Source organism: Maribacter ulvicola (assembly GCF_900155985.1).
GTDB lineage: Bacteria > Bacteroidota > Bacteroidia > Flavobacteriales > Flavobacteriaceae > Maribacter > Maribacter ulvicola.
This window is the reverse complement of sequence record NZ_FTMA01000008.1, coordinates 115,344-171,627: the sequence shown is the minus strand read 5'-3', so window position 1 is coordinate 171,627 and position 56,284 is coordinate 115,344. Positions and strand designations below refer to the sequence as shown.

The 56,284-nt window shown below is 34.6% G+C and carries 58 protein-coding genes (1 of these 58 running past the window's edge); 37 read left to right on the top strand and 21 right to left on the bottom strand.

The features are described 5' to 3' along the window. Window positions 1–214: 214 nt before the first annotated feature. Window positions 215–1,099: a LysR family transcriptional regulator gene (locus BW936_RS16985; protein ID WP_076550560.1), complete on the bottom strand. Its 885-nt coding sequence runs from the start codon at window positions 1,097–1,099 to the stop codon at window positions 215–217. A 149-nt stretch (window positions 1,100–1,248) separates the two neighbouring features. Here BW936_RS16985 and BW936_RS16980 point away from each other — a divergent pair, with 149 nt between their 5' ends. From BW936_RS16980 to BW936_RS16960, 6 genes are all read left to right on the top strand, one after another. Then, window positions 1,249–1,977 carry an SDR family oxidoreductase gene (locus BW936_RS16980; protein ID WP_076550558.1) on the top strand — a complete coding sequence of 243 codons (729 nt, stop codon included), beginning with the start codon at window positions 1,249–1,251 and terminating at the stop codon, window positions 1,975–1,977. A 1,081-nt stretch (window positions 1,978–3,058) separates the two neighbouring features. Beyond that, on the top strand, window positions 3,059–3,625 hold the full coding sequence (locus tag BW936_RS16975) for a GNAT family N-acetyltransferase (protein ID WP_076550556.1): 567 nt from the start codon (window positions 3,059–3,061) through the stop codon (window positions 3,623–3,625). 307 nt (window positions 3,626–3,932) lie between these two features. After that, a complete protein-coding gene (locus BW936_RS20075) occupies window positions 3,933–4,061 on the top strand; it encodes a hypothetical protein (protein ID WP_262494012.1) in 129 nt (42 codons plus the stop codon). A 611-nt stretch (window positions 4,062–4,672) separates the two neighbouring features. After that, a complete protein-coding gene (locus BW936_RS16970; RefSeq protein ID WP_076550554.1) occupies window positions 4,673–5,110 on the top strand; it encodes a hypothetical protein in 438 nt (145 codons plus the stop codon). A gap of 311 nt (window positions 5,111–5,421) precedes the next feature. Next, the gene (locus BW936_RS16965) at window positions 5,422–6,735 is read left to right on the top strand and encodes a WG repeat-containing protein (RefSeq protein ID WP_076550552.1); all 1,314 of its coding nucleotides are present in this window, start codon (window positions 5,422–5,424) and stop codon (window positions 6,733–6,735) included. A 353-nt stretch (window positions 6,736–7,088) separates the two neighbouring features. Then, a complete protein-coding gene (locus tag BW936_RS16960) occupies window positions 7,089–8,063 on the top strand; it encodes a carbon-nitrogen hydrolase family protein (protein WP_076550550.1) in 975 nt (324 codons plus the stop codon). Between the two features lie 12 nt (window positions 8,064–8,075). On the opposite strand, the gene BW936_RS16955 is transcribed toward BW936_RS16960, so the two are convergent. Both BW936_RS16955 and BW936_RS16950 read right to left on the bottom strand, forming a co-directional pair. Beyond that, window positions 8,076–9,086, bottom strand: a complete 1,011-nt coding sequence (locus BW936_RS16955) for an LLM class flavin-dependent oxidoreductase (RefSeq protein ID WP_076550547.1) — start codon at window positions 9,084–9,086, stop codon at window positions 8,076–8,078. Between the two features lie 51 nt (window positions 9,087–9,137). Next, window positions 9,138–9,407, bottom strand: a complete 270-nt coding sequence (locus BW936_RS16950; protein WP_076550545.1) for an ArsR/SmtB family transcription factor — start codon at window positions 9,405–9,407, stop codon at window positions 9,138–9,140. A 118-nt stretch (window positions 9,408–9,525) separates the two neighbouring features. Here BW936_RS16950 and BW936_RS16945 point away from each other — a divergent pair, with 118 nt between their 5' ends. The 6 genes from BW936_RS16945 to BW936_RS16920 all read left to right on the top strand — a co-directional run bounded on the left by BW936_RS16945 (window position 9,526) and on the right by BW936_RS16920 (window position 14,879). Beyond that, window positions 9,526–9,969: a hypothetical protein gene (locus BW936_RS16945; RefSeq protein WP_076550543.1), complete on the top strand. Its 444-nt coding sequence runs from the start codon at window positions 9,526–9,528 to the stop codon at window positions 9,967–9,969. A gap of 112 nt (window positions 9,970–10,081) precedes the next feature. Continuing rightward, a complete protein-coding gene (locus BW936_RS16940; RefSeq protein WP_076550541.1) occupies window positions 10,082–11,554 on the top strand; it encodes a potassium/proton antiporter in 1,473 nt (490 codons plus the stop codon). Between the two features lie 28 nt (window positions 11,555–11,582). Next, window positions 11,583–11,930, top strand: coding sequence for a hypothetical protein (locus BW936_RS16935; protein ID WP_076550539.1), 348 nt, complete (start codon window positions 11,583–11,585; stop codon window positions 11,928–11,930). 110 nt (window positions 11,931–12,040) lie between these two features. Then, the gene (locus BW936_RS16930; protein ID WP_076550537.1) at window positions 12,041–12,520 is read left to right on the top strand and encodes a hypothetical protein; all 480 of its coding nucleotides are present in this window, start codon (window positions 12,041–12,043) and stop codon (window positions 12,518–12,520) included. Window positions 12,521–12,648: 128 nt separating this feature from the next. Then, entirely contained in the window at window positions 12,649–13,260 is a 612-nt protein-coding gene (locus BW936_RS16925; protein ID WP_076550535.1) for an alpha-ketoglutarate-dependent dioxygenase AlkB family protein, read from the top strand. A 68-nt stretch (window positions 13,261–13,328) separates the two neighbouring features. Continuing rightward, window positions 13,329–14,879: an NAD(P)/FAD-dependent oxidoreductase gene (locus tag BW936_RS16920; RefSeq protein ID WP_076550532.1), complete on the top strand. Its 1,551-nt coding sequence runs from the start codon at window positions 13,329–13,331 to the stop codon at window positions 14,877–14,879. A gap of 243 nt (window positions 14,880–15,122) precedes the next feature. Here BW936_RS16920 and BW936_RS16910 read toward each other — a convergent pair whose 3' ends face one another. Then, a complete protein-coding gene (locus tag BW936_RS16910; protein WP_076550530.1) occupies window positions 15,123–15,359 on the bottom strand; it encodes a hypothetical protein in 237 nt (78 codons plus the stop codon). Window positions 15,360–15,866: 507 nt separating this feature from the next. On the opposite strand from BW936_RS16910, the gene BW936_RS16905 reads away from it, so the two are divergent. Continuing rightward, a complete protein-coding gene (locus BW936_RS16905; protein ID WP_076550528.1) occupies window positions 15,867–17,165 on the top strand; it encodes a DEAD/DEAH box helicase in 1,299 nt (432 codons plus the stop codon). A 114-nt stretch (window positions 17,166–17,279) separates the two neighbouring features. On the opposite strand, the gene BW936_RS16900 is transcribed toward BW936_RS16905, so the two are convergent. After that, on the bottom strand, window positions 17,280–18,011 hold the full coding sequence (locus BW936_RS16900) for a response regulator (protein ID WP_076550525.1): 732 nt from the start codon (window positions 18,009–18,011) through the stop codon (window positions 17,280–17,282). Then, on the bottom strand, window positions 18,011–19,969 hold the full coding sequence (locus BW936_RS16895) for a tetratricopeptide repeat protein (protein ID WP_076550522.1): 1,959 nt from the start codon (window positions 19,967–19,969) through the stop codon (window positions 18,011–18,013). The genes BW936_RS16900 and BW936_RS16895 overlap by 1 nt, the downstream gene beginning before the upstream one ends. 258 nt (window positions 19,970–20,227) lie before the next feature. Between BW936_RS16895 and BW936_RS16890 the strand changes: the two genes are divergently transcribed. From BW936_RS16890 to BW936_RS16860, 7 genes are all read left to right on the top strand, one after another. Beyond that, complete coding sequence (locus BW936_RS16890; RefSeq protein WP_076550520.1) at window positions 20,228–20,764, top strand: ester cyclase; 537 nt, start codon at window positions 20,228–20,230, stop codon at window positions 20,762–20,764. Between the two features lie 78 nt (window positions 20,765–20,842). Then, on the top strand, window positions 20,843–21,538 hold the full coding sequence (locus tag BW936_RS16885) for a Type 1 glutamine amidotransferase-like domain-containing protein (protein ID WP_076550518.1): 696 nt from the start codon (window positions 20,843–20,845) through the stop codon (window positions 21,536–21,538). Between the two features lie 312 nt (window positions 21,539–21,850). Further along, window positions 21,851–22,177 carry a hypothetical protein gene (locus BW936_RS16880; protein WP_143744208.1) on the top strand — a complete coding sequence of 109 codons (327 nt, stop codon included), beginning with the start codon at window positions 21,851–21,853 and terminating at the stop codon, window positions 22,175–22,177. A gap of 190 nt (window positions 22,178–22,367) precedes the next feature. Next, window positions 22,368–23,303 carry a hypothetical protein gene (locus tag BW936_RS16875; RefSeq protein ID WP_076550514.1) on the top strand — a complete coding sequence of 312 codons (936 nt, stop codon included), beginning with the start codon at window positions 22,368–22,370 and terminating at the stop codon, window positions 23,301–23,303. A 105-nt stretch (window positions 23,304–23,408) separates the two neighbouring features. Next, a complete protein-coding gene (locus BW936_RS16870; protein ID WP_076550511.1) occupies window positions 23,409–23,825 on the top strand; it encodes a nuclear transport factor 2 family protein in 417 nt (138 codons plus the stop codon). A gap of 125 nt (window positions 23,826–23,950) precedes the next feature. Then, window positions 23,951–24,364, top strand: coding sequence for a RidA family protein (locus tag BW936_RS16865; protein ID WP_143744210.1), 414 nt, complete (start codon window positions 23,951–23,953; stop codon window positions 24,362–24,364). A gap of 466 nt (window positions 24,365–24,830) precedes the next feature. Continuing rightward, window positions 24,831–26,327 carry a M28 family peptidase gene (locus tag BW936_RS16860; protein ID WP_076550590.1) on the top strand — a complete coding sequence of 499 codons (1,497 nt, stop codon included), beginning with the start codon at window positions 24,831–24,833 and terminating at the stop codon, window positions 26,325–26,327. Between the two features lie 213 nt (window positions 26,328–26,540). Here the strand turns inward: BW936_RS16860 and BW936_RS16855 are convergent, their stop codons facing one another. Both BW936_RS16855 and BW936_RS16850 read right to left on the bottom strand, forming a co-directional pair. Then, on the bottom strand, window positions 26,541–27,524 hold the full coding sequence (locus BW936_RS16855) for an SDR family oxidoreductase (protein WP_076550502.1): 984 nt from the start codon (window positions 27,522–27,524) through the stop codon (window positions 26,541–26,543). Window positions 27,525–27,650: 126 nt separating this feature from the next. Next, window positions 27,651–28,040, bottom strand: a complete 390-nt coding sequence (locus BW936_RS16850) for a glyoxalase superfamily protein (RefSeq protein WP_076550497.1) — start codon at window positions 28,038–28,040, stop codon at window positions 27,651–27,653. Window positions 28,041–28,166: 126 nt separating this feature from the next. Between BW936_RS16850 and BW936_RS16845 the strand changes: the two genes are divergently transcribed. After that, window positions 28,167–30,194 (top strand): S9 family peptidase, encoded by a 2,028-nt coding sequence (locus BW936_RS16845; RefSeq protein WP_076550495.1) that lies wholly within the window; start codon window positions 28,167–28,169, stop codon window positions 30,192–30,194. Window position 30,195: 1 nt separating this feature from the next. Further along, a complete protein-coding gene (locus BW936_RS16840) occupies window positions 30,196–31,032 on the top strand; it encodes an endonuclease/exonuclease/phosphatase family protein (RefSeq protein ID WP_076550588.1) in 837 nt (278 codons plus the stop codon). Between the two features lie 84 nt (window positions 31,033–31,116). Here BW936_RS16840 and BW936_RS16835 read toward each other — a convergent pair whose 3' ends face one another. Then, on the bottom strand, window positions 31,117–31,950 hold the full coding sequence (locus BW936_RS16835) for an alpha/beta fold hydrolase (protein ID WP_076550493.1): 834 nt from the start codon (window positions 31,948–31,950) through the stop codon (window positions 31,117–31,119). A 127-nt stretch (window positions 31,951–32,077) separates the two neighbouring features. Here BW936_RS16835 and BW936_RS16830 point away from each other — a divergent pair, with 127 nt between their 5' ends. The 5 genes from BW936_RS16830 to BW936_RS16815 all read left to right on the top strand — a co-directional run bounded on the left by BW936_RS16830 (window position 32,078) and on the right by BW936_RS16815 (window position 35,201). Next, on the top strand, window positions 32,078–32,686 hold the full coding sequence (locus BW936_RS16830) for an FMN-binding negative transcriptional regulator (protein WP_076550491.1): 609 nt from the start codon (window positions 32,078–32,080) through the stop codon (window positions 32,684–32,686). 102 nt (window positions 32,687–32,788) lie between these two features. Further along, complete coding sequence (locus BW936_RS16825; protein WP_076550489.1) at window positions 32,789–33,283, top strand: CIA30 family protein; 495 nt, start codon at window positions 32,789–32,791, stop codon at window positions 33,281–33,283. A 525-nt stretch (window positions 33,284–33,808) separates the two neighbouring features. Beyond that, complete coding sequence (locus BW936_RS16820; protein WP_076550488.1) at window positions 33,809–34,036, top strand: DUF2141 domain-containing protein; 228 nt, start codon at window positions 33,809–33,811, stop codon at window positions 34,034–34,036. Further along, on the top strand, window positions 34,026–34,151 hold the full coding sequence (locus BW936_RS20070) for a DUF2141 domain-containing protein (RefSeq protein ID WP_143744207.1): 126 nt from the start codon (window positions 34,026–34,028) through the stop codon (window positions 34,149–34,151). The genes BW936_RS16820 and BW936_RS20070 overlap by 11 nt, the downstream gene beginning before the upstream one ends. A 114-nt stretch (window positions 34,152–34,265) precedes the next feature. After that, entirely contained in the window at window positions 34,266–35,201 is a 936-nt protein-coding gene (locus BW936_RS16815; RefSeq protein ID WP_076550487.1) for a LysR substrate-binding domain-containing protein, read from the top strand. Here BW936_RS16815 and BW936_RS16810 read toward each other — a convergent pair. Next, window positions 35,190–35,579, bottom strand: a complete 390-nt coding sequence (locus tag BW936_RS16810) for a hypothetical protein (RefSeq protein WP_076550486.1) — start codon at window positions 35,577–35,579, stop codon at window positions 35,190–35,192. The genes BW936_RS16815 and BW936_RS16810 overlap by 12 nt on opposite strands. A 100-nt stretch (window positions 35,580–35,679) precedes the next feature. Continuing rightward, on the bottom strand, window positions 35,680–35,877 hold the full coding sequence (locus tag BW936_RS16805) for a hypothetical protein (protein WP_076550485.1): 198 nt from the start codon (window positions 35,875–35,877) through the stop codon (window positions 35,680–35,682). Window positions 35,878–36,021: 144 nt separating this feature from the next. Between BW936_RS16805 and BW936_RS16800 the strand changes: the two genes are divergently transcribed. Further along, window positions 36,022–37,290: a D-alanyl-D-alanine carboxypeptidase/D-alanyl-D-alanine-endopeptidase gene (locus BW936_RS16800; protein WP_076550482.1), complete on the top strand. Its 1,269-nt coding sequence runs from the start codon at window positions 36,022–36,024 to the stop codon at window positions 37,288–37,290. 3 nt (window positions 37,291–37,293) lie between these two features. On the opposite strand, the gene BW936_RS16795 is transcribed toward BW936_RS16800, so the two are convergent. Together BW936_RS16795 and nudK are read right to left on the bottom strand one after the other, a co-directional pair. Next, entirely contained in the window at window positions 37,294–37,791 is a 498-nt protein-coding gene (locus tag BW936_RS16795; protein ID WP_076550586.1) for a peptide-methionine (S)-S-oxide reductase, read from the bottom strand. A 24-nt stretch (window positions 37,792–37,815) separates the two neighbouring features. Then, entirely contained in the window at window positions 37,816–38,397 is a 582-nt protein-coding gene (gene nudK, locus BW936_RS16790) for a GDP-mannose pyrophosphatase NudK (RefSeq protein ID WP_244156254.1), read from the bottom strand. A 204-nt stretch (window positions 38,398–38,601) separates the two neighbouring features. On the opposite strand from nudK, the gene BW936_RS16785 reads away from it, so the two are divergent. Beyond that, a complete protein-coding gene (locus BW936_RS16785) occupies window positions 38,602–40,146 on the top strand; it encodes a M81 family metallopeptidase (RefSeq protein WP_208611137.1) in 1,545 nt (514 codons plus the stop codon). Here BW936_RS16785 and BW936_RS16780 read toward each other — a convergent pair whose 3' ends face one another. The 4 genes from BW936_RS16780 to BW936_RS16765 all read right to left on the bottom strand — a co-directional run bounded on the left by BW936_RS16780 (window position 40,147) and on the right by BW936_RS16765 (window position 42,742). Then, a complete protein-coding gene (locus BW936_RS16780; protein ID WP_076550479.1) occupies window positions 40,147–40,800 on the bottom strand; it encodes a DUF2461 domain-containing protein in 654 nt (217 codons plus the stop codon). Between the two features lie 100 nt (window positions 40,801–40,900). Further along, the gene (locus BW936_RS16775) at window positions 40,901–41,698 is read right to left on the bottom strand and encodes a TIGR00266 family protein (protein WP_076550478.1); all 798 of its coding nucleotides are present in this window, start codon (window positions 41,696–41,698) and stop codon (window positions 40,901–40,903) included. Between the two features lie 67 nt (window positions 41,699–41,765). Then, window positions 41,766–42,275 carry a hypothetical protein gene (locus BW936_RS16770; RefSeq protein ID WP_143744206.1) on the bottom strand — a complete coding sequence of 170 codons (510 nt, stop codon included), beginning with the start codon at window positions 42,273–42,275 and terminating at the stop codon, window positions 41,766–41,768. A gap of 5 nt (window positions 42,276–42,280) precedes the next feature. Then, entirely contained in the window at window positions 42,281–42,742 is a 462-nt protein-coding gene (locus BW936_RS16765; RefSeq protein WP_076550472.1) for a DUF4442 domain-containing protein, read from the bottom strand. Between the two features lie 193 nt (window positions 42,743–42,935). Between BW936_RS16765 and BW936_RS16760 the strand changes: the two genes are divergently transcribed. From BW936_RS16760 to BW936_RS16730, 7 genes are all read left to right on the top strand, one after another. Further along, window positions 42,936–43,418: a DUF4870 domain-containing protein gene (locus BW936_RS16760; RefSeq protein WP_076550470.1), complete on the top strand. Its 483-nt coding sequence runs from the start codon at window positions 42,936–42,938 to the stop codon at window positions 43,416–43,418. Between the two features lie 181 nt (window positions 43,419–43,599). Continuing rightward, complete coding sequence (locus tag BW936_RS16755) at window positions 43,600–43,935, top strand: PadR family transcriptional regulator (protein ID WP_076550581.1); 336 nt, start codon at window positions 43,600–43,602, stop codon at window positions 43,933–43,935. A gap of 2 nt (window positions 43,936–43,937) precedes the next feature. Beyond that, the gene (locus BW936_RS16750) at window positions 43,938–45,728 is read left to right on the top strand and encodes a PspC domain-containing protein (RefSeq protein WP_076550467.1); all 1,791 of its coding nucleotides are present in this window, start codon (window positions 43,938–43,940) and stop codon (window positions 45,726–45,728) included. A 113-nt stretch (window positions 45,729–45,841) separates the two neighbouring features. Next, a complete protein-coding gene (locus BW936_RS16745; RefSeq protein ID WP_076550465.1) occupies window positions 45,842–46,573 on the top strand; it encodes a head GIN domain-containing protein in 732 nt (243 codons plus the stop codon). Window positions 46,574–46,663: 90 nt separating this feature from the next. Continuing rightward, a complete protein-coding gene (locus tag BW936_RS16740; protein ID WP_076550463.1) occupies window positions 46,664–47,677 on the top strand; it encodes a dipeptide epimerase in 1,014 nt (337 codons plus the stop codon). After that, window positions 47,677–48,717, top strand: a complete 1,041-nt coding sequence (locus BW936_RS16735) for a pyridoxal phosphate-dependent aminotransferase family protein (RefSeq protein WP_076550460.1) — start codon at window positions 47,677–47,679, stop codon at window positions 48,715–48,717. The genes BW936_RS16740 and BW936_RS16735 overlap by 1 nt, the downstream gene beginning before the upstream one ends. 131 nt (window positions 48,718–48,848) lie before the next feature. Beyond that, window positions 48,849–49,295: a hypothetical protein gene (locus tag BW936_RS16730; RefSeq protein ID WP_076550457.1), complete on the top strand. Its 447-nt coding sequence runs from the start codon at window positions 48,849–48,851 to the stop codon at window positions 49,293–49,295. Window positions 49,296–49,363: 68 nt separating this feature from the next. On the opposite strand, the gene trxB is transcribed toward BW936_RS16730, so the two are convergent. Then, the gene (gene trxB / locus BW936_RS16725) at window positions 49,364–50,341 is read right to left on the bottom strand and encodes a thioredoxin-disulfide reductase (RefSeq protein ID WP_076550579.1); all 978 of its coding nucleotides are present in this window, start codon (window positions 50,339–50,341) and stop codon (window positions 49,364–49,366) included. Between the two features lie 221 nt (window positions 50,342–50,562). Here trxB and BW936_RS16720 point away from each other — a divergent pair, with 221 nt between their 5' ends. Next, complete coding sequence (locus tag BW936_RS16720) at window positions 50,563–51,258, top strand: LytR/AlgR family response regulator transcription factor (RefSeq protein ID WP_076550455.1); 696 nt, start codon at window positions 50,563–50,565, stop codon at window positions 51,256–51,258. Window positions 51,259–51,267: 9 nt separating this feature from the next. On the opposite strand, the gene BW936_RS16715 is transcribed toward BW936_RS16720, so the two are convergent. The 3 genes from BW936_RS16715 to BW936_RS16705 all read right to left on the bottom strand — a co-directional run. Then, complete coding sequence (locus BW936_RS16715; protein ID WP_076550452.1) at window positions 51,268–52,404, bottom strand: formylglycine-generating enzyme family protein; 1,137 nt, start codon at window positions 52,402–52,404, stop codon at window positions 51,268–51,270. Window positions 52,405–52,551: 147 nt separating this feature from the next. Then, on the bottom strand, window positions 52,552–54,111 hold the full coding sequence (locus BW936_RS16710) for an arylsulfatase (RefSeq protein WP_076550450.1): 1,560 nt from the start codon (window positions 54,109–54,111) through the stop codon (window positions 52,552–52,554). A 1,525-nt stretch (window positions 54,112–55,636) separates the two neighbouring features. Beyond that, window positions 55,637–56,284: the 3' portion of a hybrid sensor histidine kinase/response regulator gene (locus BW936_RS16705; protein WP_076550448.1), read on the bottom strand. The gene runs 477 nt beyond the window's last position; only the last 648 of its 1,125 coding nucleotides appear in the window; its start codon lies off the right edge, out of view — the gene reads right to left on this strand; it ends in the stop codon at window positions 55,637–55,639.

Genomic DNA, 56,284 nt, shown 5'->3' with positions numbered 1-56,284 from the left:
GATCGTTTCATAAGCAAATAATCTATTTAAAGTTAAACATTTATTCGCCCGGTTTTCTCTAGTATTAAACGGTCCGGTTTAAAGGGAGGAGGTCAAGTCGTTGCAAGTGTACTACGTCCGATTTCACTGGTGGAAAATCCCGCTCGTAAACCCGCAACTATTCTTATACGAGTTCAACCTTCAGGAACAATATCTGCTTACAACCTTACTTTTACTATTGAGACTTTTTATAAGATGCAAAATCACTAAATTTATTTCCTTTCAATTCATTTTTAGAAAAATAATTTATCATTTTGGCTATAGCAGGGTTTTGTAGACTGTTGCGTGAATATGCTAAACCAATTTCTCTATAGTAAGTAGGTCCTTTATACGGTCTTGTTTCAAAACCATACCAACCATCTATAAAGTATTCTGGTAAAAAAGTTAAACCTAATCCAGCCATTAAAAGCGTTAATGTTTCTGTTTTAGTTGAACAATTACCAACCGTATTTACAGTTTGGTTAGAAAAATTTAATATAGAAATACATTGTTTGTGTGCTTCACAAGATGGGCAATGTATAAAGTTTTCATTTTTTAAATCCTCCACCAAATCAATTTCATCTTTCTGTAATAGCTGATGACCGTTTGGTATACATAGCACATAGTTTTCTTTCCAAAGCGGTAAAAACAAATCTTCTTCATCTTTCCATTCTCGCACCAATAAGTTCACTTCATTTTCGCGTCCTATATCAGTTACATTCCATAAAACAGCATCATTTAAACGTGTTGCTGTTTTAAAAAACTGCAGCTTATATTCCTGTGGTAAACTATCAGCAACACCAATAGTTATTTGGTTGCTAATGTCTTGTTTTAAAAATAAATCTGGTAGCTCCTTAAGCTCCCCTAACAATCGTTTTGCTATAGGATACAGATAATGTGCTTCATTTGTCAACTCTACACCTCGTTTGTGTCTGTTAAATAAATTCTTTCCCATTTTTTCCTCCAACTGTTTTATTCCGTTGGAAATATTAGGTTGAGAAACAAAGCATAACTCTGATGCTCTAGTTAAATTTTTTTCTTCGTAAACCGCTACAAAAAATCTTAAAAGGCGCTCTTCCATTATAATTAAAATTTATGATAAGCATAAAAAATTGATATTTTGATGCTCTTTTAATCTAAAATATCTTTGTAAACGAAATAAAAACAGCTAATTGAAGGTAACAACCTTAAATCATCATCAATATTTATTATAACAAAAATAGACATATTATGGAAACAAAGAAATTAATTGTAATTACTGGAGCGAGCTCAGGTTTTGGATTAGAAATGGCAAAAACATTTTCTAAAGATGGTTATCCACTTTTATTATTAGCCAGAAGAGTTGAGAAAATGGAAGCTTTAAACTTACCTAATGCTTTATGCCGAAAATTAGACGTAACCAATAAAAGTGATTTTGAAAAGGTTATCGCTGAAGCTGAAGCAATATATGGAGAAACCGATTTATTGGTAAACAATGCTGGCGTAATGCTTTTGGGGGATATAGCAACGCAAGATCCTTCCGAATGGAAAACAATGCTTGACGTTAATATTCTTGGTGTAATGAACGGAATGGCAGCAGTTATGCAAAAAATGAAGGCTCGGAAAAGTGGAACAATCATAAACATTGCGTCTACAGCAGGCTTACAACCTTTTGCAAATCACGCTGCGTATTCCGCTAGTAAATTTGGAGTTCGGGGATTAACACAAACGGGAAGACTAGAGCTTTCTCCATACAATGTTCGTGTAATTGCTATAGAACCAGGAGCGGTTAAAACAGAGCTTTTAGATCACACTACAGACAAATCTATAATTGATGGCTACAATGAGTGGAAAGAAAACGCTGGTGCCGTAAACATTACAGCTGCAGACGTTGCCACAACAGTAAAATTTGCATACCAATTACCGCAAGCAGTTTTACTACGTGAAATAATTATTACAGACACCATGCAAGACGTATAAAAATTTAAAACTATGAAAACACAAAAAAGAAGCATACTGGTATAAGCCTTTTAACTTTTAAGAGCAGCAATGTCTTTAAATAGACGTTACTTTTTTTAACCCAAGTGGTCATATAGATTTAATGAATGCCAGACCATTTTTAGCTATAATTGGCGAGAATGCTTGGTCTGTATTTTTTTAGTAAAATTGCCGTTAAAGGAGCTAAAGAAGTATTCAGCATTAAGAAGACAACATTTTTTGATTGGTACGGCCAAGAAAAATACGTAAATAAAGCTGTAGAAAAATTAGTTTCTTTTTACACAAGAACATTGAGATAAACAGCAAAAAATTCTGTCACCAAAACCGGTAACCGTTTTATAAGCCGTTAATTGAAACTTAATACTATCGTTATAAGCCTCTTTAAGGGGCTTTTTTTTGTCTACCTAAAAACTGAAAGTCATCTTTCTGTGTGTCATAAAAGCGCTTATCAATTACTAAACCGCTCTTTTTATAATTGATGACAAATACGTTCTTGTCTTTGTGTACAGCATACGGTTCTTGCTTGGTTTATCCTGAGCATAGCCGAAGGGTCGGTACCAAGTTTTGTAGTCGGTATTTGCCCATTATTCAATCGCAAATAATCTTCAAATATGGTCTCACGGCTACCATCCTTGCTACTTACTAATGGTTCTAGGCATTATCCCTGCCCATAAGGGAATTACATCCCCTAGAATTAATTATCTACTTTGCTGTTAACAAAAAATGCCCATGCCCGGCACACACCATGTATAAAAATAATAGCTCGTTTTTGGGTTCAATGAAAGGTAGATTCAAGTTTGCTACGTCTAATTTCCCTGTAGAAAATCTCCGCACGTAAACCCGCAATTATTGTTATAATAGACCGTGGGCGGTAATTCCCTATAAAAGGTTTCACAAATAAATCAGCATACAACTTATCTATTACTCTAGTTCTAATTAAATCCTCTTACTTACGTAAATTGGATAATAAATAAAATAGATATAAAAATGATTAATTTTGAGTAAAGTATACACAATTAATAACCAGAGACTAATTTTTACGTTGGTCAGAACTTGACAAATAATGATAATTAGAAAAGCAAAAATAGAAGATGCTGTTAAAATCTCAGAACACTTATTTCTTGCAATGGAAGGATTTCTCTATGAATTTATAGGGATGAGAAACTCCAAACAAGCAAAGAAGTTTCTGCATTACTTTGTTGAAAAAGAAAACAACCAATATTCTTATAAAAATTGTTTTGTAGCTGAAACCGACCGAGGAATAGAGGGCACGATAAACATTTACGATGGTGCTGAATTAGATAAATTAAGAAAACCTATTGTAAAGTATATAAGTGAACATTTTAATCTTCACTTTAAGCCAGAAAATGAAACGCAAAAAGGTGAGCATTACATTGATTCTTTTGGCGTTGATCCAAAAAGCCAAGGAAGAGGTATTGGAACCAAAATGCTACATTTTATAATTAATAGGTTTAACTTAAATCAACAGACACTAGGTTTGTTAGTAGATGATGATAACACAAAAGCAGAAAAACTATATTTAAATTTAGGCTTTGAATTAGTAGACACAAAAGTGTTAACAGGAAAAAAAATGAAACATCTTCAAAAAAAACCAACTAAAGATAATTAAACTACCGCTAACCTAATGGATGGTTCCACCATCTAATGACGGTGCGCACCTCTCATACTACCGTACATAAGGGTCCCGTACACGGCCGTTCATAGTAGAACTTTACGATCCCTCTTCTTATAAGCATTGGAAAAAACCCGTTGCAAACAGCTTCTTATGATTATTCTTTTTATCTACACTCCTAAAATAAACGCCCAAGCATTAAAATACCATACTTCTGCTACACTTTTTTTTCATTTTTGACGATGGCAATTATTTTGACGCAACTTATTTGCACTAAAGACATCTAACTTATAAAACTTATCAAATGAAAAGAATTCTAAGATTAGAAGTGCTTACTCAGGTAATGACAAACTGCGCTGTTAAAAATAATACCAACAATAGCAAAAATACCATGGCACAATCAGATTACTTAACGCAAGTAGTTTTTCAATGAATACAATACTGTTGGTGGTTGCCTTTATTTAAAACTAAATTCAGAAAAACCCACAGAGTACAGGCAATATGAATTGACAAATGGTAAACAGGCAAATCATTGACTACTGATGCTTAACTACGTACACAATAACCTTTTATTCTTTTAGGAGGATCTCCTTTAAATGACAGCTACACTATTAAGTCCAAATTAAATAACATTGAAAATACCCCCGTAATTAATTGATAACAAACATATTTACAATTACAGCACATAAAACTCAAAACACAATAAGATTCTCAAATATGAGATCAAATAATACCAAAAAATGTATCATAAAAACAGATGGTATGAATGCGCACAAATACGCGGATGCGGAACTCTTACCTTCCTTAAAAAGGCGAAACATAAAAAACTGAGCTATACAAAAGTCCTTACCAATTAAAGGAGCGGTACACTTCTAAATGGCTTTGACGCATTTTTTAATATCACCCATTCTTTTGGTTTTGCAATTCAAAAAATAAAATAATCAAAATATATAAAATCTTGGTTATGGCTTTGCGGAGAGGTCTTTCCCCTTACCCTGCCCTACCTGCTATACCCTAAAAACAGGCTAGCATTAAATGAACACTATGAAATTGAAATTTATATCATTATTAATCTTATCATTTTTTACGCATTCTATAGTAAGTCAAGAAAAAGTAAAAATTAAAACCTCAGGGTTTGGTGATGAATCTATACGTATTAAGGAAAGCGGTTTGGGGGACATTTCTGTTCGGTTTAAGGATTCTGGATTTGGAGACTTCAGTGTTGGGTTTACAAAAAGTAAATTCAAAGCTGATTATGTTTTAAAATATACCGGATTTGGTGATCGCTCTGTCAGAATTAAAAAAAGTGGCTTTGGAGATACTAGTATTCGTATAAAAAAAACTGGTTTTGTAGACGTAACTATTCGAATAAAAAAAAGCGGAACAGTAGATTATCTAATTTACTCTAAAAATAATTATATATCCAAAAGTGAAATTGTTGCTGCATTAATCAATGTAATTAAAAAAGAAAACAGAAGATGAAAATTACACTTTAGCCTAATAAAACAATTGCTATTTTAGCCTTTAACAAAGTGAATTGCACTTTTGTTACGTCTAATATTCTTACAGAAACTCTCGTATTCAATTTAGAAATTATTCCTATCCATGAACGTGGTTATTCATTAGAACAAAACGCTAACCAATGAATTGAAAATTTCATTTAGGTATCTAGGCAAGTGACGGAACATTTAAATCTCTATTATCGATAAAAAACACACAGATTCTTATGTAACCCGAAGCATTATTTTATTAAGTTCAATGATTAGAAATGGAGAGAAACAAATTTTAATAAAATGAATAAACTAATACTTTGTATCATCTATATTCTGCTGTATTCTGGCAGTATCTATTCCCAAGATCATAGAAATGTTTATGTATTTGAGAGAAACGGAAAAAAGGGGTTGGTTAATAATGAAATGAAAATAGTAGCAGAAGCTACATATGAAAGGTTAGGTGGTCATGTAATTTCGTATTACAGCAAAGTTTTTCAAGATAATTTATATGATATATGGCGACTTGGAGATAACTATAGTGTAGGCTCTTTTATTATTTTTAAATATGAAGGCAAGTATGGCGTAATGAATTTAGACGGTCAATGGATCATTGACCCTACTTACAACGAATTGAAATATACAGCTGTTTCAGGTATTTTTAGATTTAAGGAAGAAGACAAATTTGGACTTGTTAATCAAAAAGCAGAAGAGTTTTTAAAACCAAATTATGACGCCATTTCTCCTGAAGACAAAGAAAACATCATTGTAAAGGAAGATGACCTTTATTATATCATAGATTATAAAGGCAACACAATTTCAAATAAATTTTCTCACAGAATTTTTTCTTACGATTATAAAACTAAAATTTTCATATTTGAACATAACAATAAGTATGGGTATAAAACAATTGAAGGAAAAACGGTCTTTGACGCTATATTTTACACGGCTTCTTCTTTTCATAACGGTATTGCAAAAGTAAGAAAAAGTGCTAACCATACTTTTGAATTTGTAAGGGATACGGGAGAAATAATTACCCCTCCTACCTTCAACTCTATCTATACCAGAAAAGATTTTAACGGTTACTTTATTGAAAATGAAAACTACAAACATGGTCTATTAGATAAAAATTTCAACATACTATTAAAACCTGAATATGATAAAATAGGAGCTTTTAATAACGGATTTGCCTATATTAAAAAGGATGGAAAATATGGATTTATCAATGAAGCTGGAAAAATAATAATTCCACTGATGTATGCTAATGTCAATGATTTCTCTGAAGGGGTAGCTCCTGTAAATTTCAATGGAAAATGGGGCTTTATTAATCATAAAAATGAAATTAAAATAGATTTTAAATTTGAGGTTCCCAATTTAGAGCCCTTTTATGACGGAATGGCTGCATATGGAACAAAATTTGGCGAGTGTGGGTATATTAACAGAAATGGCGAGGTGCAGATTGGTCTAAGCTTTAGAAAGGGTTCTAAATTTATTAATGGTGTGGCTATTGTCTATATCATAAAAGACAAATACTTAATAGATAAAGAATTTAATAAATTTCTATTAAAATCAAAAAATGAAAATCCTAGAATCAAGGTAACCGAAGTTGAAAATTAAATAAATATTATAATAGACAACCTACTATAAAAGCACAACTACTATTTTTAATCGCAATTAAAAAAATACCATCCGTACTAAAGTTATACAACGAGTACATCCATATACTTTCATCCTTCTTCATTCTTCATAAAGAAGAGATGTAGCTTTTTTACCACCCAAACATCGGCAATTCTGGTTTGTATACTAGCTACTTGCAAAACACTTTAGAATTAATACCTTTGAAATAAAGTCAACCACCAGTACTGTTTTATAGCAAATAAAACCCAAACAAAAACTAAGCAACTGACTTAAAATCAACTATTTATATATTACACATTAAAGTTGATCTTTAAAAAAATAACTACGCTACAATGACTAAAATTATAGATACTCCGGATCAAAACAACCTGAAAATAGGCATGGCTCAAATCTCTCCGGTTTGGCTAAATAAGAAAGCTACCATTGATAAAATCAAACAATATATTATCAAAGCTAGTAATGATGGTTGTAAATTGGTTGTGTTTGGTGAAGCACTTTTACCGGGCTATCCTTTTTGGGTTTCTATGACCGATGGTGCAAAATTCAATTCAAAAGTTCAAAAGGAGATTCATGCGCACTACATTAAAAATTCCATTCAAATTGAAACGGGAGAGCTAGATGACATTTGCACACTTGCAAAGCAGCATAATATTGCTATTTACTTAGGTTTAATGGAACGTGCAAAAAATAGAGGCGGTCACAGCATTTACTGCTCTCTTGTTTATATAAATAGTGAAGGAGATATTAAATCTGTGCATAGAAAATTACAACCTACCTATGAAGAAAGATTAACTTGGGCGCCTGGTGATGGTTACGGATTACGAGTGCACCACTTAAAAAACTTTACCGTGGGCGGACTCAATTGTTGGGAAAACTGGATGCCTTTAGCTAGAAATACATTGTATGGCTTAGGTGAAGATTTGCATATTGCAGTGTGGCCAGGCTCTGATTTTAATACTACCGATATTACGCGGTTCATTGCTAGGGAATCGCGGTCATTCGTCGTTTCTGTTTCTAGCCTAATGCGCAAAAAAGATTTTCCTGAATATACACCGCACTTAAACGCTATTCTTGAAAATTGTCCAGATACTTTAGCAAATGGAGGTTCTTGTATTGCTGGACCCGATGGGGAATGGGTTTTACCTCCGGTCATTGATAAAGAAGGACTCATTACCGCTACCATAGATTTTAATAAGGTACTAGAAGAACGCCAGAATTTTGACCCTGTTGGGCATTATTCCAGACCAGACGTAACCAAACTTACGGTAAATAGAGAAAGACAATCTACCGTTGTAATAAAAGAGTAATATGGAGAGAAGTTACTTCTTCTCTCCATTTAATTCCTTCATGATCTCTGCAAACAATTTATATGACTTTATGCGATCTTGACCGTCATAAATATTGGTTACCGCAATAAGTTCATCTACCTGTGTATCTTCAATAAACTGCTGCACTTGTTTTTTAACGGTCTCCTTGCTACCTATAAAAGAATATTTCAACATTTGTTGCACGGAAGGGTTCTGACTTAGTTCCCGTAAATCTGGGGTCATAGTAACCGGTGGTTGCATAAATCCTCTATTTCCTGTCAATAGACCAATAATCATTTTATATAGCGATGTTGAAATACGTTCTGCTTCTTCATCAGTATCTGCAATGATAATATTAACGCCCGCCATAGTGTAAGGTTTCTCCAATACCTCCGATGATTGAAATTCTTGATGATAAATTTGCAGGGCATTCATTAAGTGTGTTGTCGCAAAGTGGCTCGCAAATGCATAGGGCAATCCTTTCTTGGCCGCTAAATGGGCACTATCAGTGCTAGAGCCCAAAATATAAAGTGGTACTTCTACCCCTTCTGCTAAGGTAACACGTACTTTGGCTTCAGAATTATCGGTAGAAAAATAACGTTGTATTTTTTCAACCTCTAAAGGAAACGATTGCGCTGCCTGATAAAAATCTGATCGGATTGCCTGAGCGGTTAACTGATCTGTACCCGGTGCACGCCCTAGCCCTAAATCAATTCGATCTGGATATAAAATGCCCAGAGTACCAAATTGCTCCGCTATAATTAATGGAGAATGGTTGGGCAACATAATGCCGCCAGAACCTACACGTAAGGTTTTAGTTTCTTCGGCAATCTTACCTATTAAAATAGATGTAGCGCTACTACCAATAGCCACGGAATTATGATGTTCTGCCAACCAAAAACGGGTATAGCCTGCTGCTTCCGCTGCTTGTGCAAGCCTTACCGAGTGATCAAAAGTTTCTTTAAGGGGTGTACCCTCAGATACTATGGCTAAATCTAATATGGAATAATCAATCTTTTTCATACCTTAAATTCATTTATACATTTAAAAGTATCTATATATTTAAATAAAAAATTACAGATTCTGTAAGCGTAACATATAATTATCCCACACTTCATGATTCAAAGTATAATTATAGTTACGACCTATTTTATGCTGATTGATCAAACCTGCTTCAACCATTTTTTTTATATGGTGACTAATAGATGGCTGAGCTAAGTCTAACAAATTACAAGCTTTAGCACATGCTACTTTTCCTTGGTTCTTTTGCATGTACTGCAATATTTTTAACCGATTTACATCACTTAATGCCTTAGATATTTTTTCTATTTGTTCTAGCTTCATGATGCATTTAATATATTGATACATGCAAATGTATTTATAATATGTCGTTGAAATATAATAATTAAGATGACCTTAATAATTCTTAACTTCACCTTAAGAATAACACTACATTTATTAAATGAATAAAATTACCCAAGCACCACATTTGGTATTATGGATTCTTATTCCCGTAATACTATTAATCGGATTTCTAAAACCTGATAAAACACTCGACATCAACATTTATGACACCTATTTGGTAATAGGGTTGATCAATTTAGCAGTATTGATCTCTATTATATACGGAATTCTAGGTTTTGGTTACTGGGTAGCCATTAGGCTAAATAGAAAGCTGGTAAATTGGCTGACCGTAATTCATTTAATTTTCACAGTTATCAGTTTTTGCTTCATTATTTTAATCCCATATTTCTTACCGCCCTCCAGTCAAGGTATTTCTTCTTTATATTTTGATGCACAAACAACCCTTACTTTATCCGCAATTGTGGCAGTTAGTATACAATCATTATATCTAATAAATATGATAACTGCACTATTTAGAAAATGCAAATTAAATTTTCTATAAATATTGGCTATTAATACAACATGTTAACTTTGTACCAAACCTTAACATTTGTATTGTTTTTTTAAGAAATGATTTAACTTTACTGCTTAACAATTAAGATTAACGATCGCCAATGAATCTTACTATAGAAAACATTCTTCTTGTAGGTTCTATTCTGCTTTTCATAAGCATTATAGTAGGTAAGACTTCATACAAATTTGGTGTACCCACTTTAATACTTTTCCTGGCCATTGGCATGCTTGCGGGATCTGACGGTATTGGAGGTATTCAGTTTAACGACCCTAAGCTTGCACAATTTATAGGTATAGTTTCTTTAAATTTTATTTTGTTTTCTGGTGGATTGGATACCAATTGGAACGCCGTTAAACCCATTCTAAAAGAAGGCTTGGTGCTTTCTACATTAGGCGTCTTGCTTACTGCACTTACCTTGGGGACCTTTGTTTATTACATTACAGATTTTACCATTTACGAGAGTATGTTACTGGGATCTATAGTTTCATCTACTGACGCCGCTGCGGTTTTCTCCATATTGCGTTCTAAAAACTTGGCACTTAAAAGTAACTTAAGACCAACACTAGAACTAGAAAGCGGTAGTAATGACCCTATGGCCTATGTGCTAACCTTGGCTTTTTTAACCCTGGTTATTAATCAGGATTTAAGTATACTATCTATTATTCCGCTTTTTTTTAAACAGATGATTTTAGGTGGTATCGGCGGATTTGCTTTTGGGAAACTTAGCGAAATTATCATCAACAAAATTAAACTAGGTTTTGAAGGACTCTACCCAGTATTAGTCATTGCACTAATGTTCATCACATTTTCAGCTACAGATGCTGTTGGCGGTAATGGATTCTTATCTATTTATATTTGCGCCGTATACTTAGGCAATCAAGATTTAATCCATAAAACGACCATTTTAAAAATGTTCGATGGTATGGCTTGGCTTATGCAGATTGTATTGTTCCTTACGCTTGGTTTATTGGTTTTTCCGTCTCAAATCACCCCCTATTTGGGCATAGGCTTATTAATTTCAGTATTCTTGATTCTAATTGCCAGACCCGTAAGTGTTTTTCTTAGTCTCATGTTCTTTAAAATGAAACTAGGTAGAAGATTCTATATTTCTTGGGTTGGTTTACGCGGTGCAGTACCTATTGTATTTGCTACCTATCCCCTATTGGCCGGTATTGATAAGGCAAACATCATATTTAGTATCGTTTTCTTTATTTCGGTTTCTTCGGTTTTAATTCAAGGTACCACCTTATCTATCTTTGCAAAATGGTTAAATGTAGCCTTGCCAGATGAAGTGAAACCTATTGCAGAAAATGATAGGTATATTCTTAACCTACCAAAATCTGCTATGGAGGAAGTAACTATTGACCCCAATAGTTTTGCGGTCAATAAACGAATTATCGACTTACATTTTCCAAGGACCGCTTTTATTGTTATGATCAAAAGAGATGGTACCTTTGTAAGACCGGGCGGATCTACCATTATTGAAGCTAATGACATATTGGTTTTACTGTTAGATAATGAGGAAAGTTTAAAAGAGGTCAATGATATATTGAATCAACATATTTTAGCTTAAAGTGAATAGTGTACATAACATATTAAAAATGCTTTTACTTGTTACAATTTATTGTTTCGGGTTATTTAGCACTGCCAATACGGTACCTTTTTCTAACAATACTATTTTAGGCGAAAGCAGTGATCAAAAAACCTTTTTTGCTGAATCTACCAAGCTTTTATCGCCGCATGCACAACAATCTGAAATATCAGTAGCTGATGTAGCTGAAGTAACTGCACCCAATTACAAGCTTCCTTTTACAAGTTTTAGCAATGCTACCAATACCACAGAAGTTGTATTTTCTTCTAGATACAAACAGTATGTCTTTTACGCTAAAAACTTATTAATCCGACATAGAAAGTCCGATTTAATTTTTCCTTTTCATAATTTCTGGTAGTCCATTTTATAAAGGCTTTCCGCTAGGTTAGTCAGTTTTCACGTATGAATTTATGTTGTGAATCTTCACTTCATATAAAAATTAGTATCTCATATTTAAAAAATTATACAATGGATTTAGGAATAGCCGCTATTGGTTTAGTATCTGTTGCACTTTGTGCAATGCCTTTTGTTTTAACAAGCAAAAGTAGAAAAACAAAAGAAAAACAAATGATGTCATTTTTAAATGATATCGCAAATAAGCATAATTGTACAATAACAGAACATGAAGTTTTTGGTCATTACGCCATAGGTACAGATGCACATAAAAAGTTCGTATTCTTTATTTCAAAATCTGGAGAAGTTTTAAACCAGCAGTATGTAGATTTAGCTACTATTAAAACCTGTGAAATTGCCAATATTGGTAAAACCTTTTCTAGAAAAGAAAAAATAACAGAGCGTTTACAGTTGCATCTTTTTCCCAAAAAAGCAAATAAACCGGACACCGTTTTTGAATTCTATAACGCTGAATTAAACTTTCAACTAAGTGGAGAATTTCAGTCAATTGAAAAATGGAACAAGACCATTAAAAATTTGCTTAAAAGTGATTAGGGTCTGCTTATAGAGTCTATACTACAATAAAATCGGATAGCTAATCTTGTTGAGATCAACTATCCGATTTTGTTTTTAAAAGGATTACAAAGTACTTTAGTTCTTTGGACAGTTAGAAAGAAAGAAACATGAAATTGTTTGATATTAAAATAGACCACACTAACAACTTGCTGCCCTATGGCGGAACAGTCAACTACTTTGGAAAAATCTTAAATGAGGAAGAAGCTATACAGTATTTAGATGCATTATTAAGTAATATTGCTTGGAAAAATGATGAAGCCATTATTTTTGGAAAGAAAATTATTACCAAACGAAAAGTGGCTTGGTATGGTGAAAAACCGTTTCAATACACCTACTCTAAAACTACCAAACTGGCATTACCATGGACAACCGAATTGCTTGAATTAAAATCTAGAGTAGAAAAAGAAAGCGGTGAAACCTTCAACTCTTGTTTGTTAAACTTATATCATGACGGTAGCGAAGGTATGGCGTGGCATAGCGACGGAGAAAAAGACTTAAAAAAGAATGGTGCTATTGCTTCTCTTAGTTTTGGTGCTGAACGTAAATTCGCTTTTAAGCATAAAGAAACCAAAGAAAAAGTAGAACTGGTTTTAGAAAAAGGAAGCTTACTGATTATGAAAGACGAAACCCAGACCAATTGGCTACACAGATTACCGCCAACAACTAAAAGTAAACATCCTAGGGTAAATTTGACATTTAGAACTATTAAAGAGAAGTAATTACAATACACTTTACCATTTTTTATCGTCTGTCGTGCTCATCATATTTTTTACTTTAATTTTGCAGCATGATCAGAAATGTACAATTGCGATTATCATTAAAGGAAGAAGGTACGCCTAACGGATTAGAAATTCATACGGCAAAGTATCTGGGACTTGAAGATGGTACCTTTAAAATTAAAGTGCTCCGTAAGTCTATAGACGCCCGTAAACCTAAAATTTTCTTTAATTACAAATTGGCAATTTATATCAATGAACCTGCCCCAAGCGAAGCGCTTAACTTTAAATACAAAGATGTAACCACCGCAAAGCCCATACATATTGTAGGTTTTGGACCTGCTGGTATGTGGGCGGCACTGCGTTGTTTAGAAATGGGATACAAGCCTATTGTCTTGGAACGCGGCAATAATGTTAAAGATCGCAGACGAGATTTAAAAGCCATAAACCAAGACCATAAAGTAAACCCTGAAAGTAATTACTGCTTTGGAGAAGGTGGTGCCGGTACGTATTCTGATGGAAAATTATACACCCGTAGCCTTAAACGTGGCGATGTACGGCGCATATTCGAAAGTTTGGTATTCCATGGTGCTACTGACCAAATTCTGGTAGATGCCCATCCACATATTGGCACCAATAAACTCCCTAAAATTGTTCAGAACATTCGTGAGGTGATACAGCAACATGGTGGTGAAATTCATTTTAATACCAAAGTGACCGATTTCATTATTAAAGACAATGCCCTAAAAGCAGTTGTTTTAAACGACACTGATGAAATGGCTGTGGAACGTGTAATCTTGGCTACGGGACATTCCGCGCGAGATATATTCGATTTACTACATAAAAAAGACATTGCCCTTGAAGCAAAATCATTTGCCATGGGTGTGCGGGTAGAACATCCGCAACATATTATAGATAGTATTCAATACCACTGTTCTGGTGACCGTAGCGAATTATTACCAGCAGCCTCTTATAGCTTGGTGGAACAGGTGAAAGACAGAGGAGTTTATTCATTCTGTATGTGTCCCGGCGGATTCATAGTTCCGGCAGCAACTTCACCTGGTGAAGTGGTCGTGAATGGTATGTCTCCATCAAAACGAAATAACCTATATGCCAATTCGGGTATCGTGGTAGAAATTAATGTAGATAAGGACATTCCTAAATACGAGAAATTTGGAGCATTAAAAGGTTTGGAATATCAAAAGAACTTAGAACGATTGGCATTTACTTCTGGCGGAAGAACACAAACTGCTCCCGCCCAACGTTTAACCGATTTCGTAGAAGGTAATTTATCTATGGACCTCAACCCTACTTCATACCAACCCGGTCTAAATTCCGCACCCTTACACTCCTTATTGCCTAAATTAATCGGTGGTAGATTACGACAAGGCTTTAAAGCTTTTGGTAATAAAATGCATGGGTATTATACTGCCGAGGCTAATATTGTAGGCGTAGAATCTAGAACCTCATCACCTGTCAGCATTCCCAGAAATGAAAAATTAGAACATCCTGTTATAAAAGGTCTTTTCCCATGTGGCGAAGGTGGTGGTTATGCCGGTGGAATTGTTTCTGCCGCTATGGACGGCGAACGCTGTGCCGAAGCTGCTATGGCGGGACTTTAATTGGTTGATGGTTGTCCGTTGATGGTTGTTGGTTGTTGGTTGTTGGTTGTTGGTTGTTGGTTGTTGGTTGTTGGTTGTTGGAAAATAAAATTTTGCAAAGCAAAATTGTTATTGCTCGTAATCTTTCTTCTCTTTTCTATTTTCCACTTTGTACTTTGTGCTTAATACTTAGTACTTATCACTCAATACTGTAAACTGTAACTGGCAACTGAACACTGAACACTAAACACTAAACACTAAAACTTAAGCCATTTTTGCTTTGTTCGCTTTCGTGATAAAGTACAAATCTCTTTTGATCCTAGAATTTTTGAATTTGTATAAACGAGCAACTTCTGTATTGGAAGCTGTTTTAATTTCGTTTATTGTTTGCGTCACGATACTCATTTCCATCGTTTCAACATTTACATCTGCTGTATTGTTTTGTGCTTGAGCAGTGAAGCTTAAAATGGTGAAAAAGATGATGGTTATTATTGTTTTCATGACTAGCGTTTGTTACAATAATAGAACGCCGTAGACCATGTTTTACCGGATGGTGATTCGCTGAAAAACCCCTATTTCTCGTTAGTAGACAAGAGTTCGGGCAAAGTGTAAACCCTCCTCGATAAACGACATTACACCCAAAAACAACTCAGCGATTTTAAGTGTCGCTGAACGAGATTCAGTGATAATTCAAGCGCAAGAATCCGGTTCAAATTCAAACTTCAAACTTCGTTATTCGTTATTCGTTATTCGTTAATCGTAAATCGATGTTGATGTTGATGTTGATTGTTGTAAAAATATTTTCCATCTATTCTATTTTCCACTTTATACTTTATACTTTGTACTTTGTACTTTGAACCTAATACTTAATACTATCTACCTGTTATTTCCATCTAATTACCTTTTACTAATAGCGCATACTCGCTACCAAATACTAATCACCTACCTCACAACCCTATAATGATTCCTTCCACATTAAACCGTACCTTTGCAGCTTATTAAAAATTTATGACATTTAAAGAACTCGGCTTAGCCGAACCAATCCTAAAAGCATTAGAGGCTGAAGGATATACTCACCCTACTCCAATTCAAGAACAATCTATTCCTATATTACTTAAAGGCAAAGACCTGTTAGGTGTTGCACAAACGGGAACTGGTAAAACAGCTGCTTTTGGTATTCCTATTTTACACCAGTTGTACGAGGGTATTAGCTTAAGACAGACCAAGCGAAAAATAAAAGCGCTTATAGTTACACCTACTCGTGAACTAGCTATACAAATTAGTGAAAGTCTTACTGCGTATGGTAAGCATACAGGATTACGTAATACCGTAATTTTTGGCGGAGTAAAACAAGGAAAGCAAGTAAATGCACTTAAAGGTGGTGTAGATATATTAGTGGCTACCCCTGGTCGTTTATTAGATTTAATGAATCAGGGTTTTATTTCTTTTAGAGATTTAGAGCACGTGGTACTTGATGAAGCAGATCAAATGTTAGACATGGGCTTTATTCATGATATCAAAAAAATTATTGCAAAATTGCCTCCTAAAAGACAATCTCTTTTCTTTTCTGCTACTATGCCAAAAGATATTGTTGAGCTATCTAGAAAAATGCTGGGAGATTTTGAACGCGTTACTATTAAACCAGAACAAGCTACTGCAGAGAAGGTTGAACAAGGTGTTTATTTTGTTAGTAAAGCAAATAAGCCTAAACTTCTAATACACCTCATAGAGGAAAAGCCAGATAATACCTTAATTGTATTCTCAAGAACCAAGCATGGTGCAAATAAGATTGTAAAGAAACTTGACCAAGCCGGTATTCGTGCTGCTGCCATACACGGTAACAAATCACAAACGGCAAGACAAAAAGCTCTTAGTAGTTTTAAAGATGGCTCATTGAAAGTATTGGTAGCTACCGATATTGCTGCAAGGGGCATTGATGTTGAAGACCTATCCTTAGTTGTTAACTATGATTTGCCAAATGTATCTGAAACCTACGTACACCGTATTGGTAGGACCGGACGTGCAAATGCAAGCGGTATAGCCATTTCTTTCTGTGATAAAGAAGAAAGAGCATATTTGCGTGATATTGAAAAGCTGATCAAACAATCTGTACCTCGCATGCCAGAACATCAATTTACTGATGGTGATGCTGATGACATTCAAGAAGAAAAGCCTGCTCAGCGTCCAAGAAATAACAATCGAAATAAAAACCGCAATAGACCGGGCGGCAATAATTTTAGAGGCAAAAACAACAGAAATACAAGTAAGAAAAACTCTAATCGTAATGCTTCCCGCAAGAATGATTAAAGTATAGCAAACCTTTATAAATCAACAATTAAGCCTCTACGCTATAGATTTCGTAGAGGCTTTTTATGTGTAAAACAATTGTTCTAAATTGATTTTTTAAATCAGAAATTAATCTTATATCGTATGTATTCTTTGCATTAAAATTATTTTTTGCGATTTACCAATTGGAATAACTTTTCTACCTATTTCTACATGACGGTCTGCCAGAACATCTAATTTTGATAAATTAATAATGTAAGAACGATGCACTCTTACAAATGTAGCATTAGGCAGTTTTTCTTCCATAACTTTAAGCGTACAGGTAAGTATACGTTTTACTTTAGAAGTAATTAATACGCAATAATTACGGTCAGCCTCAATGTATAAAATTTCATCTAAAAGCAGCTTTTCCATTCTTCCATTATGCCGAACAAAAATACGATCGTTTAGCACTTCTACTTGAGGTAAATATTGATAAGTTTCCGTAATATCCTTTAGTTGTTCTACCACCAAAGCAATAGTTCTTTGTAGACTTAATTTATTAAAAGGTTTGGTTATAAAAGCCTTTGGCTGGGTTTCTTTTGCCTTTTCAAAAGTAGCGTCATCACTATTTGCTGTTAAATATATTATAGGGATGTTCTTTTCTTTTTGAATTATCTTTACCGTCTCTACGCCATTTAAACTTCCTTTAAGGTTTATATCCATTAGCAATATATGGGGAGATTGTCCTCTTATATGTAAAATGGCTTCCTCTCCCCTTGGTATAATACCAGTAACCTCATATCCCAAACTTGTTAATTGAACAGATAGGTTTGCAGCAATAATCATATCATCTTCAACAATCAGTATTTTTATTAAATTATTCATTAGGCAGCCTTTATGGTTTGAAATTCTATACGAACAGATGTCCCTTTTTCTATCAATAAAACCATTTCCCCATCTAATTGCTTTACCAATAAATTTACTAAGTGTGTACCAAACCCGTTTCCCTTTTTTAGATTTTCTTCTATGATACCTATACCATTGTCACTGACCGCTAACACCAATACATCTTCATTTTTACTTAGATTTAAATCAATACTCCCCGTCCTATTGTTGGGAAAGGCATACTTTAATGCATTTGCCATTAATTCATTTACAATCAACCCAATAGGTATAGCATAATCTACTTCTAATTCAAGTTCATCCATAGCTATATTGACCTGTATGTGTTTATTTTTACCAAATGAGTGTAAGATATAATCACTTAGATTAATGAAGTAATCTTTCATTTCAATGGTTGCTAATTGCTCTCCCAAATATAATTTTTGATGAATCATGCCCATACTATGAACGCGTTGTTGGCTTTGTTCCATAGCATTTAAAATTTTAGGATCATCAATTAATGACGCTTGTAGCGACAGTAAACTTGACACAATCTCCAAATTATTCTTTACCCTATGATGTATTTCTTTTAATAAAAATTCCTTTTCAGAATTCTTACTTTGTAAGAGCTTATTCTTTTTATGATTATTAGAAATTGCTTTATACGCCAATAATAACAATAGTAATAGCAAGAAAGCTATAATTGTAATTAATTGCTGTGTGGACTTTTGCTTCTTAATCTGTACCTCTTGTAATACAATAGTGTTTTCTTTTTTTGCAACGTCAAATTCTGTACGCAATTGAGATATTCTGTGATCCGCTTCTGCCGTAAATACCTCATTTCTTAATGAGTCATATTCAGAAAATGCATCATGTGCATTTTTATAATCTTGTTCGTTGGCATATGCATTACCTAGCTCTTTATAAGCACTACTTAAATAATAGGCATCACCAAAGTCTTTTGTAGCTACATTGATTGAGGTTAAGAGACTTTCTATGGCATTTGGATAATTCTCTTGTTTGTTCTGTAACTTACCAATTGCTAGCCAAGAACGCATTATCATAAAATTATTCTCTAAAAGTTCCGCATATTTAACAGCATTTTTACCGGCTTCAGTAGCTTTATTAAAATCGTTTAAATAGGTATAGAGGTCTACTAATGAAATATAAACATCACTTAAATTATTATAAAAACCATAACGTTCACCAATGATTATTGATTGTTCATAATATTTACGTGCCTGCTGGTAATTTTCAAGCGCCAAATAATTATTACCCGTAACATACAAGGTAAAGTCATAATCTAAATCTGTAATTCCCCATGTTTCAAAAAGTTCTAGAGAACGCAGTCCGTATTCTACACCCGACTCATATTTACCTTGCTTCCAAAACAAATTACTTAAATCACTATAAGCCATAGCTATAGCTTTGGTATCGTTTAAACGATTTCCTATTTCCATGGCTTTTAATGCGTAATCCGCAGCCTTGTCCAATTGTCCTCTTCTTTCATAAACGTAACCTAACTGTGTATATAGAAAAGCTAAATCAGACGAATGTACTTTTGCTCTTGCAGATTCTAGAACCATTTGAGCGCTATCTAATTTTTCTAACCTTAAAAGAATGGCTCCTTGTGTGATTTGAAACCTACCGTACCACAATGAGTCTGCTGGCGCCGTAATAGCTAACCCTTCTTTAGTATAGTCCAATGCGGTATTTAAATTTCTGGTATGCCAATAATAACTAAGATCATTAAGCATAGAATACTTAATGGAATCTGTTTTCATATTTCTATAATGGTGTGCTAAGGTGTCTAAATACGATGAGCCAAAATTATCAGTCTCTATAAAAACTTTCTTATAGGGATTTGGTTCTTTCAAATCAACTATTTGACCATAGGTTAAGCTTGACCCAAGAAGCCATAAAAGAATTAATTGAAATATGTTAAGATGAGCAATTCTCATTTTGCACGTTGAATCTCACCGAGGGAAAATGAGTAATCATTAAATGTACAACATTCTACGCAGTTCTTAACTGGATCAAAAATTATCAATACTGGGACAAACAATTTAATATTTCATCCCTTTCTAAATTGATTTTCAATTATTTATACATTACTTCATGTTGAAAAAACTATACGCTAGTCAACCCTTAACCTGTAATGCAACAATTATCACCTAAAGTATACGCAACACTTTTATAAAATTAATTCATCGCCTATTATGAAATATTTTAGTATAAACGTATTCATTATAGTAGTTTCATTACTAATCTCTTGTAGAGACAACGGTCATGCAAAAAAAACCAAAAAATCAAACTCCTTTCAGCATAATAGTACAACTTTAAAACAAAACTCAAAAGACTATTTAATAGCCTGGAGCGAAAATGATACCTTGCTAATTAGGGCAAGTACCACTCAGAATTTTATACGAAATGTTAATGGTAAGAATGTCTCATATAATCAGCAAGATTTACTTGAAGCTATGCATTTATGGCACAGGGCTATGCCAGACATTATTTTAATTGATAAAGAAATTAACGTCTTTGATAATAGATCGTATGTTAATTGGGAATGTACCGGTACAAATACCGGTATGTTTGGAAAAACTCCCCCAACCGGGAAAGTAGGTCATACTAAAGGCATTAGCATTCTCACCTTCAATGACGACGGTAAAATTATACATGAATCTAGTTATTTTGATATGTTAAGCTTTATGGAAGACTTGGGGTATACCCTATCTATACCAGTAATGAACTAAATTGAAAAATAAAGAAGGTGCTATAAAAAGATGACGATTTACTTTTAATTCAGCCATAGAATCAAGTATTTTGCCATTATGAAAAAACAGCTCTTAATTTACGGCAGCGGTAGACATACTGTTCCATTTTTAAAATATATGGCAGAGGCTACGGGTAAAAAAAAACCTAATATTTGTTTTATACCAACCGCAAGCGGCGAAGATCAAAACTATATAGATTCGTTTTATGAAGTTTGTTCTCAAATTAATGTAACTCCTCATGTATTAAGTGTTTGGATAAATTCTTATGACCAAAAAGAATCGTTTGAAGAAGTTATCTCTAAGATGGATGCTATTGTCGTAGGCGGCGGTAATACACTTAATATGTTGGCCATTTGGAAAGCTCAAGGTATTGATATCGCCCTTAAAAACGCATATAATAACGGTGTAGTTTTAGGCGGAGGCAGTGCTGGCTCTTTGTGTTGGTTTAATGGTGGTACCACAGACTCTAGACCTAAAGAACTAAGTATTGTTGGCGGTATGGCCTTCATAGATAAAAGCCATTGTCCACATTACAATTCTGAAAAATCAAGAAGACCTCTATATCACCATAATATAATTAGCGGTAAACTTACTGATGGATATGCCTGCGATGATTCCTCCGCAATTCATTTTATTGATGGTAAAGTGCATACCTCTGTTTCGTTAAACAACGAAAATCATTCCTATTTTGTATACTTAGACAAGCAAAACAATATCATAGAGGAAAGGTTGCCAAGTACCGTTATCACCTAAATAAACATATAAATAACAGACCTTTTGCAGGCCACACAAGGTTCTGAATTACAATTAAATACCCAACATATTCCTTTTTGTCAACATGATTGAAGGTATTTACATGCTCCACAACCAATACAAAATTAATTTTAAACGCATTTATTCCATCCTTCTTGTTACTTGCTCCGGTAAATTTAACTATCTATTGGGACAGTAAACCGTCTTACCCGTCCTAAATCAATTGCAGTATGCACAATATATAGATTTCTTTAAGGTAATGTTCTCCACCTAACATTTCAAAAAGTAGTATTCATTTAAAATCGCTGAATTATGAAACGATTTAAAATTACTTCCTTATTTGCAATTATGATATTTGGAGTAATAGTTGGTAAGGCTCAAACCACCAAAACCTCGCTCAATTTTAACAACGGGGCAATGGCAAAAGTTATTTTACACAAGTATCTAACAGCTCTTGAAAATACAAATGCTGTTTGTCTATATAAAACGTTAGACAAAAAGAGAACAATCTACACAGCCAAAAAGGAACTTGTACCCATTAAAACCAGCCAACAAATAGCTTATTGGACCTATGGTCTTGCAAGTTTTAAGCATAGTACATACACTCCCCACAGCATAAATTATTCTACTGAACAATAAAACCTAAAATAAACCACATCACCTCCTTTTAATAACCATTAAAGTAGGCAGGCATGTTTCAAGAGAAATTTAAATTACATCTAACAGCTATCAAAATATAGTGTTTTTGAAAACAGCCCGTCTGTTAGGTAAAGTTTTAAGTCTGCCACTTTTTTTTAAAAATAATTATTGAACATCTAAACTAAAAAAAATGAAAAAACTACTATTATTACTCGTACTTACAACAACTGTTACCATCTATGCTCAAAAGAAAAATGGAACTATTTTTATTGAACATTCTGCTATTGATGTTATAAATGATTTTACCCAGGCATATGTTAAAGGCGATACCACCAAACTCGCCAGTTTTTTAACAAGTGATTTCAAAGCGTATAACGGACTCTCCACCAATTTAAATGATAAAGGAACCAAAAAAGCAAAGTTTATTACTAATGCTTATAGATGGTTTAATGAGTTGGATTACTTCTCTATATCAGATTTTCCCGGGGCATACCCAGATGCGATCGAATATAAAGAAGACAATGAAAATGGTGAAATATGGGTGCAAACCTGGGAACTATTAAAAGGAGTACACAAAGTTACAGGTGTTAAGTTCTCATCTCCCGTTCACCGATTATTTGTAGTGACCAAAGAAAACAAAATTAAGACAGTCATCAATTATTTTAACGAAGGTATATTCAATGAAATGGCACAAAGTTTTTCTAACCGAAGCAATGGTACCATTTATAACCATCATGACAATATCAACACCGTTCGTAAAGCTGTATATGCTTTTGAGAATAAGGAACTAAGCAAAGCCATGAGCTTCTATGTAGATGATGCCGTTTTTTATAATATAAACGATGACCTTAATGAACCCAATACACTAGCCTTAGAAAAGAAAAGTAGACAAGAATTTTTAGATAATTTCAATATTACCAGCATTGAAATGATAGGTTACCCAGATTATTTAGAATATGAAATGGGAAATGGTAGATCCGTACTATCGTGGTGGAATTTTCATTTAATTCGGAAATCCGATAAAAAAGAGATTGTGATTCCTATGCACATTAATGATGATTTTAACGAAGAAGGTAAAATTTCATCAGAGATAATTTACTTCAATAGAACGTTGCTCGAAAAATAATTACCTAAAAATAGGCTCACCAAACAGAAATTAGTCTCTTAAGGTATTTGAAATCAACCAGTTTAACCTACTGCTATTTTTTAACCTATTTAATCATAATATGAAATGAAAAACAAAGTATTTAATCTTAATGTAAATATTATAGAAAAACTCTATAATGGTTTTTCTACAGGAGATATCCCCTCTATTTTAAGTACAATGGATGAAAAAATTATATGGCATGAAGCTGAGGGGAATGCCTTGGCAAGTGGTAACCCTTACATTGGTCCAGATGCAATTTTAAATGGTGTTTTCGCAAAATTGGCAGAAGAACATGAATATTTTAATTTAAAAAATATAAAACTTCATGTAATGTACGATGACAAAGTACTTGCCACATTGAGGTATGATGCTAAACGAAAAGACAATGGTGCTTTGATAGACGCACAAGTAGCACATTTTTGGACGTTAAAAGATGGTAAAATAATAGCTTTTCAACAATTTGTAGACACCAAGCAACTGGCAGACGCTGCAAATAAATAATTTTTTAAATCACAAAAGACATGAGTTATTCAAACCTAATGAAACAAGCCAAACTGCCTCTTTTTGTAATTCTTACGTTTCTTTCTTGTCATCAACAACCTAAAGAACAAGAAATAGTAGAAGATATGGAAATTGAAGAAATTAAACCTGTAACTCCTGAATATTATCAATTACGCCCTGAAGTTGAAAACATATATGGATATACACATGCTGTCAAAATCGGTAACATTATAAAAATTTCTGGTGCCGTTAGTATGGATGCTGATGGTAACCCTACCGGAGTTGGCAATTTTGAACAACAGATGGTTAACTGTTATGCTGATTTAGACCAAATTCTAAAGCACTTTGGTTGTTCTTTTGATGATGTTGTGGTTGAAAATATTTTTACAACAGACATGCCTAAGTTTATAGAAACCGCAGCTTATAGAAATGAAATTTACACCAAACATTTTCCTACAGGATCATGGCTAGGTGTCAAAGAATTGGCAATGCCAGAGTTTCTTATTGAAATAGAATTAGAAGTTCATAAACAAGAATAAAAAGCCTTTAGAATTCATTGTTATCTTAATTGATAATTCTAAAAAACTATAAATATATAAATAACTGTTAGCGACCTAACAGTTATTTATGTACTTTAAGGATGTAAAATCCCCTTTTATTTTTCTGATTTACAATATGTTGCTAATCTCCTTTAAAATATGTAGCCCGTATTTGTTTTGCATTTGGTTAAAAAAATAAACACATGTAAAAAATTAAGATCAGTTGTTTTATTTCAAATTAATTAGCAATTAATGCATGAAACCAACCAAAAAAAGGGAAAAACAAGTTATTGAAGTTTATAACAATTAGATCCTTACGTTTTTGGCTATTAGTCTTATGTAACTGCTATTAACAGCGGTTTATCATGGAATACTTAGAATCATATTACTATAAGCATGCACTACTAAAAACATTGATATGAACTATTTAAAATTAACATGAGTACTTACTATTAAAATGAAAACTATGAAACCTTTTCTACTGCTTATAACTTTATGCTGGAACACTTTCGTTATTGCTCAGACAGATTCTGAAAAAGCTGAGATGACCGTTGATAAAAATGAAATTGAAGGACATATCTATTTTTTGGCCGATGATGCCTTAAAAGGTCGTGCTACGGGATCTCCAGAATTAAAAATTGCCGCATCCTATCTTGCTAATACCTTACGCAGCTATGGCATAAAACCGCATCCTGCCACTAATTCTTACTATCAGAAATTTAATTTAATACAAACCACCGCACCTAAAATGCTTAAGGTTTCTATAAATGGAGAAAACTATCCACATACCCTTGCTGTGGAAGCAAAAGCGGTTGAACTTTCCGGAGAAGCCCTTTATCTTAATTTTGGCAATGTAGAAGATTACAAAGGAAAAGATGTCAATGGAAAACTGATTATAGTAAAAGGAGGCACTGCAGAAGCGTCAGATGCTAGAGCAATTTATAATGCTCATAAAGAAAAACAACTATTAGCAATTAAAAACGGTGCTATAGGGTTAATAGAGATGACTTTATTTGAAGAAGATTGGTGGGCTAGGGTTTCTCATTTCATGGAAGAAAGTGTTAAGGTACCAGATACTAAAGATGAACAAAATCCAAAACCAGATTTTATGCATCTTTGGGTAAATTCCGCAACAAATAAAGTTAATGCGTTCAATGATCCAAAGCTATCATATACCATAGAAACTGATGGAATAAAAGAAAAAAACCTAGTAACGCAAAATGTAGTCGGTGTTCTAGAAGGTACCGATCAAAAGTTAAAAGAAGAGTATATTATGTATTCTGCGCATTATGACCATGTAGGTATTGGTAAACCTGACGCTGTAGGTGATAGTATTTATAATGGTGCACGAGACAATGCCATAGGCACTACAGCTGTTTTAAGTATGGCTGAGAATATTGGAAGGTTTCCTACAAAACGGTCAGCACTATTCATTTTTTTTACGGGTGAGGAAAAAGGTTTATTAGGTAGTCAATATTATGTGGAACATCCTGTATTTCCACTCAAGCAAATTGTATTTGGTTTCAATACCGATGGTGGCGGGTATAACAATACCAAATTGGCAACTGTAATAGGATTAAATAGAACAACTGCACAAAAACATATTGTAGCTGGTGCTGCTACTTTTGGACTAGAAGCTATTGATGATCCTGCTCCTGAACAAGGCCTATTTGATCGTAGCGACAATGTAAGCTTTGCAAGCAAGGGTGTTCCTGCGCCTACTTATTCTACTGGTTTTGATGCTTTTAATGATGAAATAAACAAATATTACCACCAACCCGGTGATGAGGCAGATAGTTTGGATTATGAATACCTATTGAAATTTTACCAAGGCTATGTCCTCTCTGGTAGACTAATAGCCAATGACCCCAAAACACCGTTTTGGGTGAAAGGTGATACCTATGAAGCTGCAGCAAACGTTCTGTATGAAATAGTTCCTGAAGCATCACCTATTAAAAACTAGCCTTTAGTTTATAAACAAAAAACCACCCCTAGCCCCTATTGGGAGGGGAATAGCTCCTGCTGACATTTTAAAATATTCACAGAATGGACATTGTAACCCTAGATTTAAAGGCACTTCTAGTTCGAAATCAAAAACGCAAACCTCCCCTCCTTGGAGGGGATTAAGGGGTGGGGAAGACGGAATGTGAATTACTCTAAAAACTTAACCCCAATGCTACAACCCTTTATAAACCTTTAAAACATTCTCAATCTTAGCCTCGGTTTCTTCATCTATATTTTGATGTTCAGGGTTATCTTTTAACCACTTCACGGTTCTTTTTATACCTTCCGAGAACGGAATAGTGGCTTTGAAACCTGGTACAAAGGTTTTTATCTTGGTGTTATCAAATAATACACTTTCAGCTTTATCCGCTAATAAAGTACCGGTAAACGACGGCTCTATCTTACATATAAAGTCCGATGCAATATGTACTACTTTTGCTTCCTTCCCTAGCGCATCCGCTAGGATTTTATAGATCATATTCCAGGTCAATACCTCATCTGATGTAATATGAAAAGCATGGCCAATAGCGGTTTGTAATCCTAAAAGACCCACAAACCCTTTTGCAAAATCATCGGAATGTGTCACGGTCCAAAGCGATGTTCCATCACCATGTATTATAATTTCTTTTCCATCCAATATTCGCTTTGCGGTATTATATTTATTAAATCCTCCAATAGCTATTGGTAATACGGTATCATAAGTTAACGACGGGCGAACAATAGTAATTGGGAACCCCTCTTCACGATATGCTTTTTGTAACCGGTCTTCACACTGTATTTTACCTTGAGAGTAATCCCACAGGTTATTATGCAACGGCGTAGATTCCGTAATCACCGGATAACTCAATGGGGTCTGGTAACAAGATGCAGAACTGATGAAAATATATTGCTTGGTCTTACCTTTGAACAGATCAATATCTCGTTCTATATCATTGGGAGTAAAAGCTATCCAGTTTACCACAACATCCCAATCATGTTTTTTCAGCTCTGTAAGTTCTTCCGGTTTGTTGATATCTCCAATGATACTGTGAGCGCCATCAATCTCCACTTTTGCTTTTCCCCTATTCAGTAAATACAGATCCATTCCTTTAGCCACGGCCAACCTACTACTTGGTGTACTTATATTTCCTGTTCCTCCAATAAATAATACTTTCATTTCTATATTTTAATTTACTCGATAATAGAGCTATAATGTTATGACAATTGCGTCGAAATCTAAATAAAATTTTCTATTCCATATTTTGCAAACCTGACCTTAGGTAGTTTACTAAAATTAATAAATCTAAGCACCAGAAACATCCCTGTAAAATGTCAATCCGTTTTTAAAAGGATCATAAAATGCAAATTCCCGGGTACCCCAAGCTGTTTCTCGTAGTAGCGTATGGGCATGAAAAACCTCTACCTTAGAAAATTCATCATATAAGGCTTCAATATTCTGTGAGACCATACGTAACATGGGTCTATCTATATCTGCATCCCACATTTTTTTATCGTGCCACTGTAAATGAATTTCCACATCATCCCTTAAAATACCTGCATATTTAGGATTTTTAGCATCATCTGCAAAGGCAATTCTAAACCCTAATCGGTTTACATAAAAATCCAAGGCCTCTATAACGTCCCAAACAGGAAGCACAGGATGAATTTGATGTAAATAACCTTTTTCTTCCATGCTGTGAAAATACAAAAGGATTAAAAAACGGAATGTTAATACTTCCTCAATTCTCCATTCAAGAAGTTCATTTTTTTAAGTAATTCGCTATCTTCATTGCATCATTTTCAAACCAAATGCAACACTATGAAAATTATTACCACAACACTATTTCTCTTATTGTTTACGGTATCTGTAAATGCACAGGTTTCTTCAAATCTTGAGCTGACGGATATTTTTAATATGGAGTATGTCTCTGACCCACAAATTTCTCCTGATGGAAGCAAAATTATCTACGTTCGTAATTTTAAGGATATCATGACCGATAGAAATTTATCTAATCTTTGGATGGTAAATTATGATGGTTCACAAAACAGACCTTTAACTACTGGCAACCAGAACGACTACTATCCTCGTTGGTCTCATGACGGTAAGAAAATCATTTTTAAATCTAACCAAACGGATGATAAAATGAAATTATACCTCATGTGGATGGATACCAAGGAAATTGCTCCATTGACCAATACACCAAAAACTCCCGGTGCAGTAAGTTGGTCTCATGACGATCGTTACTTGGCTTTTACCATGTTTGTGCCCGAAGCAGAAGAATCTATTGTGAAACTGCCCACAAAGCCAGAAGGCGCAAAATGGAATACACCGCCAACCTATATTGACAAACTAAATTACAGGGGTGACGGACAAGGATATATTAAAGGCGGACATGACCAAATTTTCACATTATCAATTGATGGTGGCACACCTAAACAATTAACAACAACAAAGTTTGACCATGGTGCTCCTGTTTGGGCAAAAAATGATAAAACGTTATATTTCTCCGCAAATTTTAATCCTGATGAGGCTTTTGAACCTGCAAACAGCGAAGTGTATGCCTTGGATATTGCAACTACTAAGGTTTCTGCTTTAACTTCTAGATATGGTCCTGATAGTTCACCAAAGGTATCTCCTGATGGTAAGATGATTGCATACACTGGTAACGATGATAAATTACAGGGCTATCAGATCACCAATCTTTATGTAATGAATACCGATGGAAGCAATTCTAAATTACTTTCGGAAAGTTTTGATAGGGATATTGCCAATGCACAATGGGCAAATGACGGCAAGGGCCTTTATTTTCAGTATGATACGGAAGGTGCTACAAAAATAGGTCATATTACCTTAGATGGTAAGGTAACTACCCTTGTTGAAGGTCTTGGAGGCTTATCCTTGGGAAGACCGTATAACGCCGGTGATTTCACGGTTTCCAGCAATTCAAAATTTGCCTATACTTTAGGAAATACCGAACACCCGTCTGATCTAGGTGTTGCGGATAGAAAAAGTTCCAAAAGATTGACGTTTGTAAATGATGATCTTTTCTCTTTTAGGGATTTAGGGAAGACCGAAGAGATTTGGTGGGAGTCTTCCTATGATCAACAAAAAATACAAGGTTGGGTGGTGACACCGCCAAACTTTGACCCGAATAAAAAATATCCGTTTATTCTTGAAATTCATGGCGGACCGTTTACAAGCTACGGTTCTGTATACAGCGCCGAAATTCAAGCATATGCAGCGGCAGGTTATGTGGTACTTTACAGTAATCCACGTGGTAGTACTAGTTACGGGGCGGAATTTGGGAATTTAATTCACCATGATTACCCTAATCACGATTATGAAGATCTTATGAGCGGTGTTGATGCCGTTATTGAAAAAGGGTATGTAGATACCGATAATTTGTATGTTACCGGTGGTAGTGGTGGCGGAGTATTAACAGCGTGGATCGTTGGCAAAACTGACCGTTTTAAAGCTGCCGTTGTTGCCAAGCCGGTTATTAATTGGACAAGCTTTGTACTTTATGCCGATGGTGCCGCTTTCTTCTCTAAATATTGGTTTGGCAAGAAACCCTGGGAAGATCAAGAAAACTATTTTAGACGTTCTCCGTTAATGTATGTTGCCAATGTGGCCACACCAACAATGCTGCTTACAGGTGAAGAAGATTATAGAACCCCCATTGCGGAATCTGAGCAATTCTATACCGCTTTAAAATTGGAAGGTGTAGAAACAGCTATGGTACGTATACCCGGTGCAGGACATGGTATTGCCAACAGACCTAGTAATTTAGTAGCTAAAATTGCCAGTGTTCTAGCCTGGTTTGAAAAATATAAAAATGCCGAATAATATGAAAAAAATCCTATTTATACTGATTTTATCTACCGCTATGTCCCACCTGTATGGGCAAGAAATAAAAGTTATTAGCTATAATATAAAGTATGATAATGCAAATGATACCATAAACAATTGGAACGATCGTAAAGCTGCCATGGTTGATCTTTTAGCATATTATAACCCTGGAATAATTGGCATGCAAGAGGTGCTACACCATCAGCTAACGTATTTAGACGAACAACTTTCTGACTATAGATATATTGGTGTAGGGCGTGATGATGGGAAAGAAAAAGGTGAGTACTCCCCTATTTTGTATAATGCTAAAAAGTATACTCTTTTACAGAGTGAAACTTTTTGGCTTTCAGAAACGCCTAATAAAATATCCGTTGGGTGGGATGCTGCAATGGAACGTATTTGTACTTACGGGTTGTTTAAAGACGTAGCAACTAAAAAACAATTTTTGGTTTTCAACACACATTTTGATCATATTGGAACTGTAGCCCGTGAAAAGTCTGCCGAGTTGATCGTTTCTAAAATCAAGGAAATAAATACGCATGATCTTCCGGTAGTATTCATGGGAGACTTGAATCTAAACCCTACAGAAAAGCCTATTCAATTTTTACAAAAAGCTTTGTCTGATGGACAAGCAATTACTCAGAAAACCTTTTATGGTCCTACAGGAACGTTTAGTGGTTTTGACCATTCGCGCATATTAACCAATCGTATTGATTACATATTTGTTGAAAACTTTAGAGTTATAGAGTACTTACATATTGATGATAGAATGGAAAACAACAAACATATTTCTGACCACTTACCAGTTTTGGCAACGTTGGCAGTAGAAAAATAGAAGCTTGCCATCTCAATTAGAACTCATAAAAAAATCCCGGTTGTTTACACAATCGGGATTTTTTATTTTAAACGTTAACTTGTATTATTTCTTTAAAAAAGAAATTAATAGTTCATTCAACTCGTCTGGGTGTGTAACATTGAGTCCGTGTGGTGCTCCCTTAATTATTTTAAAGATATTATCTTCAATACCTTCTGCTGCTTGTTTAGCAGAAGTTTCAATAGGTACAGTAGCATCTGCATCGCCATGAACAATTAACGTAGGTACGGTCACATTTTTAAGCTCTGGTCTAAAATCTGTATGCATCCATGCTAAAGCAGTTTGTATTGTTGCCCTTGGCGATGCAAATGAAGCAATGGTAAAATCATAATCTAACTGGGCTTGACTTATTCTTTCCCCTTCATTTTCCTTAAAATTGTAAAAGCCTTTGCTAAACTCTTTCAAAAAGCCCGCTCTATCTTTTTGTAATGCGCCAATAATACCATCTAAAGCATCCTCTGGAACTCCCGCAGGGTTATCCGGCTTTTGCTTTACTAAAGGAATTATAGAACTGATCAATGCCACTTTCGCAATCCTAGTGGAACCATAATCCGTTAAATAACGAACTACTTCTCCTCCTCCCATAGAAAAACCTACTATTACGGCATTTTTTAAATCTAATTCTTCAATTAGCGTATTTAGATCGCTAGCTAGGGCTGAATAATCATAACTGTCCCATGGAGAAGAAGATGTTCCAAAACCTCTACGGTCATATGATATACAACGGTAGCCTTCTTCTACTATTTTCCAAACTTGTTGTTCCCAAGACTTTCTACTTAAGGGCCAGCCGTGAATTAATATTACCGGTTGTCCGCTTCCGTAATCTTCATAGAAAATATCTACTTGTTCTTTTGCTTTAGAATTTGTTATAAAGGGCATATTCTTGTTTTAAATTTATATACAAGATAATAAGAACCCTATAATTTAGGTAGTACATAACATTAAATTATTGGTTCTAAAAACAATTACTATAATACCTTTACAACAACCCATTAAATTACAGACTATGTTTATACCTGAACACTATAAAAACAATGATATTGAAGAAATTCACGACTTTTTAAAAAACAATAGTTTTGGCATTCTAATCAATGCCATTGATGGCAAACCCTGGGGTACTCATATTCCTTTAGAATTGAGTAAGAACACGGCAAATAAAAATGTCCTTATCGGTCATATTGCAAAGGCGAATTTGCAAAGTAAAAATCTTATAGATGGCGATGAAGTTCTTTGCATTTTCAATGGTCCGCATAGTTATATTTCTTCTTCTTGGTATGAACAAGAAGAAGTACCTACCTGGAACTATATTGCTGTTCATGTGTATGGCACGGTAAAAATTCAGACTTCAGATGAATTATTGAGATCATTACATGCACTTGTAAATAAATATGAGCAACAATCTGAACATCCTATTTCATTAGATAAGATGTCTAAAAAGACAATGAGGCAGGTAACCGGTATCATAGGTTTTGAAATTGAAATCAATGATATACAAGCTGTAAATAAACTATCTCAAGGGAGAAGTCATGACCATCCAAAAATTATAGCTGAGTTAGAAAAACAAGGTGCTTATGAAAAAGCGGTAGCAGCCGAGATGAAAAAACATTTACCCTAACAACCTTGCAAACAAGCTAAAATAATTGTGTTTAACGTATATAAGCTATTCTCTTCCCCTTTAATTTTACAACTGTTAAAGTCTATATAAAAACTCATGACAATGAATGACTCAAAATCCATATTTGAATTCAACAACAAGTCTAACCCAAAACAATGGCAGGTAGTCAATGATGATGTTATGGGCGGTTTATCTATGGGACTCATTCAAATTAATCCTGATGGAAATGGTGTTTTTAGCGGACATATTTCCTTAAAAAATAATGGTGGTTTTTGTTTAATAAGGCATGATTTAGAACGGATGCCAGTAGGATCTTTTTCTAAATTTGTTATTAAAATAAAAGGGGACGGAAAAAAATATGCTTTCCGTTGTAAGTCTGGTGAACACCAAAGACACACCTATAGCTATGATTTTAAATCCTCTAAAAAATGGGAAACTATAGAAATTCCTTTTAAGGAAATGGAAGCCGTTTTTAGGGGCGATGAATTAAAACTACCTAATTACCACGGTGATTACTTGGCTCAAATAGCCATTATTATTAAAAATGGTGTAGAAGAAGATTTTACCCTAGAAATTGAAAGTATCAAGATAAAATAGATCAAACTTCTCATCTCAACAATAAATTGTAAGACCTAGTAATATTATTTGTTGTTTATGTCTACCCATTTTTATTTGACTTTTAACTTTCTATCATCTAATCAGGTGACCTTTTGTTTTTTTACCAAATTTCCTATTGCTGTTTAGGATAGGTACATGAAATCTATTATCTAAATGATTATAATTGCGTCAGTAACGGTATACCTCCTTTTGTTAAATGTTAGTAAAAAAGGTTTCTCTATTTAGGTATCTTATTTTAGACCTTTTTGCTTATGACTTCTGTTATATTTTTGGACCAATTAAAATTAAGCGCAATCATTTTATTACCAAAAGAAATAATTACAGTAGACCGTGTCCAAAATAATATACTATAACAAACTATCATTCCCCTTTTACAACTCAGTAACTAATAGCTATAGTTAAGTTGATCACTTATTAAAAAAGCGTATTCAAAAAGGGATCCTTGTAATATCAATTTATCTTAAAACCTTATAAAATGAAAAAGTCATTTTTACTGAATTTGCAATGACCATAAACGCACAAAAGAAAGATGGCATTATCTTAAAGGCAGTTTTCAAAAACCTAGTAAATAGTGAAGGACACCTATTAAGTTCTTTGCATAATAAAAACACCTTTATGAAAGCAGAAGGACTCCAATCTAGCAATAATAAAACTGAAGTAGTAGAGTTGATCTTAACTTTTGAAAACCTACAATCAGGTGAATTTGCATTTTCAAAACTTCATGATCAATGACAATCAACGTATGGATTTTGAAATTAACGGTATGTCAAAAGAAGATTACGTCATGAGCGGTAAGTCTATGCCTATAGATGCACCTACATTTAAAGACGTTAAGTACTCTATTTAGCAAGAAGATATGAAATCAACCCTTAGATTTTAATGGTAAATTAACTTCTGAATACCCCATCTGGATAGGTTATAATAATGGTTTTTAGTAATTTTATAATCTTATACATTATACATGACCATTACCCAATTACAATACGTACTTGCCGTTGCTGAATATAAGAATTTTACACTCGCTGCCGAGAAAAGTTTTGTAACACAGCCTACGCTAAGCATGCAGGTTCAAAAACTTGAAGACGAATTAGACATACTATTGTTTGACCGTAGTAAAAAACCAATCACCATTACCGAAGTAGGTGAAAAAATTGTTGCTCAAGCAAAAAATATTGTAAACGAGGCGGCACGTATTAAAGATATTGTAGAACAGGAAAAAGGATATATTGGAGGAGATTATATTTTAGGTATCATCCCTACTATAATGCCTACTTTATTACCCATGTTCCTCAAAAATTTTATCCAAAAATATCCGAAGGTAAACCTCATAATAAAAGAGCAGAATACAGAAAGTTTAATTCAAAATATTGAAGATGGTCACATTGATGCGGCTATAGCAGCAACTCCGTTAGAAGTTGATTTTATTACAGAAAGGCCATTATATTACGAACCTTTTGTTGGCTATGTACCTAAAGCACACCGTTTAGGAAACAGCACGCAGCTTATCCCAGATGATTTAGACATTGAAGATATTCTATTACTACAAGATGGACACTGCTTTAGAGAAGGGGTTTTAAACCTTTGTAAGGCACCAAAAATTGGCAGTAATCATTTCAGCTTGCAAAGTGGAAGTTTTGAGACCCTGATAAACCTTTCTAACGAAGGGTTAGGCATGACACTACTTCCCTATTTAAATACCTTGGAACTTGACGATGTTAAAAAGAAAAATTTGAAATACTTTAAGGATCCATCACCGGCACGTGAAGTAAGTCTCATCTACCACAAAAAAGAACTTAAAGTTCAGATTACCGAAGCTCTAAGAGATGTAATTACCGGTATTGTTCGCGGAGCTATCGCATTTCAAGACGTAAAAATAATTAGTCCGTTAAACAAGTAACGTTCTACTCTTTTTTAAGTCTATACAAACACTTGGGTAAGAGGGCGATAGTGTTAGTCTGCGTTTACTTGTATTGAAATCCGCGTTATATCCTAAGGTATCTCTTTCGCCTTGGGTCATAAAATATAAATACAACTCTTCTTCTGTAATTTCGTATACCCCTGAATCTAGTAGGTTTTCATCAAAATCTGTTCTTTTATAACCACCAAATTCATCGAAGAAGTAACGATACCCTTCCTTCACATCTATCCAATCCGTAACACCACCGGGACTCACATATGATTCTGTCAACAACCACTCACCTACTAAACTAGAGTTATCTATTGGAGTGTCATCATTAGTATCATCTCTTTCACAAGCAAGAATTAAAATGCACAAATGAATATAGTAAGCTTAAAATTCATGGTTCTTTTATTCTAAGATATCAAAATAGTTAAAGGGTTGCCTAAAAAAAAGAGCCACTTTACGTGGCTCTTCATTATGATTTTAAATAAACTAAACTTTGATGTAACTCTGGCTTATCTGTAATATAACTTTCTAACCAGACTTTTAACTCTTCCACCTCTTCGGGTAGTAACGTCATTAAGGCTTTCTTTAACTCTTTACAAAATAGCAAGGTATCAAAACTAACCTTTTTAAGTACTGTTTTACTATACTCTAGCATAGACTTAGACATGTTGTTGTTAAATTAATAGGTTTGTTGTTGCATAAAGATAAACAGAAATGCATATGTAATATTGCATACAAAAAGTTAAAGTAATAACCTACATGTTAAATTTTTATCGCATTCATAACTAACCAAATTCGTAACTTCGAATTCATGAAAAATTTTCTTCTTTTAGGGGTGGTTTTGGTTCTATTATCAGCTTGTAGTTCTAAGAAATCCATGATATCAAATTCTTTTAACGAACAGCTTTCATCTAACTTGTATAAAAACCAATTTACGGGTGTTTTAATATTGGATGCCATAACCAAGGATACTATATACGATCATAATAGCCATAAATATTTTATACCTGCCAGCAACACCAAAATTTTTACACTTTTTGCATCGCTCAAAATTTTACCTAAGCAAATACCTGCCTTAAAATATGTTGAAAGTAATGATTCATTATATTTTGAAGGAACTGGAGATCCTTCATTTTTACATCCTTACCTAAAAGATTCAACAGCGTTCAAATTTCTACAGAAACATAATAATGTAGTATACTCATCTGGCAATTTTGAAGATAAAAAATACGGTCCGGGTTGGGCTTGGGACGATTATCAATGGTATTACTCTCCCGAAAAAAACAATTTACCTATTAATGGAAACGTAGTAATGGTAACTCCAAGTAATAAAATAAAAGTTACTCCTGCATATTTTAAAGATAGTGTACTAGAACTAGCAACCAAGAACAACCGAAATGAATTTTCTAATACGTTTTTTTATGGTACGCAGTCTAATGACACTGTTGAAATCCCATTCATAACCAGTAACCATACCACTACAGCAATTTTAGCAAACCTATTGAGCAAAAATGTAAGCCTAACAAATAAAATGCCACTAGGCAAGAAGCAAACCTTATATGGCATGGCTTCAGATTCGCTCTTTAAGCGGATGATGCACGAGAGCGATAATTTTATAGCAGAACAATTATTATTGGTTGCCGGTTCTGTGTTAAAAGATACTCTGAATAGTAAAATTATTAGAACATATATTCTAGAAAAAGAACTGAACAGTTTAAAACAAGAACCTAGATGGGTAGATGGATCTGGACTCTCACGCTACAATTTATTTACCCCCCAAAACATGATCGCTGTATTAGATAAGCTATATAGCCTAATTCCTAAAGAACGACTGTTTACTATCTTCCCTGCTGGCGGAGTCTCAGGAACTTTAAAAAATAGATATGTTGGAGACAAGCAACCTTACATCTATGCAAAATCGGGCAGTTTAAGTAATAATTATTGTCTTAGCGGTTATCTTTTGACCAAATCTGGCAAAACATTAATTTTTAGCTTTATGAATAACCACTATAGGACCTCTACCTTAGAAGTAAGGACCAGAATGGAACAAATGCTTCAAAAGCTAAGAGATACTTATTAGTCATTACACTATTGTTGACAGGTGTTTAGCATATTTCTCTTTTAGCATCTTAATTTTGGGAGAAATATGGGTTTTACAAAAGGGCTTCTCCGTATCGTTAAAATAATAATTTTGAAATCGTTCTTCAGATGGCTTAAATACCCCAAATGGCAGTATTTTGGTAACTAACGGCGACTTAAAGTCTTGCTGTATCTCTTTCATAATATGCTGTAAAACAACTTTATTTGCTTGTTCAAAATAATAGATTGCAGATCGGTATTTAGCTCGCATAGAATGATTTTTGGTACTTCTATGGGTATCTAAATGAATAGCAACTAAATCTTTCAACGTTATAACATTAGGATTAAAATGAACAATTACAGCTTCAGAAAAATCTATCAGGTTTTTAGTTGGGGCAATAAAACCTTGTTCTACTTTTTTGACACCGTTAAGTGACATAAAAACAGCTTCGGTACACCAATGACAGCCACCACCAAACCCCACTTTATAGACGTTTTCCATATTCTTATAGTCGGAAATCAGCATTTAAACTAACGCATTCATTTTTGCGCGTTGTAGCAATATAATTGTTTTGGCATCTTTAATCTCTCCACTGGCTACCATCTTCATAGCTTCGTTAAAATCTAGCTCCAACACCTCTATGTTTTCGGTTTCATTTTCGGCACCACCACCATCGCTTACCTTCATACTTTCATCATATTCACCCACAAAAAGATACAATATTTCAGTTACCGAACCTGGGGACATATAGGTTTTGAACACCTTTTGTACTTTACTAATTTTATAGCCTGTTTCCTCCTCTGTTTCCTTACGTACGCAATCAGCAGGGTTATCGCCATCTAGGAGTCCGGCACAGACCTCTATCATCATTCCGCCTTCATTCCCATTAACATACGTTGGCATTCTAAATTGCCTTGTAAGAACAACAGTACCCTTTTTAGAATTATAAAGTAAAATTGCAGCGCCATTACCTCTATCATATGCTTCACGCTCTTGTTTTTCCCATGTACCATCTGTTCGTTGATACTTAAAAGTATATTTATTGAGTGTATACCAATTATCTGACAACACTTTTTTTTCTACCTCTTTTATGCTTCCATTTTTCAATTCGATTAAATTTAATATTTGATTATAAAGATAAACTAGCGTCATGTAATTTGTAAACAAATTAGTGCAGTATTCTATACGTTTACTTTAATGGCTTTAAAAATGTCATCTAGCAAAAACACTTGCACATTTAAACTCTTTTTATCTATCTTTTCAGTACTAACATAAACTCCAAGTACTTTGAGACAATTTTTCGCTTACGCCATTTTACTTTTAATTTGTGCAACTTCCTGTAAAGATGATCAGGCTTCTAAAATAAACAAACAATTACCAAGAATTGGCATTGCAGGTTTAGGTATTGAAAGTAGCACCTTCTCTCCTGCCCTTTCTACAGAAGAAGCATTTCATGCAAAAGTGGGTGATTCTGTTTTTTCTAGATATCCATTTTTACAACCAGACTCTTTAAATAGAAAAAGAGCTGAATGGGTACCTACGCTTGTTGGAAAATCATTACCTGGCGGTACAGTAACCCGTGAAGCTTATGAGTCTTTGGTGACTAAAAGTTTAAAATTATTAGAGGAAAACAAGCCGTATGACGGACTCTTCTTTGATATTCATGGCGCAATGAGCGTTGTTGGTTTAGATGATCCAGAAGGTGATTTCATTGCTCGTATTCGTAAAGTACTTGGTAATGACATTTTGATTTCTACTTCAATGGATTTACACGGAAATGTGTCTGAACGTTTAGCAAAACATACCGATTTAATTACTTGTTATAGAATGGCACCGCATGAAGATGCCATTGAATCTAAAAAGAGAGCCGTCACCAATTTAATTGATCGATTAGAAAACGGTAAAGGGAAACCTGCTTTTAAAGCGTGGGTTCCTGTACCAATTCTATTACCCGGAGAAAAAACGAGTACACGTATAGAACCTGGTAAAAGCCTTTATGCTAAAGTACCTACAGTTGCCGATCAAGACGGTGTTATTGATGCCGCTATTTGGATCGGCTATGCTTGGGCAGATGAACCACGTAACCATGCAGTTGTTATGGTAACCGGTGATGATAAGGAAAAAGTAGCTGAAGGTGCCGAGAAATTAGCACAAAGTTTTTGGGATGTACGTAATGAGTTTGAATTTGTTGCACCTACCACGACTTTGGACGAAAGCTTAAAACTGGCATTAGCTAGCAACAAAAAGCCCTATATGATCAGTGACATGGGAGATAACCCCACTGCTGGTGGAGCCGGTGATGTTACATGGACCTTAAAACAGTTATTAGCGAGACCTGAGTTTGCATCTAAAAACGGAAAGTCTTTAATCTATGCTTCTATTCCCGGACCTGAATTTGTGACAAAGGCAAAGGAAATTGGTGTTGGCGGTAAAATTAAAGCCAAGGCAGGAGCTGCAGTAGATGATAGATTTTCTGGACCTTTATTGTTGGAAGGAACTATTACTGCCATTAAAGAAGGTGATGTAAACGCAGAAATAGAAGTGGTTGTAAAAGTTGGAAATATTGATGTCATCGTAACTAAAAAGAGGAAGCCTTATCATCATCTTAGTGATTTCACCAATCTAGGCTTAGATCCCAAAAACGCTGATATCGTAGTTGTAAAAATTGGCTACCTAGTACCCGAGTTGTACGATATGCGCGGCGATTGGACCATGGCGCTTACTCCTGGTGGAGTGGACCAAGATTTAAATAGATTAGGATACAAAAGAATTAAAAGACCTATGTTTCCATTAGATAGTTTAATGACACAGCCAGATTTAACACCAAGGTGGATTCCGGCTTCAGATGTAAACTAATTAAACGGTAATCGCTTTATTCAAATAACGCCTAAACGGAAGCATTTCTTGATAGGCGTTTATTAACTCTTCATCAAAATTAGACTTGTTGGTTTCCTTAGTATCAAATTCTTGGAATACGGCAAAGGTTTTATTTTTGAGTAATGCTATATGTTGATGATCTTTAGCAAAGCCTTTAGGTGCATTCGTTAATTTGACATCTTCATAAAGATTTCCGAAACGACTTTTGAACGTTTTTTTATTTAAGATTTTCTCTAATTCCTCTCCGTCATAATCAATGGCATCGCGAATGCTGCGTAAAACTTTTGACTCCGGTCTCCATAATCCGCCTGCGAAAACACAACGGTCAATTCCCAGTTCAAAATAGAAGTCTGCCGTTTTTGGCTTCTTGTCAAATCCCGCTCCAAAATGGTCTTTATACACCGGTTTATTGGGATGAAACATTAGATTATTATTAATACGATTTATGCCCTTTTTACCGGGCGTATCATAGTATTCATCATCAATAACAGATAGTCTTCTATTCATACTATTGAGCCAATCAATATACTCATCACGAACTTGGTGGTACCATTTACGATTGGCATCCATCCATTCTTTAGTATTATTTTTTTGTAATTCTTTGAGAAATTCTATTTGATTTTTGAAACTCATTTTTTTCAAGTTCAAACTCAAGTTTCAAGTTCAAATACAAAATGATTTATGCTTTTTTTGAATTTGAGCTTGACCCTTGAACTTGAGTTATATTTTATTTTTAAAACCGATTATCTCCTCCAACAATATCGCCTAAAGTACCAAGAATACTACCTTCTCCTTTATCTTTTCCTCCTCTAGGTATAGATGCTAATACTCTACCTGCCAAACGACTGAATGGTAAGGATTGAATGTAAACGGTGCCTGGTCCGCGTAAGGTTGCGAAGAATAAACCTTCTCCGCCAAAAACGGTATTTCTAATTCCGCCAACAAATTCAATATCATAGTCTACTTCTTTGGTAAACCCTACAATACAGCCGGTATCTACTTTTATAACCTCTCCGGGAGCCAATGTCTTTTTAGCCAATGTACCACCGGCATGAACAAATGCCATTCCGTCTCCTTCTAATTTTTGCATGATAAAACCCTCACCACCAAAGAGTCCGCGACCTAATTTCTTTGAAAATTCTATACCTACAGAAACTCCCTTCGCCGCACATAAAAAGGCATCTTTCTGACAAATGAAACGACCGCCCATTTCAGAAAGGTCAATAGGCAAAATTTTTCCAGGATACGGAGAAGCAAAACTTACTTGCTTTTTACCCTGACCTATATTTAAAAATGCCGTCATGAACAAACTTTCACCCGTTAACATTCTTTTACCGGCAGAGAAAATTTTCCCTAAAACGCTATTGTCCTGGTTGCTACCGTCACCAAAAATGGTATTCATTTTAATACCGGTATCCATCATCATAAAGCTTCCTGCTTCGGCTACAACTGCCTCTTGCGGGTCTAGCTCTATTTCAACGTATTGCATTTCTTCCCCAAAAATCTCGTAATCTATTTCGTGCGCGTTCATTTGTATATTGTTTTTGATTGATGCTTATAAGTTGATGAAAAGAACCTTTTGTTACAGCTAAGCCTTATTATTTTGAAAGAGATTTTAATAATTGTTCTGGCTTTTGTGAGCCAATAAGGTATTTCTTACCATTATTTAATATTATGGAGACTCCTTCTTTACCCTTTACATTATAGACCGTACCGTACTTTTTAGTTTTTCTGATACCATAACCTACAAAATCATAATTGGTTATTTGATAATTCGATATATCATTTAAACCAATCACTTTTTTAAAAAATAGTAGATGACGAATCTTAATTTCATTGTTTAAGACGACAACTTTAAGTTTAGATAATGCCAAAAATAAAATTGTAAGGATATAGATTAGTATGAATATGAATTGAAAAATTGATACTCTACCTGATATCCAAGATATACTGACATTACCTGAACCCTCGGGAGAGTATCCACCAAATACATATAGAACACTACTTATTATATTAAAAACTGCTAAAACTATTGGTGCAAGAATAATCAACCACAACCACCACTGTGTAAATTTTTGAGTTTCCTTAAACTGTACCCTTTCTCTCATTGTAACTATTTTTTCTGCTTCAACCTCACAGTCCACTCAAAATTAAAGGTACTTACCACTACGCCAGCTTCATTTATACCAACCGATTTCATCCAAATGGTTTGTCCCTCTCCGGTTTGTATAGTTTTATCTAAAGCTTCCTTTATTAAATGACCATCTTCGCAAGTAAAGGTTATTTTTCCGGTTGCTTTCTTTGAAAAATTAGCATTGTTATTAGCTACCAACATGGAAATTTTCTTACCGGTAGCTTCAATTTGGTCTATCATTAAAGCGCCTGTTGTCAATTCTGCCGCCATACCTTGCACAGCCCAAAACATGGAATTAAATGGGTTCTGATTAACCCACCTGTGCCTTACCGTAACAACAGACCTCTTTTTATCAATTTCTCTTAAACGTACCCCGCACCACCATGCAGCTGGTAGCTTAAAAAACGAGAACATATTGAATTTACTAGCTGTTACCGCCATACTATCTATTGTTTTGTTAAAAATAATCAATATTTATACCATTCTAAAATGTTAAAAATATGTTAAATATTAGTACTATGTGTTACATAGTACCTGTTTTTAGCCATATATTTGCATAAGAAGTTAATAGGTAATCAAAGTAATTGGCTTTTACACAGTATTGAAATCAATCATCATCATCAACGAATACATCATGACAGAATCAGTAACAAAACACGAAAGAAACCTCTCTGCACTTATACATGCAAGTACGTTTTCTAAGTTCTTTATGCCCTTCGGCAACTTTATCATTCCCTTAGTTCTATGGACTGCCAATAAGAAAGAATATGAATTTGTAGACCACAATGGCAAACAAGCATTGAACTTTCAAATTAGCATACTACTCTACTCTATCCTTGTAGGTATGGTAAGCATTCCATTTTTCCTAGGCGGGTTTTTACCTAATATATTTGACTTTAATAATTTCGGATTAGTCAACGTACATAGTTTCAACAGCATCAATTTTAATTTTAATATCGATGATTTTTTTGGTCCGTGGATGGTTCCTGTGGCACTTTTGGGCCTTGCACAATCAGCCTTATTTATCATCAATATCGTCTATACCATTTTAGCAACTATAAAGACAAATGAAGGGGAAGTATTTGAGTATCCCTTGACTATAAAGTTTATTAAATAACATTATCAGTTATATATATTGGGTATTCATCACACCCTAAGCGTTTATTAATCAATCAAAAAAAAATCAATCAGGATGTTTATTCATCAAACAAAAAACGAACAGTTAACCTATGCAGACAACAGAGACAATGGAGCAATCCCCTCCAAAAGAGGGGCTGCATAAAAAGCAAAAAGAGATTATGAATGTAGAAAATACAAAAGCACAAATGCGTAAAGGGGTTTTGGAGTATTGCATCCTGTCCATTTTAAATGGTCATGATAAATATGCTTCTGAAATCTTAGGGACGCTTAAAGATGCGAAAATGCTTGTAGTGGAAGGTACTATTTATCCGCTATTGACCAGGTTAAAGAATGCAGGACTTCTGAACTACCGTTGGGAAGAATCTACTTCTGGACCACCAAGAAAATATTACACGTTAACCGAGACAGGTAAAATATTCCTTAAAGAATTAGATACCACTTGGGATGAATTAAGAAAAGCCACCAACCTGGTAACCAACTCAAAAAACAGCTAATCATGAACAAAACAGTAAATATAAATTTAGCGAACATGCTCTTCCATATAGACGAAGAGGCATACAATATAATGCGTAGGTATTTAGAATCTGTAAAACGTTCTTTTGCCAACACACCTGGCAGCGATGAAATCATTGCAGATATAGAAGCTCGTATAGCCGAACTTTTTCATGATAAATTAGAGAATGAAAGACAGGTTATCACTCAAAAAGAAGTAGATGAAGTTATCGCTATAATGGGGCAACCAGAAGATTATATGGTAGATGAGGACATATTTGAAGATGAGCCTAAAGCCAAGTCTGCTTATACAAAGGAAAGAGTAAAGAAATTATATAGGGATACCGAAAAGAAATATGTTGCCGGAGTTTCCGCCGGATTAGCACATTACTTTGGTATTGATCCATTATGGATTCGTTTACTTTGGATTTTCTTGACCATTTTCACTTGGGGCGGATTCATCTTTATCTATGGTCTTCTGTGGATACTTATTCCAGAAGCGAAAACAACCGCACAGAAATTAGATATGAGCGGAGAAACAGTCAATATCAGCAATATTGAGCGTAAAGTTAAAGAGGGTTTTGATGACGTAGCGGATCGTGTAAAAAGTGTGGACTATGAAAAAGTAGGCGACACCGTCAAAAAAGGAGGAAAAACAATTTTTGACACCTTTGGTGATATTGTAATGTTCCTTTTTAAGATTTTTGGAAAATTCATTGGTATACTTTTGGTTATCATTGGCGCCACTACTTTAATAGGCCTTTTTGTTGGTATGTTCACTGTTGGTATTTTAGATATCATTCATGTACCCGGTATTGATTTCTATAACGTAGTTAACTCTACCAACTTACCCATCTGGGTAGTATCGTTATTGGCATTTTTTGCTATCGGTATTCCGTTTTTCTTCTTAATGTACTTAGGATTAAAAATATTAGTAAATAACCTGAAGTCTATTGGTAGTGTTGCTAAATTCTCATTATTAGGCTTATGGCTGATATCTATTATATGTTTGGTCATCTTTGGGATTAGAGAAGCTGCAGCACACGCATACACAGGTAGCACTTCTGTTGAACATGAGATTACTACGGTGAGCCCAAGTGACACCTTAAATATTAGACTGGTATCTACAGATGAGTACGACTATGAAAAAGACATGCACATGGGAGATACCTTTATTTCTTACGATGAAGCTGGTAATAAGGTTTTGGTTTCAGATGATGTAAGATTCCGTATTCGTAAATCTAAAGACACCTTGGTTCGTGTTCAAGTTAGAAAAGAGGCTGACGGACCTTCTAATAGGGAAGCCAAAGATATTGCTAGCCAGATTATTTATGAATACGAAGTAAACGGTAATTCTATCTCTTTTAATGATTATTTGACCACACAAGGTCCTAAGTTTAAAGACCAAGAGGTTCGTGTTAATATATTCTTGCCGGTAAGTACCATTTTAACTTATGAGCAGACCAATTCTAGGGATTGGATTACAACCGTAAATACGGATAGAGATGTGGAAGGTCTAGAAGGCTATATCTGGAAAATGACCGAAAGCGGAGAGCTTGAATGTCAAGATTGCCCTGAGTTCGTTGAAATGGAAGATGAGGATGACAACAGCTCTAACCGCATCAATATCAACGAAAATGGTATAGATATCAATATCAACGATAATGGTGATAAAGGTAAAATCATCATCAACGAAAATGGTATTGACATTGACGTTAACGATAATGGAGAATCGTTTAAAATGAAGTTGGATCAAAACGGCGTAAAGGTCAATACTAATGACAGTATCAACTAAATACAGTTCATACCTCTAAATTGACAATTCGGTATATAATAATCCAAGAAAAATCAGAAAACAATCATCTTTACATCATCATAACATTTTAATCAATCAAAAAACAGATAATCATGACAACATTAGTAAGAATAACAGTAGCACTCGTTTTGACCTTATTACTTTCATCTTGTGGCTTTGACATTAACTTTGGCGATTTTGGATCTGGCGAAAAAGGCAACGGCGTGGTTGTTGAAGAAACTAGAGAAATTACCGGTAAGTTTACGGAAGTTTCCAGCTCTGAAGGTTTAGAAGTATTTATTACCCAGGGTGCTGATTTTGACATTGCAGTAGAGGCAGATGAAAATATCATTGACTTAATAGGTACTGATATTAAAAACGGAAAATTAAGAATCCACAGTATAGAGAATATTGCCAGAGCAACCAAAAAAGTATACGTAACCATGCCCAATATAGCGTCATTGTCTGCATCTAGCGGGTCTCACTTAACTACCGAAAATAAAATTCAGTCAGATAAGTTAGAAGTAGACGCTAGTAGTGGTGCCATAATTAATGCAAATGTATTGGTAACCAATATGGATATAGATGCCAGCAGCGGTGCAAATATCTCATTAGAAGGTACAGCTAAAGAAGTGTACGTAGATGCTAGTAGTGGTGCAAATATTAGAGCCAAAGACCTCTCTACTTTAGTAGCTACCGCAGATGCTAGTAGCGGTGCAAATATTAGTATAGATGTTACAGATAATTTAACGGCCGAAGCTTCTAGCGGAGGTAATATTTCTTACATTGGCGACCCCTCCGTTCAAAAGAACAAATCAGTTTCTGGTAGCGTTCATAAATACTAATTTATTCATCAATCAATTCAACTTTAAAACCCACTGAATTATCAGTGGGTTTTCATTTTTTAGTCCTTTCCTTATCTGTATATTAGTGGTATGCAAGTACACCTTAAGAAATATACATTACCATTAAAACACACCTTCAGTATCTCCAGAGAATCTCATGATTTTCAAGATACTATGATCGCATCTTTATCTTTAAATGGAAAAACCGGGTACGGAGAGGCAACCTCTAATCCGTATTACAAAATTACTACACAGAGCATGATGGATGAAATCAACGCCATTTCTTCTGAAATTGAAGCGTATGAATTCACTAAGCCTGAAATCTTTCATACCTTTTTAGTAAATAAAGGTTTGTCAAATTTTGCCATTTGTGCCTTAGACTTGGCGGCTCATGACCTATATGGAAAATTACTAGGGAAACCGTTATACGAAATTTGGGGTACAAGCATAGAAAAATATCCTATTTCAAACTACACCATCGGTATTGCACCTATTGATGTTATGTTGGCTAAAATGCAAGAAATGCCATGGCCTATCTATAAAATTAAATTAGGTACTAGCAATGATGTCGCTATTGTTCGTGAATTAAGAAAACATACCAATGCTATTTTTAGAATAGATGCCAATTGTGCTTGGACAGCAGAAGAAACTATAATTAACGCGCCTCTTTTAAAAGAATTGGGGGTACAGTTCTTAGAGCAACCTTTGAAAGCTGATGACTGGTTTGGTATGGAAGAAGTAATGCACCATAGCGTGTTACCCGTAATTGCAGACGAAAGTTGTATTGTAGCAAGTGATGTAGAAAAATGTGCGCTACATTTTAGTGGTGTAAATATCAAGTTGACCAAGTGTGGCGGACTAACCCCTGCCCTACGTATGATAAAAAAGGCTAAAGAATTAGGCATTAGCGTTATGGTGGGTTGTATGACCGAATCTACCGTTGGTATTTCTGCAATAGCGCAATTAATTCCACAGTTAGATTATGTGGATATGGACGGAGCTTTGTTATTGAAAAGTGATATTGCAACGGGTGTTCATATTGAACCTGACGGAAAAGTAATTTTCCCTAAACTTGCCGGTAGCGGTGTTCAATTGTTAGATTAATGTTTACGATTAATGAATTTCCTGATAGAACTATTGTCATTAAAGGTAAAGAATACCTATACTTTGGCGGCACCTCCTATTTAGGATTACAGACCGATGCTGATTTTCAATCGCTGTTCATTAAAAACATCAAAAAATATGGCACGGCTTACAGTGCCTCCCGTAAGTCTAATATTAAAATATCCATTTTTGACGAAGTAGACGCCCACCTGGCAAAACTAACGGGTAGCGAAAGCTGTATTACAATGTCATCTGGCTATTTAGCCGGGCAATTGGTATGTGATTACTTCAGTAATACAGACTATCAATTATTTTATGCTCCAAATACCCATTCTGCATTATATAGAAACCAGCAACAAGTTTTTCAAAATTGGAGCGAGCTTAAAAATGCCCTTGAGACCAATACAGACAAAATACCGGTGCTTTTTTTAGATAGTATCGATTTTCATGGAGATAACTATCCGCAGTACAACTTCCTTAAAAATCTACCACTGAAAGATATAATTCTAGTCGTAGATGATTCTCATGGAATAGGAATTACAGGAAAAAATGGCGGTGGCAGTTTTGGCATTTTACAATCATTGGCACCAAAAGAACTACTGGTTTCATGTTCCCTGGGAAAAGGATTTGGTATACAAGCCGGAGCTATATTTGGAAATACAGGGAGGCTCCACCTACTAAAACAAACCTCATTTTTTGGCGGTGCCAGTCCAGCTACACCTGCTTCTTTAGCAACCTTAAAAGACGCTCAAGAACTTATCAATAGTAAAAGAAACCAATTGCATAAAAATACCGAGTTCTTTTTATCAAAATTATCCAATACCTCACTTTTTGTATATGTGGAAGGGCATCCTACCTTTAATTTTCAAAATGAATCGCTTGCCAATTTTCTACAAAAAAATGATGTACTAGTTACCAATTTTAGGTATCCAACAGAAAATGATGCCTTAATGAGTCGTATTGTTTTAAGTGCTTCACACACAAACCAGGATATCCTAAGCCTTTGCAACATTCTTAACTCATACAGACCAAACATCTAGGCACTAGTGCAATGATTTGATTTTCACAGTGTTATTTACATTTATTGATGCTTTTTTTGTTAAATTCTGATATTTATTTCGTATCTTTTTAGTACACATTTCACTCTTTTATTAACTAAAACCTTATCACTATGAAAAAAATTATAGGTTTGGTATTGTTGATGCTCTTATTGGTTTCAGCAGCCGCTACAAATTCTATTAATGAAGACTACATGCATACCATACAAGGTACTTGGGAGCTAGAGAGTTTTTATAATTATGACGGACAACAAGTTATTGACACCGTACCTACAGCAGATGGGTATAGACAGGTTAAAATGTATTATAATGGGAAAATCATGTGGACCAGATACGTACCTGTTGATAAAGTTGGCAGGTTTGGCTATGGAACATATAAGATTATAGACGACCAATTAATGGAAACATTAGAATACGGAGATAATGAAATGATTCAGGCTATGGACACCATGCGTATATTTACTTTTGAACTTCAGCTAGGCGAAGACAAATTCAGTCAAATAAGCTTAGATGAAGAAGGCAATAGAACCTTCTCTGAAAACTATATTAGAATAGATTAACTGAATAAATGGAATAAAAAAAGAGCCCATTCTAATGATTGGGCTCTTTAATATACTTTATGTGCGTACTAGTATTTATCTGCCACTGCTTCTTCAACAGAGCCAATAGATGCCAAATAACGTTCTGCATCCAAGGCTGCCATACAACCCGATCCTGCCGCTGTAACCGCTTGTCTATACTCTTTATCTTGAGCATCTCCACTAGCGAATACTCCTGGTAAATTAGTTTTGGTAGACTTACCTTGTGTAATCAGGTAACCCGTTTCATCCATATCTAATTGTCCCTTGAATATGTCAGTATTTGGTTTGTGCCCTATTGCGATAAATATACCAGTGATCGCAATTTCTTCTTTCTCTCCTGTTTGGTTATTTACCATACGTAAACCTTCAACAACCTGGTCACCTAAAACTTCATCAACTTCGGTATTGTAACGTACATCAATATTCTTAATGCTATGAACCCTATGTTGCATTGCTTTAGAAGCCCTCATTTCATCTCTACGCACCAACATAGTTACTTTGTTACAAATGTTAGCTAAATAAGATGCCTCTTCTGCCGCAGTATCACCTGCACCAACAATTGCTACATCTTGTCCCTTATAGAAAAAACCATCACAAACGGCACAGGCAGAAACTCCACCACCACGTAAACGTTGCTCACTAGGTATATTCAAATATTTAGCAGATGCACCTGTAGAAATAATAATCGTTTCAGCTTCTATTTGCTTATCATTATCTGCGATTACTTTATGAATACCGCCTTTTTCTTTTGAAAATTCAACTGAGGTAATCATACCAATTCTAACTTCGGTTCCAAAACGTTCAGCTTGTTGTTGTAATTGGACCATCATCGTAGGACCATCAATACCCTCTGGATATCCTGGAAAATTATCTACTTCAGTTGTAGTAGTCAATTGACCTCCAGGCTCCATACCAGTATACATAACAGGTTTTAAATCTGCACGGGCAGCATATATTGCCGCTGTATAACCTGCAGGGCCAGATCCTATAATCAATGTTTTAACACGTTCTATTTTATCAGACATAATATCAAGTGGTTCTTTTAAATTCTCTATAGCAAATGTAGGTTTTTGAGTCAAAAACTTACAATATAGTTATCAAAAGTTTTTATACGATAATTAGTAATGAAGATAACTATTTACTATTTTTCACCTGTTTTTCTAACTTTGAGTTTATCTTAAATTAGAGAAAAATGAACTTTCCCCCATTCTTTACGTATGTATAATTGAACTTATATGAATATTGAATGAAGACTTTTAAATGTGCTATTATAGAAGACTCTAACACACAAAGGAAGCTTCTAGAACAAATTATAGATAAAAATAAAAGCTTAAAGCTATTACATTCTTCTAGCGCTACTACTGAAAGTTTGGCGCATGTAAATAACCTGAAGATAGATTTCTTATTTCTTGATATAGAAATGCCAATAATGAACGGCTTTGAATTTTTAAAAGGTTTAACCATAACCCCGCAAGTAATTATTACTAGCCAAAATCAGAAATACGCCCTTGACGCTTTTGAATTTAACGTCACGGACTTTCTGCTAAAACCATATAGTACTGCGAGATTAGATGCTGCTATTAGCAAAGCAATTGAAAAGTTACGGTCTATAAAGAAGAAACTACCGGAAAGTAGATTGCTAGTAAAACACAACCTTAAGCAGATCGAGCTTAATGTACACGGCATATTATATGTTGAAGCTTTAGGTGATTATGTAAAAGTGGTGACCGAAGACCGCAATTATGTAATTCTATCAACCATGAATGGTTTTAACAATAGACTTGAAGCAAAAAAATTTATAAGAATTCATAAATCTTATATTATTAACCTGAAAATGGTAGAACGCTACAACCACGAGTTCATAGAGATCAAGAATAAGAAAATACCCATTAGTAGAGCAAAAATAGTGGAATTAGATCGTCTTTTAAATTGTTTTGAATAGTAGAATTCTTTACTCTTCTTTTAACATCTTAACGGTTGCAACTGTTCTAAAACCAGTGTGTTCCAAGGAAGAATCCATGCTAGAGCCCATTCTTGCAGATACGCGGTAACTAGCGCAATACGATTGGCTACACAAAAAGGAACCGCCTTTTATTACACGTTCTTTTGCTAATGGATTGTTTGGCGTAAACGGACTTTCTGCACCCTTAGGGTTTACCAGTACCATATTTTTAGCCTTTGTTTCTTTGTAGTAATTGGTATTGTACCAATCACTTGTCCATTCCCAAACATTACCAGCCATATCATATAGACCGTAAGCATTTGGCGGATATGATTTTACCGGAGCTCGTAATTCAAAACCGTCTGCCATTGTATTCTCTACCGGAAACTCACCTTCCCAAGTATTGGCTTTTTGCTTTAAGACCGATGCGTCGTCTCCCCAATTATATATAGTACCAAATGAACCTGCTCTAGATGCAAGTTCCCACTCAGCCTCTGTTGGCAGACGTCTATTTGCCCATTGACAGTATGCCAATGCATCTTCATAAGACACTTGCACCACAGGGTAATTACCTTTTCCCTTTATGCTGCTTTTTGGACCGTTAGGGTGTTTCCAATCTGCACCGATGGTCCAGTTCCACCATTGCGAGAAATCATATAAATTAGGTACCGACGATTTTGCTTTTTTGAAAGTCAGTGAACCAGGTTGTAATATAGAATCGTGAGGTTTTTCTGTACCAACAGGTACTTGCTTTTTAAGTTCTTCCCAATCAATACCCTTTTCAGCTACCGTAACATAACCCGTTGCTTTTACAAATGCCGCAAATTGGACATTGGTGACCTCTGTAGCATCCATAAAAAATCCGTCGACCACAACCTCAATTGCTGGTTTTTCATGATTCATAGCTGTATTATCGCTGTCAACGGCACCTTGCTTGAAAGTGGCTCCGGGAACCCAAACCATACCCTCTGGAGTGGTAACTTCTTCTGGTTTTTCACTTAAAACAGTATGCTCAACTACCTGTATTTTCTGCTCAATATTCTCTGTTACCTTATCTTGAAATTTGTTTTCTTTAGATTCTGACTTACAGTTTACAAATCCCAATATTAATACTCCTAACCCTAAAAATTGTACGCTCTTATTCATACTCTAAATATACTTTCTCCGTTTTAAATTTCAGCCTAATATCCCGATTTTAACGAATAGAAATAGGTATGTTTTAAAAGAAAAGTTTTTAGTTTGTAAAACATCATGTTATAGTACAAAATATGTATGGTTCAAAGTAAGATTATCCTATTTGGCTAACAACCCGTTTTCTAACAAAGGAATTCGAAAACGTTCAGTTTCAGGCTCTGTATGTTCCTGCTCAAAAATTACAGCTGCCCGCTCTAAAACATCAGGATGACTATCTGCAATATTGTTTTGCTCAGTGGGGTCAATCTTTAAATTATATAATTCTAAGGTAGGTTGTTCACCATCTTTTAAATGTTGACGTACTACCTTCCAATCATCCATTCTAATAGCTACTTGCCCACCATATTCCGGAAACTCCCAATACATAAACTCATGCTTGGTTTGCTCCCCTTCTCCTAATAATGTGGGTAAAAAACTAATTCCGTCCGTATTCGGTATTTCAAATGCAAGCATATCGGCAAAAGTAGCCAGCATATCATAATGTGCAGATGCATGATCACTTGTTGAACCTGGTTCAATCTTTCCTGGCCAGCTAAAGAACGTAGGTACACGAATACCGCCTTCATACACAAATCCTTTTCCTTTTCCATACTCACTTTCAAAAGGTTCCGCACTTTCAAAGAATGTTGGGTCTGCACCACCGGCAAAACTTGGTCCGTTATCCGAAGTAAACACAATCAACGTATTGTCATAAATTCCTTCATCTTTTAATTGTTGCACCAATTTACCTATATTTTCATCAAAATATGAAACCATAGCAGCATAGGCGGCATGGGGAGTCTGATGTGAAAAATAGCCATTTCCATTACCGGATAAATAAGGTTTTTCAGGACCAAATTTCTCTTTGTAATAATCAACCCAACGTTGAGGTGCCTGCAGTGCCACATGTGGAATGGGAGTTGCCCAATACAAGAAAAACGAACTATTCTTATGCTCTTCAACAAAGCCGGTAAGTTCTTTAAAAATTAAATCTGGCGCATAATCTGTTAGTGTATAATCTTTATAATTTTCAGATTTGTTGGGATCTAGTCCTTTCGGAAAAGGTGAACTTGGAGCTACCGTATCATTAGCCAAATGCACTCGGTTTTTATTTTTGTACAAATGCAAAGGATAATACGTGTGCGCTTGTCGTTGACAATTGAAGCCGTAGAAAAAATCGAATCCCATTTCATTGGGGACAGAATGTGTATGCGGAGCTCCCAGTCCCCATTTGCCTACTATACCTGTTTTATATCCTTCTTCTTTTAAATAATTGGCAATGGTCTTAGTTCCTTTTGGAACTGGCCGCTGCCCTTCTAAGGTAGAATCTTTAGCCATGGCTTTATAATTCCACACATTACCACGGTCAGTCCACTCATCATTTCCGCGTATAAAAGAATTTCCTGCATGCTTTCCGGTCAAAAACATATATCTGGCTGGTGCGCAAACGGGAGCACTGGAGTAATGCTGTGTAAAAATCATGCCTTCTTTTGATAAAGCATCTATATTAGGTGTTTCAATTTTCTTTTGACCAAAGGCACCTATTTCAGCATATCCTAAATCATCTGCCAAAATGTAAATAATATTTGGTTTTTGTGCTTTTGGTTCCTTTACCTTCTTTTCATCTTCACAGGATAAAAACGGCATAGCAATTAAAAATAAAAGAAATAGATTTTTCATTTTGTCTAGATGGGTTTTAGTCGTTTAAAGATAATCAAATTCAAAGATTTAATACAAAATTTAGTTTTTATCAAAATGAATTATCTCGCATTCAAAAGTATACTAGACGACTTTTCTTGTCTACCTTTATAATCGTCTACAACTCCACATTTACTTATAATATCTTCAACGTTAACTAGACCTTGTTCCTTACTAGTAACTATCCTAAAATCAACTAAAATTGATACTATTAATTCTATCATTTAATTGGTTTGGTTAAATTCAATTTAATATGTTGGCTGTCATTAGTACGACTTAGAAATCCTTCAGGTTTAAAGTCTCACGTTAAAGAAGATCTCTGGTTTTCTCTTACTCTAATTTGCATATAATTAAAAAAATAATACATTGTCCGATGATTTCTCTAACTTGAGAATCATCAAATCCCTGTTCTTGCAATACATCAAACGTGATTTTTGATTTATGTGAATCATTATCCCTAAGTTGATTTTTTATTATTTCAAATAATCTATTTTCTTAATATATCATTAGGCTTCGTAACTAAATTTTTTTTTCAGTTTCTACAAAACGTGTTTCCGTAGTTAGTAATAAATAAATTTAGCTAGAAAAAGAGGATAACTATACATTGTTTTGGAACAACCCTCTCTTACACGTACCAGCCCTCTCTTTTAATTGCGTTGCCAAGAACCATTTGGAATTCGAGGAAATTGTTCTCCAACAAAGGAAATAGTTAGCGCAACCTTTTTAAACACTCTAATTGTTAAAATATGAAAAAATACAACGAAATGGTAGGAATCAATGTCTCTAAAAATGATCTTTAATGCTCGTTTTTATCAAGCTCATGTTCTTAAGGGTTTTCAAGTGTTATAGCGGGTTATAAAAATCTATAAAATTGAGGTACGAGAGAAACAGATCAAAGTCCTGTATTTTATCGTTTTGAAAAAACGGATTATAACTTTTTTAAATTCCTACGTTACTTTTTTGACGAGGATTTGGTTTATATGGAGAAGAATCCATAAAAAATTGAGCGTTAATGGAACATGGTGAAAGAGAAGACCCTTCATTAGGATGTAGGTATTATAGTAGGCTATGCTTAGGTTCATATAGAAGATTTGGCTGAATAATTTTGGATTAGAAAATATCCAGCCTAAAATTAAAAAGATGGATGAATGGTCACAGAACCGTCTACACCAACAGTTGCAAAACACTGGAGCGCAAACGCAAAAATCTAATTAACCTAGAATAAAACAGGAACAAGCATATGCTTAGAGCAGAACACGGATGAGAGGATGACCGGTAGTCCAAAGTCCTACACTACTATTACTGAAAAACGACTATGAGAAAATAGGATATTAAAATATGCTGGTATACTACAGTAGCCTTAAATTTAGTTATAACGAACCATCGTTTAAATGAACTGTATTAATGGTAGTGCAGTGTATGCGGCCCTCCATGCGCTTTTACGCACACAGCAACCTACTCCACTTACTTACATAATTCATTCACTTTCATGTTTTTATGAATCATTTCACTTATAAAGGGTTACAATAAATTTGCTGCCTTTTCCCACTTCACTTATTACAGAAATATCACCGCCATTTTTTTGTATGAATTCCTTACAAAGAATAAGTCCCAATCCTGTACCTCTTTCATTATTAGTTCCAATGGTTGATATATTCTCATCAATCTTGAACAATTTCCCAATAGTTTCTGAAGTCATTCCTACACCGGTATCAATAATGTATAGTTCAATATTAGTATCATTTTCATTATAATTAATAGTAATTGTCCCTCCTTCAGGAGTAAACTTTATGGCATTATTTACCAAATTTCCAATAAATGCTATAGAAGAATTCCTATCAATAAAAATCTTAGTATGGGGTGGGATATTTATTATTATCTCAATATTTTTTTTTGAACTATTGTACTCATAAGGAGCAATACTTGTTTCAACTAATTCTTTTAAGTTAAGATTTTCTTTATTAATTTTTATTTGCCCTCTTTGTATTCTTGACCAAGAAAGTAGGTTTTCTAGTAACTCAAATGCAGAATAGGATGATTTTCTTAACCAAAGAATAATTTTTTTTCTCTCAGAATCTTCATAATCACTATAGTTATTAACTAATAAATCTGTAAGTCCCAATATACCATTGAGGGGGCTCCTGAGGTCATGAGA

What these genes read in the sequence shown, in the direction of transcription:
- BW936_RS16715 (WP_076550452.1), bottom strand. Translation starts at nt 52,404, where the DNA reads ATGAATAAGAGCGTACAATTTTTAGGGTTAGGAGTATTAATATTGGGA.
- BW936_RS16720 (WP_076550455.1), top strand. Translation starts at nt 50,563, where the DNA reads ATGAAGACTTTTAAATGTGCTATTATAGAAGACTCTAACACACAAAGG.
- BW936_RS16980 (WP_076550558.1), top strand. Translation starts at nt 1,249, where the DNA reads ATGGAAACAAAGAAATTAATTGTAATTACTGGAGCGAGCTCAGGTTTT.
- BW936_RS16800 (WP_076550482.1), top strand. Translation starts at nt 36,022, where the DNA reads ATGAAAAATTTTCTTCTTTTAGGGGTGGTTTTGGTTCTATTATCAGCT.
- BW936_RS16730 (WP_076550457.1), top strand. Translation starts at nt 48,849, where the DNA reads ATGAAAAAAATTATAGGTTTGGTATTGTTGATGCTCTTATTGGTTTCA.
- BW936_RS16765 (WP_076550472.1), bottom strand. Translation starts at nt 42,742, where the DNA reads ATGGCGGTAACAGCTAGTAAATTCAATATGTTCTCGTTTTTTAAGCTA.
- BW936_RS16745 (WP_076550465.1), top strand. Translation starts at nt 45,842, where the DNA reads ATGACAACATTAGTAAGAATAACAGTAGCACTCGTTTTGACCTTATTA.
- BW936_RS16880 (WP_143744208.1), top strand. Translation starts at nt 21,851, where the DNA reads ATGAAACGATTTAAAATTACTTCCTTATTTGCAATTATGATATTTGGA.
- BW936_RS16935 (WP_076550539.1), top strand. Translation starts at nt 11,583, where the DNA reads ATGCTTTTACTTGTTACAATTTATTGTTTCGGGTTATTTAGCACTGCC.
- BW936_RS20070 (WP_143744207.1), top strand. Translation starts at nt 34,026, where the DNA reads ATGATCAATGACAATCAACGTATGGATTTTGAAATTAACGGTATGTCA.
- BW936_RS16710 (WP_076550450.1), bottom strand. Translation starts at nt 54,111, where the DNA reads ATGAAAAATCTATTTCTTTTATTTTTAATTGCTATGCCGTTTTTATCC.
- BW936_RS16780 (WP_076550479.1), bottom strand. Translation starts at nt 40,800, where the DNA reads ATGAGTTTCAAAAATCAAATAGAATTTCTCAAAGAATTACAAAAAAAT.
- BW936_RS16855 (WP_076550502.1), bottom strand. Translation starts at nt 27,524, where the DNA reads ATGAAAGTATTATTTATTGGAGGAACAGGAAATATAAGTACACCAAGT.
- BW936_RS16845 (WP_076550495.1), top strand. Translation starts at nt 28,167, where the DNA reads ATGAAAATTATTACCACAACACTATTTCTCTTATTGTTTACGGTATCT.
- BW936_RS16755 (WP_076550581.1), top strand. Translation starts at nt 43,600, where the DNA reads ATGAATGTAGAAAATACAAAAGCACAAATGCGTAAAGGGGTTTTGGAG.
- BW936_RS16940 (WP_076550541.1), top strand. Translation starts at nt 10,082, where the DNA reads ATGAATCTTACTATAGAAAACATTCTTCTTGTAGGTTCTATTCTGCTT.
- BW936_RS16890 (WP_076550520.1), top strand. Translation starts at nt 20,228, where the DNA reads ATGAAATATTTTAGTATAAACGTATTCATTATAGTAGTTTCATTACTA.
- BW936_RS16760 (WP_076550470.1), top strand. Translation starts at nt 42,936, where the DNA reads ATGACAGAATCAGTAACAAAACACGAAAGAAACCTCTCTGCACTTATA.
- BW936_RS16955 (WP_076550547.1), bottom strand. Translation starts at nt 9,086, where the DNA reads ATGAAAAAGATTGATTATTCCATATTAGATTTAGCCATAGTATCTGAG.
- trxB (WP_076550579.1), bottom strand. Translation starts at nt 50,341, where the DNA reads ATGTCTGATAAAATAGAACGTGTTAAAACATTGATTATAGGATCTGGC.
- BW936_RS16925 (WP_076550535.1), top strand. Translation starts at nt 12,649, where the DNA reads ATGAAATTGTTTGATATTAAAATAGACCACACTAACAACTTGCTGCCC.
- BW936_RS16815 (WP_076550487.1), top strand. Translation starts at nt 34,266, where the DNA reads ATGACCATTACCCAATTACAATACGTACTTGCCGTTGCTGAATATAAG.
- BW936_RS16950 (WP_076550545.1), bottom strand. Translation starts at nt 9,407, where the DNA reads ATGAAGCTAGAACAAATAGAAAAAATATCTAAGGCATTAAGTGATGTA.
- BW936_RS16865 (WP_143744210.1), top strand. Translation starts at nt 23,951, where the DNA reads ATGGAAATTGAAGAAATTAAACCTGTAACTCCTGAATATTATCAATTA.
- BW936_RS16985 (WP_076550560.1), bottom strand. Translation starts at nt 1,099, where the DNA reads ATGGAAGAGCGCCTTTTAAGATTTTTTGTAGCGGTTTACGAAGAAAAA.
- BW936_RS16905 (WP_076550528.1), top strand. Translation starts at nt 15,867, where the DNA reads ATGACATTTAAAGAACTCGGCTTAGCCGAACCAATCCTAAAAGCATTA.
- BW936_RS16795 (WP_076550586.1), bottom strand. Translation starts at nt 37,791, where the DNA reads ATGGAAAACGTCTATAAAGTGGGGTTTGGTGGTGGCTGTCATTGGTGT.
- BW936_RS16870 (WP_076550511.1), top strand. Translation starts at nt 23,409, where the DNA reads ATGAAAAACAAAGTATTTAATCTTAATGTAAATATTATAGAAAAACTC.
- BW936_RS16885 (WP_076550518.1), top strand. Translation starts at nt 20,843, where the DNA reads ATGAAAAAACAGCTCTTAATTTACGGCAGCGGTAGACATACTGTTCCA.
- BW936_RS16960 (WP_076550550.1), top strand. Translation starts at nt 7,089, where the DNA reads ATGACTAAAATTATAGATACTCCGGATCAAAACAACCTGAAAATAGGC.
- BW936_RS16840 (WP_076550588.1), top strand. Translation starts at nt 30,196, where the DNA reads ATGAAAAAAATCCTATTTATACTGATTTTATCTACCGCTATGTCCCAC.
- BW936_RS16830 (WP_076550491.1), top strand. Translation starts at nt 32,078, where the DNA reads ATGTTTATACCTGAACACTATAAAAACAATGATATTGAAGAAATTCAC.
- BW936_RS16770 (WP_143744206.1), bottom strand. Translation starts at nt 42,275, where the DNA reads ATGAGAGAAAGGGTACAGTTTAAGGAAACTCAAAAATTTACACAGTGG.
- BW936_RS16850 (WP_076550497.1), bottom strand. Translation starts at nt 28,040, where the DNA reads ATGGAAGAAAAAGGTTATTTACATCAAATTCATCCTGTGCTTCCTGTT.
- BW936_RS16945 (WP_076550543.1), top strand. Translation starts at nt 9,526, where the DNA reads ATGAATAAAATTACCCAAGCACCACATTTGGTATTATGGATTCTTATT.
- BW936_RS16740 (WP_076550463.1), top strand. Translation starts at nt 46,664, where the DNA reads ATGCAAGTACACCTTAAGAAATATACATTACCATTAAAACACACCTTC.
- BW936_RS16775 (WP_076550478.1), bottom strand. Translation starts at nt 41,698, where the DNA reads ATGAACGCGCACGAAATAGATTACGAGATTTTTGGGGAAGAAATGCAA.
- BW936_RS16970 (WP_076550554.1), top strand. Translation starts at nt 4,673, where the DNA reads ATGAAATTGAAATTTATATCATTATTAATCTTATCATTTTTTACGCAT.
- BW936_RS16820 (WP_076550488.1), top strand. Translation starts at nt 33,809, where the DNA reads ATGACCATAAACGCACAAAAGAAAGATGGCATTATCTTAAAGGCAGTT.
- BW936_RS20075 (WP_262494012.1), top strand. Translation starts at nt 3,933, where the DNA reads ATGAAAAGAATTCTAAGATTAGAAGTGCTTACTCAGGTAATGACAAAC.
- BW936_RS16900 (WP_076550525.1), bottom strand. Translation starts at nt 18,011, where the DNA reads ATGAATAATTTAATAAAAATACTGATTGTTGAAGATGATATGATTATT.
- BW936_RS16860 (WP_076550590.1), top strand. Translation starts at nt 24,831, where the DNA reads ATGAAACCTTTTCTACTGCTTATAACTTTATGCTGGAACACTTTCGTT.
- BW936_RS16825 (WP_076550489.1), top strand. Translation starts at nt 32,789, where the DNA reads ATGAATGACTCAAAATCCATATTTGAATTCAACAACAAGTCTAACCCA.
- BW936_RS16920 (WP_076550532.1), top strand. Translation starts at nt 13,329, where the DNA reads ATGATCAGAAATGTACAATTGCGATTATCATTAAAGGAAGAAGGTACG.
- BW936_RS16965 (WP_076550552.1), top strand. Translation starts at nt 5,422, where the DNA reads ATGAATAAACTAATACTTTGTATCATCTATATTCTGCTGTATTCTGGC.
- BW936_RS16805 (WP_076550485.1), bottom strand. Translation starts at nt 35,877, where the DNA reads ATGTCTAAGTCTATGCTAGAGTATAGTAAAACAGTACTTAAAAAGGTT.
- BW936_RS16910 (WP_076550530.1), bottom strand. Translation starts at nt 15,359, where the DNA reads ATGAAAACAATAATAACCATCATCTTTTTCACCATTTTAAGCTTCACT.
- BW936_RS16975 (WP_076550556.1), top strand. Translation starts at nt 3,059, where the DNA reads ATGATAATTAGAAAAGCAAAAATAGAAGATGCTGTTAAAATCTCAGAA.
- BW936_RS16895 (WP_076550522.1), bottom strand. Translation starts at nt 19,969, where the DNA reads ATGAGAATTGCTCATCTTAACATATTTCAATTAATTCTTTTATGGCTT.
- BW936_RS16750 (WP_076550467.1), top strand. Translation starts at nt 43,938, where the DNA reads ATGAACAAAACAGTAAATATAAATTTAGCGAACATGCTCTTCCATATA.
- BW936_RS16735 (WP_076550460.1), top strand. Translation starts at nt 47,677, where the DNA reads ATGTTTACGATTAATGAATTTCCTGATAGAACTATTGTCATTAAAGGT.
- BW936_RS16875 (WP_076550514.1), top strand. Translation starts at nt 22,368, where the DNA reads ATGAAAAAACTACTATTATTACTCGTACTTACAACAACTGTTACCATC.
- BW936_RS16930 (WP_076550537.1), top strand. Translation starts at nt 12,041, where the DNA reads ATGGATTTAGGAATAGCCGCTATTGGTTTAGTATCTGTTGCACTTTGT.
- BW936_RS16835 (WP_076550493.1), bottom strand. Translation starts at nt 31,950, where the DNA reads ATGCCCTTTATAACAAATTCTAAAGCAAAAGAACAAGTAGATATTTTC.